This is a genomic window from Dietzia sp. PP-33 (genome assembly GCF_033790845.1).
In the GTDB taxonomy this organism is placed as follows: Bacteria; Actinomycetota; Actinomycetes; order Mycobacteriales; family Mycobacteriaceae; genus Dietzia.
Genome location: NZ_JAMYEI010000007.1, coordinates 230,686 through 276,500 on the forward strand (window position 1 = coordinate 230,686; position 45,815 = coordinate 276,500).

General features: G+C 67.4%; 34 protein-coding genes, 2 pseudogenes and 2 riboswitches (1 of these 38 running past the window's edge). Of the genes and pseudogenes, 14 read left to right on the plus strand and 22 right to left on the minus strand.

Annotated features, from left to right (window positions below):
- Positions 1-646: the 3' portion of a 3' terminal RNA ribose 2'-O-methyltransferase Hen1 gene (locus tag NJE57_RS13685; RefSeq protein ID WP_319029013.1), read on the plus strand. Its footprint begins 779 nt before the window's first position; the window shows 646 of its 1,425 coding nt (coding positions 780-1,425); the start codon falls outside the window, past its left edge; the stop codon is at positions 644-646.
- Positions 643-3,138, plus strand: a complete 2,496-nt coding sequence (locus NJE57_RS13690; RefSeq protein ID WP_319029014.1) for a polynucleotide kinase-phosphatase — start codon at positions 643-645, stop codon at positions 3,136-3,138. The genes NJE57_RS13685 and NJE57_RS13690 overlap by 4 nt, the downstream gene beginning before the upstream one ends.
- 2 nt (positions 3,139-3,140) lie before the next feature.
- Here the strand turns inward: NJE57_RS13690 and NJE57_RS13695 are convergent, their stop codons facing one another.
- Together NJE57_RS13695 and NJE57_RS13700 are read right to left on the minus strand one after the other, a co-directional pair.
- Positions 3,141-3,776, minus strand: a complete 636-nt coding sequence (locus NJE57_RS13695; protein ID WP_319029016.1) for an NAD(P)-dependent oxidoreductase — start codon at positions 3,774-3,776, stop codon at positions 3,141-3,143.
- Positions 3,773-4,690: an EamA family transporter gene (locus NJE57_RS13700; protein WP_319029071.1), complete on the minus strand. Its 918-nt coding sequence runs from the start codon at positions 4,688-4,690 to the stop codon at positions 3,773-3,775. The genes NJE57_RS13695 and NJE57_RS13700 overlap by 4 nt, the downstream gene beginning before the upstream one ends.
- A gap of 100 nt (positions 4,691-4,790) precedes the next feature.
- Here NJE57_RS13700 and NJE57_RS13705 point away from each other — a divergent pair, with 100 nt between their 5' ends.
- From NJE57_RS13705 to NJE57_RS13715, 3 genes are all read left to right on the plus strand, one after another.
- Entirely contained in the window at positions 4,791-5,288 is a 498-nt protein-coding gene (locus NJE57_RS13705; RefSeq protein WP_319029018.1) for a MarR family transcriptional regulator, read from the plus strand.
- Between the two features lie 211 nt (positions 5,289-5,499).
- Entirely contained in the window at positions 5,500-5,907 is a 408-nt protein-coding gene (locus NJE57_RS13710) for a RidA family protein (RefSeq protein ID WP_319029019.1), read from the plus strand.
- 600 nt (positions 5,908-6,507) lie between these two features.
- Positions 6,508-7,374, plus strand: a complete 867-nt coding sequence (locus NJE57_RS13715; RefSeq protein WP_319029021.1) for an AraC family transcriptional regulator — start codon at positions 6,508-6,510, stop codon at positions 7,372-7,374.
- 416 nt (positions 7,375-7,790) lie between these two features.
- Here NJE57_RS13715 and NJE57_RS13720 read toward each other — a convergent pair whose 3' ends face one another.
- From NJE57_RS13720 to cbiE, 6 genes are all read right to left on the minus strand, one after another.
- Positions 7,791-8,834: an ABC transporter substrate-binding protein gene (locus NJE57_RS13720; protein WP_319029023.1), complete on the minus strand. Its 1,044-nt coding sequence runs from the start codon at positions 8,832-8,834 to the stop codon at positions 7,791-7,793.
- 145 nt (positions 8,835-8,979) lie between these two features.
- Positions 8,980-10,287 carry a DUF1254 domain-containing protein gene (locus NJE57_RS13725; protein WP_319029025.1) on the minus strand — a complete coding sequence of 436 codons (1,308 nt, stop codon included), beginning with the start codon at positions 10,285-10,287 and terminating at the stop codon, positions 8,980-8,982.
- The gene (locus NJE57_RS13730) at positions 10,284-11,666 is read right to left on the minus strand and encodes a DUF1254 domain-containing protein (protein WP_319029026.1); all 1,383 of its coding nucleotides are present in this window, start codon (positions 11,664-11,666) and stop codon (positions 10,284-10,286) included. Before NJE57_RS13730 ends, NJE57_RS13725 begins: the two co-directional genes overlap by 4 nt.
- Positions 11,667-11,830: 164 nt before the next feature.
- Positions 11,831-12,529, minus strand: coding sequence for an alpha/beta hydrolase (locus NJE57_RS13735; RefSeq protein WP_319029027.1), 699 nt, complete (start codon positions 12,527-12,529; stop codon positions 11,831-11,833).
- Between the two features lie 342 nt (positions 12,530-12,871).
- Positions 12,872-13,642, minus strand: coding sequence for a cobalt-precorrin-4/precorrin-4 C(11)-methyltransferase (locus tag NJE57_RS13740; RefSeq protein WP_319029029.1), 771 nt, complete (start codon positions 13,640-13,642; stop codon positions 12,872-12,874).
- Positions 13,639-14,919 carry a precorrin-6y C5,15-methyltransferase (decarboxylating) subunit CbiE gene (cbiE, locus tag NJE57_RS13745; RefSeq protein ID WP_319029031.1) on the minus strand — a complete coding sequence of 427 codons (1,281 nt, stop codon included), beginning with the start codon at positions 14,917-14,919 and terminating at the stop codon, positions 13,639-13,641. Before cbiE ends, NJE57_RS13740 begins: the two co-directional genes overlap by 4 nt.
- Positions 14,920-14,993: 74 nt before the next feature.
- Positions 14,994-15,177, plus strand: a riboswitch (cobalamin riboswitch).
- Between the two features lie 21 nt (positions 15,178-15,198).
- Between cbiE and NJE57_RS13750 the strand changes: the two genes are divergently transcribed.
- Genes NJE57_RS13750 through NJE57_RS13760 form a run of 3 tightly spaced genes read left to right on the plus strand, consistent with a single transcriptional unit; the run spans position 15,199 to position 19,615 of the window.
- Positions 15,199-17,427, plus strand: a complete 2,229-nt coding sequence (locus tag NJE57_RS13750; RefSeq protein ID WP_319029032.1) for a VWA domain-containing protein — start codon at positions 15,199-15,201, stop codon at positions 17,425-17,427.
- Positions 17,427-18,041, plus strand: coding sequence for a cob(I)yrinic acid a,c-diamide adenosyltransferase (cobO, locus tag NJE57_RS13755; RefSeq protein WP_319029034.1), 615 nt, complete (start codon positions 17,427-17,429; stop codon positions 18,039-18,041). Before NJE57_RS13750 ends, cobO begins: the two co-directional genes overlap by 1 nt.
- A complete protein-coding gene (locus NJE57_RS13760) occupies positions 18,035-19,615 on the plus strand; it encodes a cobyrinate a,c-diamide synthase (RefSeq protein ID WP_319029036.1) in 1,581 nt (526 codons plus the stop codon). Before cobO ends, NJE57_RS13760 begins: the two co-directional genes overlap by 7 nt.
- Before the next feature lie 77 nt (positions 19,616-19,692).
- Here NJE57_RS13760 and NJE57_RS13765 read toward each other — a convergent pair whose 3' ends face one another.
- From NJE57_RS13765 to NJE57_RS13800, 8 genes are all read right to left on the minus strand, one after another.
- The gene (locus NJE57_RS13765) at positions 19,693-20,976 is read right to left on the minus strand and encodes an ABC transporter substrate-binding protein (RefSeq protein ID WP_319029038.1); all 1,284 of its coding nucleotides are present in this window, start codon (positions 20,974-20,976) and stop codon (positions 19,693-19,695) included.
- Positions 20,977-21,023: 47 nt separating this feature from the next.
- Positions 21,024-22,241 (minus strand): branched-chain amino acid ABC transporter permease, encoded by a 1,218-nt coding sequence (locus NJE57_RS13770; RefSeq protein ID WP_319029039.1) that lies wholly within the window; start codon positions 22,239-22,241, stop codon positions 21,024-21,026.
- The gene (locus tag NJE57_RS13775; RefSeq protein WP_319029040.1) at positions 22,238-23,143 is read right to left on the minus strand and encodes a branched-chain amino acid ABC transporter permease; all 906 of its coding nucleotides are present in this window, start codon (positions 23,141-23,143) and stop codon (positions 22,238-22,240) included. The genes NJE57_RS13770 and NJE57_RS13775 overlap by 4 nt, the downstream gene beginning before the upstream one ends.
- Positions 23,140-24,975: an AMP-dependent synthetase/ligase gene (locus NJE57_RS13780; protein WP_319029041.1), complete on the minus strand. Its 1,836-nt coding sequence runs from the start codon at positions 24,973-24,975 to the stop codon at positions 23,140-23,142. The genes NJE57_RS13775 and NJE57_RS13780 overlap by 4 nt, the downstream gene beginning before the upstream one ends.
- On the minus strand, positions 24,975-25,787 hold the full coding sequence (locus NJE57_RS13785; RefSeq protein WP_319029042.1) for an ABC transporter ATP-binding protein: 813 nt from the start codon (positions 25,785-25,787) through the stop codon (positions 24,975-24,977). Before NJE57_RS13785 ends, NJE57_RS13780 begins: the two co-directional genes overlap by 1 nt.
- Positions 25,784-26,572, minus strand: coding sequence for an ABC transporter ATP-binding protein (locus NJE57_RS13790; RefSeq protein WP_319029044.1), 789 nt, complete (start codon positions 26,570-26,572; stop codon positions 25,784-25,786). Before NJE57_RS13790 ends, NJE57_RS13785 begins: the two co-directional genes overlap by 4 nt.
- A gap of 467 nt (positions 26,573-27,039) precedes the next feature.
- Entirely contained in the window at positions 27,040-27,777 is a 738-nt protein-coding gene (locus NJE57_RS13795; protein ID WP_319029045.1) for a cobalt-precorrin-6A reductase, read from the minus strand.
- The gene (locus NJE57_RS13800) at positions 27,774-29,264 is read right to left on the minus strand and encodes a cobyric acid synthase (RefSeq protein ID WP_319029047.1); all 1,491 of its coding nucleotides are present in this window, start codon (positions 29,262-29,264) and stop codon (positions 27,774-27,776) included. Before NJE57_RS13800 ends, NJE57_RS13795 begins: the two co-directional genes overlap by 4 nt.
- A gap of 192 nt (positions 29,265-29,456) precedes the next feature.
- On the opposite strand from NJE57_RS13800, the gene NJE57_RS13805 reads away from it, so the two are divergent.
- The gene (locus tag NJE57_RS13805) at positions 29,457-29,897 is read left to right on the plus strand and encodes an Rrf2 family transcriptional regulator (protein ID WP_319029049.1); all 441 of its coding nucleotides are present in this window, start codon (positions 29,457-29,459) and stop codon (positions 29,895-29,897) included.
- Between the two features lie 150 nt (positions 29,898-30,047).
- Positions 30,048-31,325, plus strand: coding sequence for a globin domain-containing protein (locus NJE57_RS13810; RefSeq protein ID WP_319029050.1), 1,278 nt, complete (start codon positions 30,048-30,050; stop codon positions 31,323-31,325).
- A gap of 65 nt (positions 31,326-31,390) precedes the next feature.
- On the opposite strand, the gene NJE57_RS13815 is transcribed toward NJE57_RS13810, so the two are convergent.
- From NJE57_RS13815 to NJE57_RS13830, 4 genes are all read right to left on the minus strand, one after another.
- Positions 31,391-32,203, minus strand: a complete 813-nt coding sequence (locus NJE57_RS13815) for a molybdate ABC transporter substrate-binding protein (protein WP_319029051.1) — start codon at positions 32,201-32,203, stop codon at positions 31,391-31,393.
- 6 nt (positions 32,204-32,209) lie between these two features.
- On the minus strand, positions 32,210-32,473 hold the full coding sequence (locus tag NJE57_RS13820; RefSeq protein WP_319029052.1) for a hypothetical protein: 264 nt from the start codon (positions 32,471-32,473) through the stop codon (positions 32,210-32,212).
- A gap of 67 nt (positions 32,474-32,540) precedes the next feature.
- Positions 32,541-33,587, minus strand: coding sequence for a GTP 3',8-cyclase MoaA (gene moaA / locus NJE57_RS13825; protein WP_319029053.1), 1,047 nt, complete (start codon positions 33,585-33,587; stop codon positions 32,541-32,543).
- Positions 33,588-33,691: 104 nt separating this feature from the next.
- Positions 33,692-35,050, minus strand: coding sequence for a uracil-xanthine permease family protein (locus NJE57_RS13830; RefSeq protein ID WP_319029073.1), 1,359 nt, complete (start codon positions 35,048-35,050; stop codon positions 33,692-33,694).
- 162 nt (positions 35,051-35,212) lie between these two features.
- On the opposite strand from NJE57_RS13830, the gene glp reads away from it, so the two are divergent.
- The gene (glp, locus tag NJE57_RS13835; protein WP_319029054.1) at positions 35,213-36,481 is read left to right on the plus strand and encodes a gephyrin-like molybdotransferase Glp; all 1,269 of its coding nucleotides are present in this window, start codon (positions 35,213-35,215) and stop codon (positions 36,479-36,481) included.
- An 85-nt stretch (positions 36,482-36,566) separates the two neighbouring features.
- Here the strand turns inward: glp and NJE57_RS13840 are convergent, their stop codons facing one another.
- Complete coding sequence (locus tag NJE57_RS13840) at positions 36,567-37,961, minus strand: LLM class flavin-dependent oxidoreductase (protein ID WP_319029055.1); 1,395 nt, start codon at positions 37,959-37,961, stop codon at positions 36,567-36,569.
- Positions 37,962-38,016: 55 nt separating this feature from the next.
- Positions 38,017-38,110, minus strand: a riboswitch (TPP riboswitch).
- 133 nt (positions 38,111-38,243) lie between these two features.
- Positions 38,244-39,558: pseudogene (locus NJE57_RS13845) on the minus strand (ISL3 family transposase).
- Positions 39,559-39,762: 204 nt separating this feature from the next.
- Here NJE57_RS13845 and NJE57_RS13850 point away from each other — a divergent pair.
- From NJE57_RS13850 to NJE57_RS13860, 3 genes and pseudogenes are all read left to right on the plus strand, one after another.
- Entirely contained in the window at positions 39,763-40,368 is a 606-nt protein-coding gene (locus NJE57_RS13850) for a hypothetical protein (RefSeq protein ID WP_319029056.1), read from the plus strand.
- 283 nt (positions 40,369-40,651) lie between these two features.
- Positions 40,652-42,103 carry a hypothetical protein gene (locus tag NJE57_RS13855; RefSeq protein WP_319029057.1) on the plus strand — a complete coding sequence of 484 codons (1,452 nt, stop codon included), beginning with the start codon at positions 40,652-40,654 and terminating at the stop codon, positions 42,101-42,103.
- A gap of 214 nt (positions 42,104-42,317) precedes the next feature.
- Positions 42,318-43,409: pseudogene (locus NJE57_RS13860) on the plus strand (P-loop NTPase fold protein); the annotation flags it as partial.
- Between the last annotated feature and the right edge of the window lie 2,406 nt (positions 43,410-45,815).

Consider the following 45,815-nt stretch of genomic DNA (forward strand, 5'->3'; position numbering starts at 1 on the left):
CACGGACGTAGCCGCCAGCCCACGCCCCCTGGTCAGACTGCGTCACGACGCCGTTCTCGAGGTGGTCCGCGACCTGGCCCCGGCGTCGATCGCCGATGTGGGCTGCGGCTCCGGCGCCCTGCTGGGCAGCCTGCTCAAGGTCCAGGGCGTGGCACGCGTGATCGGCACGGAGGTCTCGGACATCGCCCTGTCCAAAGCCGCCACGCGGTTGAACGTGGACTCGATGACCGAACGCGAGGCCGACCGCCTGTCCCTCCTGCGCTCCTCACTGATGTACGAGGACGAGCGGCTCGCCGATCTCGACGTGGCGATCCTGATGGAGGTGATCGAGCACGTCGATCCCGACCGCCTGCCGGCTGTGGTGCGCAACGTGTTTGGCGCGATGCATCCCCGGCACGTGGTGATCACCACGCCCAACGTCGAGTACAACGTGCACTATCCGGCGCTGGCCGAGGGAGGCTTCCGGCACCCGGATCACCGCTTCGAGTGGACGCGGACACAGTTCCGATCCTGGGCCAACTCAGTAGCCGGCGCCCACGGGTATCGGGTGGATTTCCATCCCGTGGGCGAGGCCGACCCGCAGGCCGGGCCGCCGACGCAGATGGCCGTGTTCAGCCTGTCCGCCCCCGTGGAGGTGTCCGTATGAGTGAGCTGTCCATCCCGGAGCTGTCCCTGGTCCTGCTCATCGGGGCCAGCGGGTCCGGCAAGTCGACTTTCGCCGCGACACACTTCGCCCCCACCGAGGTGATCTCCAGCGACGACTGCCGGGCGATGGTCTGCGATGACCCCAACGCCCAGGACGCCACCGCAGACGCGTTCGCGGTGCTGGAGTTCATCGCCGGCAAACGCCTGGCACGGGGGCTGCTGACAGTGATCGACGCGACCAATGTGCAGCCAGCGGCCCGCAGGTCGCTGCTGGCCCTGGCCAAGGAGCACGACGTGCTGGCCGCCGCCATCGTGCTGGACCTACCCACCTCGGTGGCTGTGGAGCGCAACGCGGCACGCGCGGATCGCGACTTCGGAGCCCGGGTGATCAAGCGCCAGCAGGACCAGCTGCGCCGCTCGATGCGCGGGCTCAATAAGGAGGGGTTTCGTTCCATTCACGTGCTGGATTCGGAGCAGGCGGTGGCCGAGGCCTCGATCGCGCGGACCCGGTTGTTCAACGACCGTCGCGACGACCACGGACCGTTCGATGTGATCGGTGATGTCCACGGGTGCCGCGCCGAGCTGGAGGAGCTGCTCCGGACGCTGGGCTACGCCCTGGAGAGGGACCAGGCAGGCCGCGCGGTCGACGCCCGCCACCCTGAGTCGCGGCGCGTGGTGTTCGTGGGCGACCTGGTCGACCGCGGCCCCGACTCTCCGGGAGTGCTGAGATTGGCGATGGGCATGGTCGAGTCCGGCAACGCCCTGTGCGTGTCGGGAAATCACGAGGCCAAGCTCGCCAAGGCGCTGGGGCGGGGGTCCGTCAAGGCCACCCATGGTCTGCAACAGACCCTCGACCAGTTGGCGACAGAGGACGGCTCGTTCGTCGCCAGGACCCGTGCGTTCTGTGACGCTCTCGTGGCGCATTACGTCCTGGACGACGGCAACCTGGTCGTGGCACACGCCGGTCTGAAGGAGAAATACCACGGTCGCGCATCCGGGCGGGTACGCGCGTTTGCCCTGTACGGAGACACCAGCGGCGAGACCGATGAGTTCGGCCTACCCGTCCGGTATCCGTGGGCCGAGGACTACCGCGGGTCGGCAACGGTGCTGTACGGGCACACCCCCGTCACCGAGACGGAGTGGGTCAACAACACCCTGTGCCTGGACACCGGGTGCGTGTTCGGCGGGTCCCTGACCGCGCTGCAATACCCGGAACGCCAGATCGTCTCAGTGCCCGCCCGTGACACCTACTACGAGCCGATCCGGCCCCCGGCGCCGCCCGAGCGGGATCCCGCGACCCTGAGGCTGACCGACGTGCTCGGGCCCCGGATCATAGAGACCCAGTACATGGGACGGGTGTCGATGCGCGACGACAATGCGGCCGGGGCGCTGGAGGTGATGAGCCGCTTCGCCGTCGACCCCAGACAGCTCTTCTACCTCCCGCCGACCATGTCGCCGGTGGACAGCTCCCCGCGCGACGACCTCCTCGAACACCCTGATCAGGCGTTCGACCACTTCGCCAAGCAGGGCGTCGAGCGCGTGATCTGCCAGGAGAAGCACATGGGTTCCCGCGCCGTCGTGCGCGTGACCGACCAGGGCGGCGGGGTGATCCACTCCCGCACCGGTCGCTCGTTCCTGCCCGATGACCAGCAGTCGGTGGTCCTGCAAAGGATCGCTCGCGCGGCCACAGCCGCCGGGGTGTGGGAGGACCTGGGCGCCACCTGGCTGCTTCTCGATACCGAGATTCTGCCGTGGACGCTCAAGGCCGAACCGATGATCCGGGACCAATACGCCGCAGTGGGCGCCGCCGCTACCACCGCCCTTCCCTCCGCCATAGACCTGCTCGAGTCTGCCGCGCACCGCGGCATCGACGTCCAGAACCTGCTCGACCGGACGCGTGCGAGGGCCGCGAACGCCGAGAGGTTCGTCGAGGCCTACCGTCGCTATATCCAGCCGGTCGACAACAATCTCGGCCTGCAGATCGCCCCGTTCCAGATGGTGGCCAGCGACGCCGGCACCTACGAGAACCGGGACCATCACTGGCACCTGGACCTGGCGGACCGACTCGTCGTCGCTGACCCGGAACTGTTCCGCACCACCCGCCGCCTCGTCGTCGACGTCGCCGGCGATGGTTCGCGCGCTGCAGGGTCGGCGTGGTGGGACGATCTCACCTCAGCCGGCGGTGAGGGCATGGTCGTCAAACCTCTCGCCAACCTGACCCGAGGCAAGAAGGGGCTGGTCCAGCCCGGCCTCAAGGTCCGCGGACGTGAATACCTGCGCATCATCTACGGCGCCGAATACACCACCCCGGGGACACTGGCCGGCCTGAAGAATCGCTCGCTCGGACAGAAACGTTCCATGGCGCTACGTGAGTACGCGCTCGGCCTCGAAGGGGCACGCCGGGCCGCAGCCGGTGAGCCGGTCTGGCGAATCCACCAGTGCGTCTTCGGTGTCCTGGCCATGGAGTCCGAACCGGTCGACCCTCGGCTGTGAATCTAGTACGCGACGGTGAAGTGGCGTATTGCCGGTGCAGGCTGTTCGATCTCATCGAGGGCGGCGATCGCCAGGTCTTCGGCTGAGATGTGCGACCGGCCGTCGGTGTCGACAAGAAGCCGGTGTGTTCCCCGGCGGTAGTGTCCCGTGCGGTCGCCGGGTTCGAAGTGGGCAGGCGGGCTCAGGTAGGTCCACTCCGCGTGATGGTTGAGGCAAGCGTGGAGCTGATCGACGCTGGCCTGCGCGATGGTCCGCCACCGTGGGGGGACGAAGCGCGGGTCGTCGATGACGAGGTGGTCGGCGTCCGGGCTCATCAGAGGGCCGGCACCGCCGATCACGATGACGCGACGGCCGAATTTCAGAGTCGCGTCCAGCACTGTAGTCGTCGGCGAGCTGACTTCGTCCTCGGTGCCGGGAAACGGTCTGGTGGCGAGCACGATCACGTCGTGTTGTGCCGCGATGCAGCTCATGGCTGCTGGATCGGCGGCATCGGCGGTGGAGAATGAGACCCCGTCGGGAGCTCGGTTGTGGATGCGTTCTGATCGCGAGAATCCGGATACGGAATGGCCGCGCCTCGCCGCCTCTGCCACGATGCGGGAGCCCGCCATCCCTGGCGCTCCTATGACTGCAATCTTCATGATGCCCTCCTGGCCAGTGCGTCGGTCAGCGCCGGCTGCTGCGCGGCGATGGGCGGGGTCGTCGACGGCCTCCTGCTGGGGGTGATCTGGCCGGCAGCGATCGCGGCCACGGCCAGCACGAACCCGAGAATCTGGACTGCGCCCAGAGACTGGCCTAGAACTAGCGCCCCGAGTGCGGCTGCGGCCATGGGCGAGAGGGGTCCGAGGGCGGCCACCGCGGCAACCGGGAGCCGGGCGACGCCGCCGAACCACAGTGTGTAAGAGATCAGTCCACCGACGAGCCCCAACCACAGGTAACCGGCCATAGCCGTGATGTCGACGGCCGTGGGCACGCCCTCGAGAAGGAGCGTGATCGGCAGGAGGAAGAGTCCACCGGCTGTCAGTTGCCACCCGGCCAGGCCCATTGCCGATACCCCGGTGGGTCGACCCCACTTCTTTGTGAGGGTGACCCCGAATCCCATCGACACCGCGCTCAGTAACCCGGCCACCACGCCGATCGGGTCGAGGGTCGCAGTGGAGCGCAACACGACGAGGGCAACACCCACGACCCCCACCACACCCCAGGACAGGCGCCACGCGGAGAACGGTTCCCGGAGGACAAAGACGACCAGAACCGCCACGACCAGTGGCTGTGTAGCCAGGAGAGTCGCGGCAACACCACCGGGCAGGTGATACGCGGTGACGAACAGAAGCGGGAAGAAGGCGCCGATGTTCAGAACTCCGAGCACGATCGACTTCCACCACCAGGCACCCTTTGGCATCGCACGGGACAGAGCGATCGCGAGCACACCCGCCGGCAATGACCGCGCCAGCGCGGCGAACAGAGGGTGCCCTGGGGGCAGCATCTCGGTCGTCACGATGTACGTCGTCCCCCACACTGCTGGAGCGATCGCGGTGCACACGGTGATCCGCATTCGGCCCACGACAAACTCCTCAACGTTGAACCTTTGAACATTGAGAACTCTAGAGTGATATTCTGGCTCGCGTCAAACAGTTCAACGTTGAGGGGAATGTGTGGAGGACAGCGTCGACCGCATAGTCGCCCAATGGGCACAGGTGCACCCGCGGATGGACGTCAGTCCGATGGGAGTGCTCGGCAGACTCTCCCGCCTTACGCGGTTCTTCGAGCGCGACCTACAAAGAGTGTTCAGTGAGCACAACCTGCAACCCGGAGAGTTCGACATCCTGGCGACCCTACGAAGAGCAGATACCAACGGGACAGGTCTGACTGCGGGTCAGCTCACCGAGAGCGCCATGGTCACGTCAGGGGCGATCACCAACAGACTCGACCGCCTCCTCGCAAAGGACCTCATCACCCGTGAGACCGATCCACACAGTCGGCGGACCATCCGCATCTCCCTCACGCGGCAGGGTCGAGAAGTAATCGACGCGGCTCTGCGCGACCACATCGACAATGAAAAACGCTTGCTCTCCACCCTGACGACCAGCCAACGCGACCAGCTTGAAAGCTTGCTCCGCCTACTCCTCCACGACCGTGAGAGTCGTAGCTGACCCACACGGGCGACGAGGACGTTTCGTGGCGACCGAACGACCGATGACGCGTCCGACGACAAGGCCGCCAATCCCGGGGACCGGGTCGAGCAGCAACCGGGACGTCGACCTTCGGCGACCATTCAGTTCCGACGAACCGTCGGCGTGACGTTCGACGATCCCCTTCCGAGACGCATGCCCCCACAGCCCACTGCCAACCCGAAGGAAGTTCATGCCCAAGGCCATCACCCTCATCCGTTCCACTGAGTTGTCTGACGCCGCAGAGTACGCGTACGCCGCTACCGCGCCGGCAGACGCCAGGCTGATATTCCTGGCCGGCTCCTGCCCTCTCCTCAAAGACGGATCGACGTTCGGCATTGGGGACTTCGCGGCCCAAGCGGCACAGTGTGTTGAGAACATGCGGCAAGCGCTGGCGGAGGCGGGTGCGGAGCTAGAGGACGTGATCTGCACACGCGTGCTGGTCGCATCGTCCACCCAATCAGACCTGGTCACCGCCTGGGAAGTCGTCCGCGACGCCTTCGGAGACCACGACGTGCCGAGCACACTGATCGGCGTGGCAGCTCTCGGGTACGACCACCAACTTGTCGAGGTCGAGGCAACGGCAGCGGTGCTCGACTGAGCTCACCTGCGTCGCCCCGTGGCTGCCACACCGTTCGTGGCCGCCGGAGCCGCGCCCATCCTCGGGCTGGCCGGCGTGCTGGCCGTGAGCCGAACAACGTCTGGGCGCGCTTCTCCTGTCGCGGTCGGCCACCCGATTCGTTGACAGACGACCATTCCAGGGGTGCCCGCCACCGGTCCGGGTGAATCTCAATGCGGACGCCATCATCGTCTGGACAGAACCGGTGGGCCGACTCGGTGCCATGCGGACCCCCGCCGGTGGCTACGTGGACGACCCGATGCTGGTCGCCGTCAACCTGGCCGGCCCGTGGTCGCCGACGTTGAACGACGCGGCCGGAGTGAGCTCAACGCCAGCGAGATCGATACCGCCCTGGACAGGCTCGGTAGCGGCGCACTTCCGGGTCGGATCGTCCTCGCTGCCGGACTCCCCATGTGCTGAGACCGGCGGCGTACATGGCGCCTCGGCAAATTCGGTCAACGGTTGCATGGCAGTTCTTCGCGGGAGCGCCTCTGTGGAGATCGCCGATCCGATTGAATCGGACCGGAGTAGTCGGGCGCGCAGGTCGCTGACTGACGAGAGTTGATCGTGAAGGGAGCGACCATGATCGAGTTTCTGAACCGCCTCGTCGACGAAATTGAAAGACGCCTCGGCGACGACCTCGACGTCGATACGATCGCCCGCGGATTGGGAACGACCGGCTATCACGCCCGCCGGATGTTCTCGTCCCTCGCGGGAATGCCGGTGTCAGAGTACGTCCGGCGTCGACGCATGACCATCGCCGCGTCCGACCTGGTCGGCGACGAGGATCTGCTCACGATCGCCGTGCGGTACGGGTACGGCTCTGCCGAGGCCTTCGGTCGAGCATTCCGTGCCGTGCACGGCGTGAGCCATGGTGACGTCCGACGTGATGGCGGCCCCCTTCGCAGCCAACCGCAACTCAGGTTTCGCCTGACCGTCGAAGGGAGCCTCCCCATGGATGCCCGCATCCTCAATCACCACGCATTCCGCCTGATAGGCCACGCCACCCGGGTGCCGCTAAGCCACGAGGGCGTCAACGCGCACATCGAGCGGCATATCGCTTCTCTGCCCGCCTCCGAGCACGATCGCCTGAAGCAGCTCAGCGGCACCGAGCCGTCGGGGCTGCTACAGGTCAGCGCGGATGTCGACCCCGACTACGTGGAGGGCAGTGAGCTGACCTACCTACACGGCGTGGCGGCCGACGTCGACGCCGACGTTCCCGACGACCTCGACGTGATCGACATGGCCGCTGGGGAATGGGTGGTCTTCCGTACCTCCGGGCCGCATCCGGCGGCCCTGCAGGAGGCGTACGCAGCGTCCGCGACAGAGTGGTTCCCCTCCAATCCGTGGAGGTTGCGCCCCGGTCCGTCGATCGTCTCGGTTCTCGACCGCGCCCCGGACTTCAGTACGGCGACCTGCGAACTCTGGTTCCCGATCGAGCGCGCGTAGTCGAGGTACGGGTCGGGCTCCGGGGTCTAGTGGATCCCGACCCACCACCGGGTCGCATGTCACGCTCGCCGGTCGGACCCCGACCATCGAAACCAACTGCATCATCAGGCTCTTCAGCGAGCCGCAAGCCGGTAACAGACGGTCGGGTGCTCCAGGACCGCTTGAATCTCCGTGTCTGTAGTCCCGCGACAACCCGCAGACCGCGAACTTCGTCCAAAAACTCATTGCAGTTCTGGGCCCGGATAAGAACCCCACCCAACTCCGTTCTCGCCCGGCCGATAGTTGTCGGCGCTCAAGCGAAAATCTCCCGAGAATCATGAACATACGGCACTGCTCAGACATCGCCCCCGTGGCGGCAGGCGACCCGTCGGCCTCCAGGGTGGAGGCCGACGGGTCGGCTGCGATTGAGAGAGCGGTTACCTCATGAAGATGGCTTCCCACTCAGCCTGGTAGGCGGCGACGGACTCAGGATCCAGGCCCTCCTGGTCGGCGAGGCCGAATTCCTGAGCCGTGACGGTCGACCCCTCTACGGCGCTGGCGCCTGGAATATTCGGCAGGGCCGCCACGAAGTCTGCGGAGATCGCCGCTTGTCCTTCAGGTGAGATCAGGAAGTTGGACAATACTTGCCCGGCGTTCGGATTGGGTGCCGATCCGAGGATGTGCGTGTACCACGGGACCCCGAACGGATTCTCCGGTAGCGCGAAGTCGACCGGCGCCCCCTTCGCCTTCTCCGTCAATACCGTACTACCGGCCATCGGGGCCGCCCAGATCTCACCGGAGGCCAATGCCTGGGTAATTGCCACATTGCTGGCGTAGATCCGTGGATTGACCTCGGCGAGCTGCTCGACAAAGCCGTCTCCGTACGTCCCGTCGATCGTCGTGTACATGTCTACATAGGTCGCGATTCCGTTGGGATTCTGTATTCCGACCTTTCCGGCAAACTTCGGGTCGATCACGTCATCGGGAGTAGATAGGCCCTCGGGAACGGCGTCAGTATTCCAACCGAGGCCGAAGACGGTGGCGCTGGTGACAAAGAACTTGTCGTCGATGACGCTGTTGTCCGATTGAAAGTCGGGGTTGTCCAGGTTCGGGCCGAGGACCTCCGTCGAGAAATCGGGGTCTTCGAGGCTCCGGCTGATCCATCCTGCGTCGGTTGTCATATGCACATCGGCGACGCCAGTGCCGGTCTGACTTTCGACTTCGATCTTCGGAAGAATGTCGGCGTCGGTACCCCGGACGTACTCGAGCGTGATGTCCGGATACTCGGTCTCGAAGGCGTTCTTGAGCGCCTCAAGGTTTGTCGGCGAGTGTGTCGAATACAGCGTGACCGACCCCTCCTCGTTGGCCGCCGCCACGATCTCATCCCAGGATCCGGCGAGTTCCGACTCGGATCCCCCGCCCCCGCCGCAGCCCGCAAGGACCAGGGCGAGCGCAGCTCCGCCCGCCAGTGCCGTTCTCACTCTTGATGCTCTCATTGAGGCCCTCTCCGGTGACGACTCCACCTGGAACGATGAAGTGAATTTGCTTCAGTTTGATAATATGATGCGGATCACAGATGTGAGTGAGATTCAGAAAAAATTGAGATCGCACGCCCGGGACGCGTCGTCACAGCCGAACCAGCGCAGGCGGACTCCATGCCCCATGCAGGACTTTCGAGGTCGGCCCATAGAGTCGGAGCATCAATCTGAATCCACCCGCCGGTGCTGGGAGCCAGTTGCCCTCCCCCTGAGCCGGCTGGGCGTGGGAGATTGCCACTTCGAGGGATCCGTCGCTTCCGTACCGCAGGTGTTCACTGCGGTCACCTATGGCGTAGCGCGCGATGGGGTTCTCGACCAGCAGTCCTTCCGCGTGATACATGGTCAACGACCAGAAGAAGTCCACCGGCGGCAGCTGGCCAGGCGGAAAGTAGAGCCGGTACGGGTACTGGCCGTCGAGTGCGTTCCCTGCCGCATCCCGCTCCAATACCGGGTAGAGCGCTTCTTCGGCCGGATTGATGTAGATCTGCGCCATCGCCACTGACGCACGCAGAAGCCAGTCGGAGCCGAAGTCGACTCCGCGGTAGTTGATCATCCACCCATTCCGGATTTCACCCGCAGCAGTGATCCCCTCCCGGATCGACGCGAGACCCCGCGCAACGGCATCGTCCATCTCGCTGTCGGCGGCGCCTCCGCCTATCGCGGCGCCCGGACGCCACCCGACGTCCTGCAGGATTTGTGTGATCCCCGGGCCCAGGGCTTGGCCGGGGATATCCACCAAGATCCGCGACAGCGTGTCGAAGAACTGACGTCCGGGCCCGGCTCCGGCCTCGATCTCCGTGGACGCAGCGCCCCGCATCCCGCTATTGACCTCGTGCGGCTCTGAGATCCTCGCCAGTCCGATTTCCCCTTGGAGAGCGTGAACGCGGTCCACATCCTCTGCAGAGGCGGAATCGACCATGATCCGCCCAGCGACCATGAGATATCTCGAGTTGCACGTGAGCTCAATCCCCGAGTCCGTGGTGTCCACCCGCGATGTCGCAGTTGTCGGGCTCCAGCGAATCCTCACGGGCCCGAGACAGCCACCATGGGTTCGTTGCCCCACCGTGTGGCAACTCGTGTCGAAGTATCCGAACTGGAAGGCGTAGTAGCGGTCGCCGAAGTCCGGGGTGTCGAGCACCAGATCTCCTTCTGCGAGGTCAACCCAGGCCACGCTGTACAGCGTGTCGACATTCGGAGCCACACCGACCCGATAGCTCGGGTCCGACAAGAGCTTCTGATGCCCGAGACTCCCGAGCGGCGCCGCCGCCGATCGAGCAGCCTCCCGGTTCGTCTCCAGCGGCGCCTGCGTCATCTTTTCTCGCAGTTCGAAAGACCTGACAAGCGGATAGCCCCAGAGCACGAGCGCTTCGTACGATCCCGTCATGTCCAGACTCACGTCTCGACCCCCGCAACGTTGTGGACCAGTGTGATCGCACCTGGTCGCCACCCCCCTTCGGCTAGTCGTGACGACGGACCGTAATTTCGGATCACCACGAAGAACGGCTCTGCCGGTGCCGGCAGGACGTGTGGCGACTCCGCAAGCCTTCTCGACTCGAACATCGGGTCAATCGCAATACGCACTTCACCATCCGGGCCGGGATGGATTTCAGATTCGCTTCCTACCGAGTAGCGTCCCCACGCGTTGCCATAAACGCGACCACTGGCGGCGATATAAAGAGTGAGCGACCAGAAGTAACGCACCGGAGGCGCTTCACTGAGAACAAGCTCGTACGCACCGTTGCGCCCATCGAGTTGAGCGCCAGTAGCGTCGAAGTAGGCGTTGAATGACGCATTCTCCTCCACCACGTTGGCACCCAGTCCCACGTTGTTCATGACTGCACGGGCGACGAAGTTCATTCCATGGCAGCCCTTGTCCTCAACCTTGGTCCAGCCTGTACCCAGCGGCGTGCCGAGCTGGGATCTGCTCTCGCGAACTACATCCATCGCGTTGTCGAATCCCGTCTGAGCAGCATCCCGAAGATCAGGATCCAGCGGCGCGGAGCCAGCCCCGATGCCAAGTGCCCGATACCGGGCTGCCAGCCCCTCCTCCCTCGCCGGGACGCCCGAGATCTCGATCACCGCATCGAGAGCCCTGGCGAATTCAGCCCACTGGGCCTCGACGAGCTCACTATCGACCTGACGGACCTTGTCGGCGTCGCCAGACGCAGCGGAGGAATGCAGCGTGAACGACTTTCGAAGCCGATCTGCGTCTTCCACGCCGTTCGTTCCGACCACCTGCACCCGGAGCAACGCCCACACGATGGGGGTCGCCATGATCATGACCTCGGCATAACGGTCTGCCGGGAGCGCCTCTGCCTGCTGAGCTGTACAGAGTAGAACCAGCCCAGGACCACCTCCGAAGGTCCTACTGCCCACATTCGATGCATTCCCGAAAGTGTCAAAGAGATTTACTGTGTAGTACTTCTCCCCCACATCCGGAATGCGCAATTCCACCGGCCCGGACAACAACGAGATCCACCCATTTGAGTACAAGGTATCGACATTGGGCACACGAAATTCTGAAAATTCAGGCCCGGCCAGTCCCCGCCGGTGATCAAAGACGTTGATCCGCTCACCCTCTTCGACAGGGCGTCTCCACACAAAGTCGCTGAGCTGGGCGTACTGAAGCACCGCGGGAAGACCCCAGATGGTCGCATCAAACGCCAGATTCTCTATCAGCTTTTTTGCTTGAGATCGGCCGCGAGGTAGGAGGTCAGGAGATGATGAATCGCGGTGCTGAGGAAGCCCATCAAAGTCATATGTACGTGTACTCACGTCAACCTCCAAATGTCGATACGACTGAATCCCGGGGTTATCCCCCACCCCCGCTACAAGCGACAAGGCCCGTGAAAATCGGTTGCCTTGAAGGAGACTGACGCAAAACCTAGTCGAGTTTTCGCGTTCTATACGGATAGCGGTGTGGCGACCAGAGACGCGAGTCAGATAGTGGCCAACTCGTTAAGAAGTCGAGCCAGCGCTTCCGGCTGAGAGACCATCGGCATATGCCCGGAATCAAAGAAGACTGTCGAGCCTCCGACACGTTGCGCCGAGCGCTCCTGAAGTTCAGGGGTATAACACGCGTCTTGCGTGAGTCGAATGTAGGTGCGCGGCACGTCAGCCTTCAGACCAGCTAAGTCGACAGGTTCAGAAAGTAGTGCCGCGGCATCATCAACTACTCGGCTGACAGTCCAGTCGGTCAGTTCCGTGTCCATGTCATTGCACAGCATCGCCGGGATAGCGGCAGGGTCCTGGCTGTAGATGCCGCCGGCCAAGGAGCTCTCAACCGCTTCCCTGACAGTGGGATCGATTCCGTCAATCACTCGCGTGCCGTTCGGGGGAACAACCGCGGACAGGAACACGAGGTTCTTGAGTCTGCCAGCTAGTCCGCCAACCGCTCGAGGAACGGATACGCCGGCAAACGAATGGGCGACGACGGTGATCTCGTCGAGGTCGTTCTTGATCGCCTCCGCCACGATCGCTTCGGCACACGAATTCAAGGTCACCTGCCGAAGGTCCTCGCCGCTGCGGGAACCACGCCCCGGCAAGTCAACTGCTACGACATCTGATCCCAAGTGGGGAACCAACAGGTCCCAGCACGAAGCATCCATCCCAGCTCCGTGCACCAGCAGAAACGACATTGACCCTCCACGTGAACTGAACTCGCTTTAGGCACAAAGCCTATGGGGGCTCCAATGTGATGTCAACCACATTCGCTGAGTTCGCCCCGCCGTGCCGCAGCGTCGCGGGCCCTATGGATCTGCCCGGGGCCGCCCGCGGATCCTGGGGGCCGGCGGCGTAGGTGACCCGATCGTGAACGAGCACCGCACTCGCCCCCTTGACAGAGTCTCGCCAACGATCTGTTTGAGGTGGAACATGGAGCGAGCGAGACGGTCTGATTGCGTCTAATTCGCTGGTCTGCGGTCATCTTCTCTCGATCAGCAGTCCGAACCCGGTCCACGAATCCCCGAGAGTTCGTGTACCTACTCCGCCGCCCGTCCGCGCCGCTTCGCCTCCCGCTCCGGATCGGAGGCATACAACCACGACTCCGCCTCCCCCGGTCGGACCAACGCCCGGCCCACCAGGATCACCGCGGCCTGCCGCAGGCCGGCGGACTCGACCGCGTCGGCGATGTCGGCGAGAGTGCCGCGCAGCTCCACTCGGTGCGGGCGGCTCGCGTTGGCCAACACGGCCACCGGGCAATCGGCGCCGTGGGTGGGGATCAGACGTTCGGCGAGCTCGCGGATCCGGGTGATCGCCAGGTGCAGCACCAGCGTCGCGCCGGTGGCAGCGAAGTTCTCCAGGGATTCAGAAGACGGCATCGCGGTCGACCGCGCCTGGACCCGGGTGAGCACCACCGACTGCACCACCTCGGGCACGGTCAGCTCCACCCCCAGCTCCGCGGCGGCGGCCGCGTAGGCGGGAACGCCGGGCACCACGTCCCAGGGGACGCCCGCTGCGTCGAGGCGACGGGTCTGCTCGGCGAGCGCGGAGTACAGCGACGGGTCACCCGAGCACAACCGCACCACCTCCAGGCCGTCGGCATGCGCTGCCACGATCTCGCCGACGATCGCGTCCAGGTCCAGGTGCTGGGTGTCCACCAACCGCGCGCCCGGTCGGCAGTGGTCGAGCACGCCGTCGTCCAGATAGGTGCCCGCGTACAGGCAGACGTCGGCTGCAGCCAGTGCGGCGGCCGCACGCAGCGTGAGCAGGTCGGCGGCGCCGGGGCCGGCCCCGACGAAGTGAACGGTCACGAGGTCTCCCCTGTCTCCCAAGAATCAGCCGCCGCGGCGGAATCAGTCGCAGCGGCAGAATCCGCCATAACAGCGAAGGGCTTGACCGCGCACCACTGCACCACGGCCCGCGCCGGAGCCCAGCCGGTGAACGTGCCGATCGAGTCGGCGTGTTCCACGTGGAACCGCGCGAGCTCGCCGCCGAACTCCGCGCGGGCATCGATGAGCACCCGCTCTGTCTCGATCGTCACCGCGTGGGCGACCAGCCTGCCGCCGGGGCGCAGCGCCTCCCAGCACTGCCGCAGCAGCCCGGGAGCGGTGCCGCCTCCGCCCACGAACACCGCATCGGGCCGCGGCAGCCCCTCGAGAACCTGCGGCGCCCGGCCGCGGACGACCTCCAGCGACGGAACCCCCAGGCGTGCGGCGTTGCGCTCCACGCGCGCCGCCCTCTCGGGATCGGCCTCTACAGACACTGTGCGACAGGACTGGTGGGCGCGCATCCACTCGATGCCCACCGATCCGGCGCCGGCGCCCACGTCCCACAAGAGCTCCCCTGGAGTGGGGGCGAGCCGCGAGAGGGCCGAGGCGCGCAGGTCGCGGCGGGTGAGCTGGCCGTCGTTCTCGAAGGCGTCGTCGGGCAGCCCGGGAACGAGTCCGAGCGGAAGCGCAGCGGGACCGGCCACGCACTCGACGGCCAGCACGTGCAGCTGGGGCGCCTCCTCCCCGGCCGGCCACTCGTCGGCGCGGCAGCACACACGTGCCTCGGCAGGGCTCCCCAGGTCGGCGAGCACGGTCAGCGCGCTCGCGCCGAAACCCGCACCGGTCAGCATCGCGGCGACGTGCCCAGGAGTGTGCCGGTCGGCGCTCAACACCAACAGCCGCCGCCCCGGCGCCAGGTCACGGGGAAGCTCGCGGTGGTCGCGCAGCACCGCCACCGTCTCGGCCGGCCACCGCATCCGGGCGCGGGCCAAGGAGACCGACGACACCGCCGGCAGCACCTCCACAGAATCCGGGCCGAGCAGGTCGATCAACGTCGTGGCCACCCCGGACACCAGCGGGTCACCCGAGGCCAGGGCCACGATCGACCGCCCGTCGTAGCGCTCCACCAGATCAGGTAGCCCCGAGCGCATCGGCCGCGGCCACGGCTCTCGCTCGGCCGTCGCCTCGGCCGGAACCATCGCCAGGTGACGCTCCCCGCCGAGCAGGACGTCGGCGCCCAGGACGGCGCGGCGGCGGGCCTCGTCGAGGCCGGCCCAGCCGTCACCGCCGATCCCCACCACGACCACCTGTGCGTTCATGACGCGGAACCCTACCGCCCGGCCCGGCCGCCCGGACCGCGTGGACGCTGGGTAGCCTCGGCCAGGAGAAACAACTACACCCAACAGCACGAGGTGCCCCACGACCGCTCCGGCGGCCGCGGGGAGAATCAGGGAAGCCGGTGAAATTCCGGCACAGGGCCCGCTACGGTAACCCGGCCTTTCGGGCGATCGCGTCCAGCGCGAACGCCCGAGATGAGCCGGGAAGTCCGGAGACCGGCCTCGCGCTGACCAGCCTGGCAGACGAGAGCGGGAGCCCCCATGCCACAGCACTACCCCTTCAGCGCTGTCGTCGGTTCCGACGACATGGCGCTGGCCCTTCTCCTCAACGCGGTCTCGCCATCGGTGGGCGGCGTCCTGATCCGCGGAGAGAAGGGCACCGCCAAGTCCACGATGGTCCGCGCCCTCGCCGGAATCCTGCCGCAGATCGAGGTCGTGGCCGGCGACAGGTTCTCCAGCGCCCCGGCCGACCGCGGCACCGACACCCCCGACGGGCCCATTCCCCACGACGCGCCGACCGAGCACCGGCCGGTCCGGCTGGTGGAGCTGCCGATCGGCGCGACCGAGGACCGCATCGCCGGATCGCTGCACCTGGAGAAGGCCCTGAGCGAGGGTGTCACCGCGTTCGAGCCCGGCCTGCTGGCCCGCGCGCACCGCGGACTGCTCTACGTGGACGAGGTCAACCTGCTCCACGACCACGTGGTGGACCAGCTCCTCGACGCCGCCGCGATGGGACGGGTCACCGTCGAGCGGGACGGGGTGTCGGTGGAGCACGCCGCCCGCTTCGTCCTGATCGGCACCATGAACCCCGAGGAGGGCGAGCTCCGGCCCCAGCTGCTCGACCGCTTCGGGCTCACCGTCGAGGTGTCCGCCCCGCGCGAGGCGGCGCTGCGGGCCGAGGTGATCCGCCGCCGGGTCGCCTTCGACTCCCACCCGGAGGGCTTCTCCGCCACCTTCGCGGCCGACGAACTCGCCCTGCGCGAACGGATCGTCGCCGCACGGGAGCGCGTGGACGCCGTCGAGCTGACCGACTGGGCGCTGACCAAGATCGCGACCGTCTGCGCGGGCTTCGACGTCGACGGCATGCGCGCGGACATCGTCACCGCGCGCACGGCCGCCGCCCACGCCGCCTGGCAGGGCCGGACCCGGATCACCCGCGCCGACATCCGCGTCGCCGCGCGGATGGCGCTCCCCCACCGCCGGCGCCGCGCACCGTTCGACGCCCCCGGACTCGACGAGGACCTCCTCGACCGCCTCCTCGGAGACGACGACGAGCCCGATCCGCGGGACGACGGCCCCGGGACTGACGGCCCGGGCGATGACGACAAGAACGACGACAACGCGAGCGACGCCACGACCGGCCCGCAGGACGGCGACTCAGGCGCATCAGCCGAGGACACCGGCGACGCCGGAGACTCCGACGCCCAGCAGCCCCCCGCCGGGGAGAACTCCCCGGCGTCCGCAGAGCAGTCTGACCAGCACCCGGACACCGGGCCGGACTCCGAGCAGAATTCCAGCGACGACGGCCGGGTGCAAGAGCAGGGCGATCGCACCGACCCCGGCGACCCGCGACCCGAGGGCGACGGGGCCGAGCAGAACAGCCGACCGGGCGGCGCGGCGACCGAGCCGGGGACGGTCACGGCGGCCTCGGCGCCCTACCGCACGCGGCTGCTGACCGTCACCGGGACCGGCAACGGCGTCTCCGGTCGCCGGTCCCGGGCCATCACCAGCACCGGCCGGCGCACGGGCTCGGCCGGCTTCACCGGCTCCGACGTGCACCTGCCCGCCACCATCCGCGCCGCCGCGCCCCAGCAGGCCGCGCGTGGGCGCAACTCGGGCCGCGACGGCGGGCGACTGCTCCTGTCCGCCCGCGACCTGCGCTCGGCGGTCCGCGAGGGGCGGGAGGCCAACCTGGTGCTGTTCTGCGTGGACGCCTCGGGATCGATGGCCGCGCGCACCCGAATGGAGCAGGTCAAGACCGCGATCCTCTCCCTGCTGCTGGATGCCTACCGCCGACGCGACAAGGTGGGATTGGTGACCTTCCGCGGGTCCGGCGCGCAGGTCGCCCTGCCGCCCACCTCCTCGGTGGACGTGGCCGCCGCCCGCCTGGCCGAGCTGCCCGCCGGGGGCCGCACCCCACTGGCGGAGGGACTGCTCACCGCCGCCGAGGTCCTGCGCATCGAGAGGGTCCGCGACCCGCAGCGGCGACCCCTCGTCGTCGTCGTCACCGACGGCCGGGCCACCCATGGCCCGGACGCCCTCGCCCAGTCCCGTGCCGCGGCGGCCGGGCTGGCCTCCCTCGGTGTGGCGTCGGTGGTGGTGGACTGCGAGAGCGGCAGGTTCCGCATGGGCCTGGCCTCCGAGCTGGCCGCCCACCTGGGCGCCGAACACATCCCCCTGGGCGAGGTGACGGCCGAGGGACTTACCCGCACCGTGCGGTCGCACACTGCCGCGCGGAACCCCGCGCGAACCGAGGGAGAGGTGGCCTGATGCCGCAGGGACAACCGGCCATCGTTCCCGACGACGGGCTGAGTACGCGGCAACGCCGCAACAAGCCGCTGATCATGGTCCACACCGGGCCCGGCAAGGGAAAGTCCACGGCCGCGTTCGGCCTGGCCATGCGCGCCTGGAACCAGGGGTGGGACATCGGGGTGTTCCAGTTCGTCAAGTCCGCCAAGTGGCGGATCGGCGAGCAGACGGTCATGGAACGCCTGGCCCGCCTACACGACGAGACCGGTGAGGGCGGGCCCGTCGAGTGGCACAAGATGGGCTCGGGCTGGTCGTGGTCGCGCAAGGAGGGCACCGAGGACGACCACGCGGCCGACGCCGCCGAGGGCTGGGCCGAGATCAAGCGCCGCCTGGCCGACGAGCGCCACGACCTCTACCTGCTGGACGAGTTCACCTACCCCATGAAGTGGGGCTGGGTGGACGTCGACGACGTGGTGGAGACGCTGATGTCCCGTCCCGGTCGCCAACACGTGGTGATCACCGGTCGCGACGCCGACCCCCGGCTGCTCGAGGCCGCCGACCTGGTCACCGAGATGACCAAGGTCAAGCACCCGATGGACGCCGGCCAGAAGGGTCAGAGGGGGATCGAATGGTGACCGCCTCGTCCACCGCCTCGTCCAGCGCGTCGCGCACCGACCTACCCCGGCTCGTCGTGGCCGCCCCGGCGTCGGGGCACGGCAAGACCACCGTCGCCACCGGGCTCATGGCCGCGCTGCGGCGCCGGGGTCTGACGGTCTCGGGACACAAGGTGGGACCGGACTACATCGACCCGGGCTACCACGAGCTCGCCACCGGTCGGCCAGGCCGAAACCTGGACCCGCACCTGGTCGGCGAGGACAGGATCGTCCCCCTGCTCCTGCACGGCGCGCAGGCCGCACCGAGACCGGCGGACATCGCGGTGATCGAGGGCGTGATGGGTCTGTACGACGGCCAGATAGGGGGCGACGGCTTCTCCTCCACCGCCCACGTCGCCGGCCTCACCGAGACCCCGGTCCTGCTCGTGGTGGACATCTCCCACGCCTCGCGCAGCATCGCCGCCGTGGTGCTGGGGATGGCGACGTTCGACCCCTCCGTCCGGATCGGCGGCGTGATCCTCAACAAGGCCGGGTCCGTCCGACACTCGGACGAGGTGCGCCGGGCCCTCGAACCACTGGGGATCCCCGTGCTCGGCGTGCTCAGTCGGGACGACGACGTCACGGCGCCGTCCCGGCATCTCGGGCTGGTCCCGGCCGCCGAGCGACCGGGCGCCGCCGGCAGCCTCGACCACCTCGCGGACCGCATCGCCGCCTCGGTGGACCTGGACGCGGTGATGCGGCTCGCCCACTCGGCGCCGCCGCTGCCGGGCCCGGCCTGGTCCGCCGGCGACTCCCTGGCGGGAGCGTTGCCCGGCTCCGGGCCGGCCTCGTTGTCCGTCTCGGGCCCCCGACGACCGGTGGTCGCCGTGGCCGGCGGGCGCGCCTTCACCTTCCGCTACGCCGAGACCGTGGAACTGCTCGCCGCCGCGGGCTGCGACGTGGCCGTGTTCGACCCCCTCGCCGACTCCGCGCTGCCCGAGGGCACCGCGGGGATCTACCTCGGCGGCGGGTTCCCCGAGGTCCACGCCGCGGGGTTGGCCGCCAACCGGCCGATGCTCACGGCTCTGCGCACCGCGCTCGGCGCGGGAGTGCCCACTGTCGCCGAGTGCGCGGGGCTGCTCTACCTCTGTCGCACCCTCGACGGCGCCCCGATGATCGGCGCGGTCCCGGCGGACGCGGCCATGTCCCCCCGGCTCACGCTCGGCTACCGTCGCGTCACCGCGCGGAGCACGAATCTCCTGGCGGTGGCGGGCACCGAGGTCACCGGCCACGAGTTCCACCGCACCACCGTCACCCCCCGCGCCGGAAACCCCGGCGCCGGAGGCCCCTCGGTGGGAATGGGCGGCGCGGGAATGAGCGGGGCGGGGATGCGCGGGGCGTGGGCGGGACCCGAGCGCGACGAGGGCTTCGCGACCGACACCCTGCACGCGTCGTACCTCCACACCCACTGGGCCGGGCACCCGTCGCTCGCGGCGCGCTTCGCGGCGGCGGTGACCCGGCACGCCGCCGGGGCGGCGGCGACGTCCGTCGCGGGACCGCGTACCGACGGTGATACGGACCGTATGTCGGCGGTTGTCGACATACGGTCCGTATGAACCGGTCAGGGTGAGCTGAGGGGGCACCGCCCTGCCGGGCGGTGGACCCGGCGTCACCACTCGGTGACAGCAGATGGCTACATCAGGTAGCAGGCCTCGGTGAACTCGAAGTCGGCCGCGGTCGGTCCCTCGTACCACTCCTCCTCCAGCACGAGTCCCGTCGGGCTGTCCGCCTCGATCCGGTTGATGATGGTCGAGCGGGAGGCGTGATCGTTGACCTCTCCCGAGTAGTCACCGGCGCCCTCGGCGAACATCCCGTTGGTGTCCAGTCCCGTCAGCGAGTCGGCCGTCTCGAAGACCCCGGCCCGGCTGAGCTGGTCGTTCTCGATCGCTTCCTGGAGCAGGCCGCGGATGACCGTCTGGGCCGCCCAGCCCAACACGAACCAGTCGTTGGGCTCCGCCCCGATCGATTCGGCGACCTCCCGCATCTCGTTGTGCCCCTCGGAGTCGTAACCCCACGGTGCGACGGTGGCGGCGCCCAGGTAGCTGGCCTCCAGGGCCGGCGCGGCCTGGCTTCCCATCAACCCCGCGCTCCAGGTGGGGGTGGCGCCGATGAACTGGCCCTCGTACCCCTGCGCGACGGTCGCACCCACGATGGCGCCGGTCTCGATGGCGCTGGTGGCCAGGAGGACGACGTCCGGTCGGTCGGCCAGGATCCGCTGGATCACCGCGGTCTGCGCGTCGGTCCCGCCGGGAGCCGTGGTGTAGCGGGTGAACTCGATCCCGCGCTCCTCGGCGGCGATCTCCGCACCGTTGGCGGCGTCGTCACCGTAGTCACCGGGGAAGTGCACCACGCCGACGCTCGACGCGTCGAGCTCGTCGACGGCGTAGTCCACCATGTTCATGGCCTCGGCGCAGTAGCTGGTGCCGAATTCCAGCACCCCCTCCTCGAACAGCCAGTTCGACCCCAGCGAGGCGGGGACCGCGAGGATCTCCTGCTGCCGCGTGTCGTCGAGGATGCCGTTGGTGTGGGCCGTGCCCAACGAGTGGGCCAGCACCAGGATCTCGTCCCTGATCTCCTGGTACTCCTGGGAGTGGGTGGTCTCGTTGTACCCGCTGTCCCGCACGTGGGTCACCATGTCGACCTCGTAGCCCTCGATGCCACCGTTCTCGTTGACGTTCTGCCAGTAGGCCTGGGCCCCCTCGATCATGGGCGCGCCGACCGGCGAGAACGGACCCGTCAGGTCGGTGATCGCCCCAAGGTAGATGCACCCGTTCGACTCGTCGACCGCGTTCGGGCACGGCTCCTCCGTGATGCCTGCGGTCTCGGTGTCGGAGGCGTCGTCGCGGCCACAGCCGGCGAGGACGAGTGCGAGCGCCGCCAGGCCGGCCACCCCGCTGCGTAGTGTCTTGGACTTCATGGTGTTCTCCTCGGGTGTTCGGTGGGTGAGTTCAGTCGTGGGTGAGTTCAGTAGGTGAACGGGAAGCTCTTCCAATACATCCGCAGCCTCAGCCAGAGGCCGTACAGGCCGCGGGGTTCGAACAACAGGAACGCCACGATGAGGCCGCCGTACAGGATCGCCTCGACCTCGTAGACGTTGGGGCTGGCGTTGGGTGCCGTGGAAATGAAGGGGAACAGGTGGGCGATCTCGGCCGAGATCCGTGGCAGTGACGCGATCAGCAGGGCGCCCATGATCGATCCGGAGATGGTCGCCGCCCCGCCGATGAAGACGATGGCGACGAACTGGATCGACATGATCAGTCCGAACTGCTCCGGCCCGAAGTGTCGGTTCGCGACGAACAGCAGGGACCCGCACACGCCCGCGTAGAACGACGAGACCGTGAACGCGATGAGCTTGTAGCGCGCCAGGTCGACGCCCATCACACCCGCCGCGATGTCGCGGTCGCGAATGGCCCCGAAGGCACGCCCGATCCGGGAGCGGGCGATGTTCCGGGCCGCCAGCGCCCCGATCAACAGGAGTGCGAGGAAGAACCAGTACAGCTTCTGATCGGAGGTGAACGCACTGTCGAGGGTGAGATCGTCACCGAACAGGACGGGCCGGGGCGCTTCCCGACCGACCCCCTGCCCCCCGGTCACACTCGCCCACTCCGTGAAGACATAGGTGCCGAGGAAGACCAGTCCCAGGGTCACCACCGCGAGGTACAGACCCCGCAACCTGATGGCCAACGGGGCCACGACCACCCCGCAGAGCGCCGCCATCGCGCCTGCGGCGATGATCCACACCGGGATGAAGGTGATGCCCAGGCCCAGTGCGCGTCCCTCGGGATCGCCGGCCACCACCGAGGCGGTGTACGCACCGACCCCCACGAAGAAGGCGTGCCCGAGGGATATCTGACCCGCGTATCCGGTGATCAGGTTGAGACCGATACCGCCGATGGCCAGTACGAGCCCGAGCCCGAGTATCCGCAGCAGGTCGTCGCTCACGTTGAGCGGCAGCAGGACCGCGATGAGAATGAGCAGCGCGACGCCGATCGCCTTGGCGCGCGTGTTGAACAGCGCCTGCTCCTGCCGGTAGCTGGCGTAGAGCTCCGGCCGACCGCGGGGCCGTCCGAGGAATCCGATCCGACGCCCGGTCCCGGTCTTCGGTGGCGGGGCGTCCGGTGTCCGGCCGGTCGGCCCGCTCGACGTACCGGATGGGTCCGCTGCTGATACGAGATGGCTCATACCCGTTCCACCTCCTTGGTTCCGAACAGTCCGTGCGGTCTGACGAGGAGCACCGCGAGCATGATGATCCAGGGCATCAGTGGACCGAGGTTGGTGGTGAGGTCCGGCAGGATGCCACTGCCGTCGAACCACTGGTTGTGGTAGGTCGAGACGACGGCCTGGGCGATGCCGATGGTCAGGCCGCCGATGATCGCGCCACCTATCGAGTCGAATCCGCCGATGACGATCGCGGGCAGTGCGATGAGCGCGACCAGCCACAATGTGTTGCCGATCGGACCGCCGGTCGCGGCGAAGATCCCCGCGATCGCGGCCAGGGCGCCGGCCATCGCCCAGGACAGCGCGAAGATCGCGCTGGCACTGACACCCTGGGCCATCGCGGCCTCCTGGTCCGATGCGACCGCCCGCATCGCCAGGCCGACCGACGAGTACCGGAAGAACAACAGGAGGGCGATGACGATCACCGTGGCGGTGGCGAACGCGGCCATGTGCCGGTGTTGGATGACGACCCCGGCGATCACCGAGACGTCGGTCCCCCACGGGTCCCCGACGGAGCGCGGTTGGGAGCCCAGGAACATGCCGGCGATCGTGCGGATGACGATATCCAGTCCCACGGTGATGATCGCGATGATGAACACCGCCTTGCCGATCATCGGACGGATCGTCAACCGTTCGACGAGCAGGGCGACGACGCCGATGGCGATCACCCCGAGTATGGCGCCGACGTAGAAGCCCATCAACGGCGCGAGGAAGCTGACGATGATGGCGCCGGACATCAGGAACGCGGGCTGCGCGAAGCTGATGACACCGGTCGCCTTGAAGATCATGACGAAGCCGATCGCGACGAGTGCGTAGATGGCACCCGAACCCAGACCGACGCTCAGGGCGGAGAGGAACTGGGTCATCGCGGCACCGCGTACAGATCGTCGACGAGGTCCGCGAACAGCCCCGTCACCGCCGAGCGCTTGACCTTCTGGGTGGCGGTCAGTTCACCCTCGTCGTGGTCGAGTTCCTTGGGCAGCAGCGCGAACGCCTTGATCTGCTCCACGGCGTTGAACCTGGAGTTGGTGACGTCGACGACCCCCTGCACCAGCTCACGTACCTCGGGTTTCTCCGTGAGGTCCCGGTAGGTGGTGTAGGCGATCCGCTTGCGGGTGGCCCAGTCGCCGACGGTCTCGAGTTCGATCCCGATGAGCGCCGTGAGGAACCTGCGTCCGTCGCCGATCACGATCGCCTCCTTGATGTAGGGGGACACCTTGAGGCCGTTCTCGATCTCCGACGGCGACACGTTCTTGCCACCGGCGGTAATGATGATGTCCTTCATCCGGTCGGTGATCTTGACGTGGGTCCCGTCGACCCATTCGCCCACGTCGCCGGTGTGGAGCCAGCCCTGCGCGTCGATGGTCTCGGCCGTCTTCTCGGGGTTGCGCCAGTATCCGACGAACACCGCCGGGCTCCGGACGAGGATCTCGCCCGTGGTCTCGTCGATCCTGAGCTCAGTGCCGTCGTGGGGCTCACCCACGGTCCCGAGCCTCACCCGCCCGGGCTTGTTGGTCGTGGCGATCGCCGAGTTCTCCGTCATCCCGTACAGCTCGTGCATCGGAACACCGATCCCCATGAAGAACTTGAGCACCTCCGGGGCTATCGGCGCCGCTCCGGAGACCGCGTATCGTGCGTACCGCAACCCCGTCCGGACCCGCAGTGCCCGGTACATGCAGACCCAGCCCAGCGCGTACCACGTACGGCTCGAGGCGGTGTGGCGTCCGCCGTTCGAGACCAGGGCGTCCCCGATCTGCTCGGCCCGGCCCAGCCAGAACGCCGACCATGTCCTCTTGAGCCAGGTGGCGTCCTCCAACCGGATCTGGGCCGAGGCCAGTAGCTTCTCCCAGATCCGTGGCACTCCCATGATCAGTGTGGGCTGCACCTCCTGCAGGTTCTGGGGCACCGTGTCGATGGACTCGGCGAAGGTCACCTGGAGCCGGCTCGCACAGCTCATCCACGTGGTGAAGAACCGCTCGGCGACGTGGGACAGCGGGAGGTAGGTGAGTACGTAGTCGGACGGCCCCGGAGGCGGGTCGGACGTCCCCCCGCGGGTCATGACGGTGTCGATCGCGAACTCGACGTTGGACGTGGTCAGCATCGCCCCCTTGGGAGGTCCGGTCGACCCGGAGGTGTAGACGAGGGTGATGAGGTCATCGGGTCGGGCCTGCTCCATTCGTCGAGTCACGGCCCCCGGATCCGACTGCCGGTGTTCGCGACCCAGGGCGAGGAAGTCGTCCCAGTGGAGGAGACGATCGTCGCGGTAGTGCCCGAAGACGCCGCGCGGCTCCAGGTACACGATGTGCGTGAGCTCGGGACACTGGTCCGAGACGTCCAGGGCCTTGTCCACCTGCTCCTGGTCCTCTGCCACGAGCAGTTTCACCTGACTGTTCTCCAGCAGGTACCCGACCTCGGCGGCCGGGTTGGTCGGGTAGACCCCCACGGTGACACCGCGGACGGCCACGGTCGCGATGTCGCAGATCAGCCATTCGGGCCGGTTCTCGCTGTGGATCGCCACGCGGTCCTGGGTCTCGATGCCCAGCGCGACCAGCGCGTGCGCGACGTCCTGGATCTGATCCCAGTACTGCGCCCATGTCGTCGGCTTCCAGACACCCCGGGACTTCCTCCGGAGCGCCACGTCGCCGGGGTGGGCTGCGGCGTTGTCCCGGACCCTCGTGGCCAGAGTGGTGGTGCTCATCAACTCCCTCCTCCGCTCGCGGGGGTGGCGGCCTGGCCGCCCAGGTAGGCCTCCACCACCGCCGGATGGCTCTGGACCTCCTCGGGGCTACCGAGGGCCAGAGGGGCTCCGAAGTCGATGGCGAGCACGCGGTCCGCGATATCCATGACGAGGCTCATGTCGTGCTCGACGAGAATCATGGGCGTCTTGAACTCCTGTCGGATCGAGAGGAGGAACCGTGCGGTGTCCTCGGTCTCCTCGAGATTCATCCCGGCCACGGGTTCGTCGAGGAGAAGGATCTCGGGTTCCATGGCCAGAGCGCGGCCCAGCTCGATGCGTTTCTGGATGCCGTAGGGAAGCAGTCCGACCGGGAGCTTGCGCCACGCCTGGAGTTCCAGCAGGTCGATGATCTCCTCGACCGCCGCGCGATTCAGTTCCTCCTGCCGTCTGGCCTGCCCCACCCATGCGATCGCCGCGAAGGTGCCGTAGCGGAACTTCACGTGCCGTCCGAGCATGAGGTTGTCGACCAACGTCAGATTGGCGAACAGCTCGACGTTCTGGAACGTCCGGGCGACTCCCAGGCGGGCGATCCGGTGCGGAGGCATCCCGAGCAGCTGCTGGCCCCGCAGCGTCACCGAACCCTGCTGGGGCTTGTAGACACCCGAGAGGACGTTGAAGATGCTGGTCTTGCCTGCTCCGTTGGGGCCGATGATCGCGAAGAGCTCGTCCTCGTTCACGGTGAAGTCGACGCCGTCGATGGCCTTGAGATTCCCGAAGGACAGACTCACCTCCGAGAACTCCACGACCGGCGCGGGGACGGGACGAGTCGTCATGACGCCCACCTCTTGCGGCGCCGGTACTGTTTGACGTCGCGATAGGACTTCGCCTGGTCGGAATCGGAGCGCGCACCCAGGTAGAACTCGCGGATGTCGTCGTTGTCGAGCAGTTCTGCCGCCGGGCCGTCCATGACGACGCGGCCGGTCTCCACGACGTATCCGTGCCGGGCGATCGACAGCGCCATGGCCGCGTTCTGCTCGACCAGCAGGACGCCGGTCCCCTGGGCGTTGATCTCGACGATGATGTCGCGGATCTGCTCCACCATCTTGGGCGCCAGACCGAGGCTCGGCTCGTCCAGCAGGAGGTAGCGGGGAGCGGACATGAGCGCCCGCCCGATCGCCAACATCTGTTGCTCGCCACCGGACAGGTACCCGGCTACCCGGGAGCGGCGTTCGTGGAGTACGGGAAAGAGTGCGTAGACGCGCTCGAGTCCCTCGCGGAGTTGGCGTCGTCGGACGTGCCCACCGATGCGCAGATTCTCCTCGACCGAGAACTCCTTGAAGATCCGTCGGCCCTCGAGGACGTGCTTGACCCCCTGCTTGGCGATCGCCGGCGCGCTCAGGGAACCGATGTCGTCACCGTCCAGCGTGACGCTCCCCTTGGTGATCGCTCCGTTGTGCACATCGAGCAACCCGGAGAGACTGCGCAGCAGTGTCGACTTCCCGGCACCGTTCGCACCGAGCAGAGCCACGATGTGGCCGTCCGGCACATCGAAACTCGCACCTCTGATGACCAGCATGGCGTCGTCGTAGACGACCTCAAGATTGCGAACTGATAACACTCGGCCTCCTGATGTGATGGTGGTCACACTATTCACAGGTCTCTGAGTGTGTAGGGATTTCACACAATCGGCTTCCAACTCGATCCTCGGTCGGGGCGGCCGGGAGAAGACGGCTCCGTGGGGTGGCGAGGTCGTGGCGAGTGAGCCCCGGCCGGTCGCCCGATCAGATCGACCGTGCTAGACGCCCCGACGCGGCCGGACCGGGAGATGACCCCGGACTCGGCAAATGTAGAGACCAAGACTTCGGGCGACCCGGTCGCAACGCGGTCGAGCGCCGGGCCGCCGACCGAGACCGGTGGTCCCGGCGGGCCCGCGACGGGTGCGTGCACCGTGCGTGCACGGTGCGCGCGCTGTGCGATCGCCTCCAGGCCACCCTCCGAAGTGAACAGCGGTCCATTTCAGTCGGGTGCGGCCGGACACGTGTGGTCCACTCCGGGCGCTACGTCGGCCTCGGGCGCGGGGGTGCCTCAGGACAGTGCGCTGACCCACTCCGCGGCGGCCACCGCGTCGACCACGACCTCCACGCCCGGCGCGGCCCCCGGCCGGCTGACCACGACCACCGGCAGCCCGAGTTCGGCGGCCACCGCCATCTTCGGCCAGGTGTGGGAACCGCCCGAGTCCTTGGTCACGAGCACGTCGACAGCGTGCTCGGTGACGAGCTCCCGCTCCCCCTCGTACGAATAGGGCCCCCGGTCCAGCAGGATCCGCCAGCTCCCGGGGAGCGGACCGTCCGGAGGGTCCACGACCCTGACCAGGGCCGCGCGGGTGGCGAGCGGACCGGTGAAGCGGCCCAGCGACTGCCTGCCGACGGTGAGGAACGGGCGGTCCCCGAGTTCCGCCGCGGTCTCCGCGGCCTCATCGTGCCCCGAAACCCAGTGCCACGCGGCGGCGCCGGGAGCCGAGGCCCACCCCGGCCGCTCCAGCCGGAGCAGGGGGACGCCGGCCGCGGCACAGGCGCTCGCCGCGTTGGCGGAGATCCCCACCGCGAACGGGTGCGTGGCATCCACGACCGCGCGGACCCCAGTCGTGGACACGTGCTCCCGGAGCCCCTCGACGCCGCCGAAACCCCCGATGCGGACCTCGCCCACGGGCAGTCGCGGGCGCGCCACCCGCCCCGCCAGGGACGAGGTGAACCCGTGACCGGCGTCCTGCAACAGCACGGCCAGCTCACGGGCCTCGGCGGTCCCGCCCAACACGAGGATCATCGCCCCGCCCCCGGCGGCAGGGCCGGCATGTCCGGCGCGCCGTCGCGCGCCAGCTCCACCAGGGCGTCCAGGTCGAGGTGCTCCTCCGCCAGATCGCCCAGCAGGTCCAGCCGCCGCTCACGCGCGGCAGCGAAGTCGACCCCCGAGGGCTCCCGGATCCGGCCCACCCGGGCCGCCACCTCGGCGAGATAGGCCTGGCGGAACCCGTCCGATTCCAGGCTGCCGTGCCACATGGTGCCCGCCACGCCGCCGCGCCTGGCGCCCCCGAGGAACTCCTCGTCCGCGCCGGGGTTCACTCGCCCGTGGTGGATCTCGTACCCGCCGACCTGCTCGCCGAGGGCAGTGCCCTCCGGCAGGCGGAGTACCTTCTCCGCGCCGAACTCCGTCTCGACGTCCAGCAGCCCGAGCCCCTCGACCTGCGCGCCCTCGGGGCCCTCGACCCCGTGGGCGTCGCGGACGAGGCGTCCGAGCATCTGGAACCCGCCGCAGATCCCGAACACCGATCCCCCGGCCCGGGCGTGGTCGATCACCGCGCGGTCGAGGCCGCGGGCGCGCAGCCAGGCCAGGTCGTCGATCGTGGCGCGGGTGCCGGGCAGGACCACCAGGTCCGCACCGCGGACGGACCGGGGATCGGTGACGAACTCCACGTCCACGTCCGGCTCCAGTCCCAGGGCGTCGACGTCGGTGAAGTTGCTGATCCGCGGAAACCTGATCACGGCGACCCGCAGGGAACGTCCGGGGTCGGCGCGGCGACCCGCCAGATCCAGCGCGTCCTCCGAGTCCAGCCACACGTCGGGACTCCAGGGCAGCACACCGTGGACCCGCCGACCGGTGAGCTCCTCCAACCGGTTCAGCCCGGGTGTGAGAAGCGACGGGTCGCCGCGGAACTTGTTGACGACGAAGCCTGCGACGAGCTGCTGGTCGGCAGCGTCCAGCAGGGCCACCGTGCCGTACATCGCGGCGAAGACTCCCCCGCGGTCGATGTCGCCCACCACGATCACCGGCATGTCGGCGTGACGGGCGAGCCCCATGTTGACGTAGTCGCCGGCGCGGAGGTTGATCTCGGCGGGGCTGCCGGCGCCCTCACACAGGACCAGGTCGAACCGGTCGGCGAGGTCGTCGTACGCGGCGTGGGCGGCGGACGCGAGATGCGCGCGACCGTCGACGAAGTCCCGGGATGACACCGTCCCGCCGGGGCGGCCCATGACCACCACGTGGCTGCGCCGGTCGCCGCCCGGTTTGAGCAACACCGGGTTCATGGCCACCTCGGGCTCGGCGCACGCGGCGAGCGACTGGACCCACTGCGCGCGCCCGATCTCCCCGAAGCCCGCCGGCCCGGGGACGACCATCGAGTTGTTGGACATGTTCTGCGCCTTGAACGGCGCGACCCTGACGCCCCGCCGCGCGAACGCCCGACACAGCGCGGTCACCACCACGCTCTTGCCGGCATCCGACGTGGTGCCGGCGACGAGGAGGGAGGCGGCCATGGTGGTCGATCCTAGTCGGGCCGATTCCACCCCCGGCTTCCTCCTGCGCGGCGCGGAGATCCGGATCCCCCAGCGACTGTCGCGAACTGTCTGCGCAGGTGGGAGGGTTCGTCAAATGCCCAGTTCAGTACGTATTTGAGATCACTCCGGCAAATGCGCACACAAGATTCGTAATATGGCACGCTCGGCGTCATGCAGTTGTCCAGGTACTCCGATCTCGCGCTCCGCGCCCTGATGCGCCTCGCCGTGGCCGACGGGCGCGGCGACCGCATGACGGCCGCGGGGATCGCCGAGTCGGTCAACGCCTCGACCTCGCACGTGGCCAAGACCGTGTCCCGGCTCGTGGAGCTCGGCATGGTGGAGTCCCGGCGGGGCCGGGGCGGCGGGCTCGTGATCACCGAGGCCGGCCGTCGAGCGTCCGTCGGACAACTGCTGCGTGAGCTCGAGGGGCCGGGCGAGGTCGTGGAGTGCGAGGGCCCGTCGCCCTGCCCGCTGGCCGGCAACTGCGGCCTGCGACGCGCTCTCGTCGACGCCCGCGAGGCGTTCTTCTCCGCTCTCGATCCGCTCACGGTCGCAGGAATCGTCCACACCCCGACCCGGCAGGTGCTGCTCAGTCTGGGACCCGGCCCCTAGCCGGTCCCCACCACCGATCCACACCCCACCACCACCGATCCATACCCCACCCCAGTCCGGCCCGCCAAGGTCCCGGACCACCCCGTCGCGCCCATCGCGCCCACCGAACCGCTCGGACGGGCCCCGGCGCCACCGAAGAAGGAGATCCCCATGACCACGTCACTCGCCTCACTGGAGTCGATCCTCGCCCACCCCCGCCAGCTCTCCGAGGAGCACGCCGCCGTCGTCCGCGAGACCCTCCCCGTCATCGGCGCGCACATCGACGAGATCACCCCGGTCTTCTACCGGACCATGTTCGGCAAGCACCCCGAGTTGTTGCGTGACACCTTCAACCGCGGCAACCAGAAGCTGGGCGCCCAGCAGCGCGCGCTCGCCGCCTCCATCGCCACCTTCGCGACGCTGCTGGTGGACGGCAGGAGCCCGGTCGACATGCTCTCCCGGATCGGGCACAAGCACGCCAGCCTGGGCATCACGCCCGAGCAGTACCAGGTGGTCCACGACAACCTCTTCGCCGCGATCGTCGAGGTGCTGGGCGAGGCGATCACCCCGGAGGTCGCGGCCGCGTGGGACGAGGTCTACTGGATCATGGCCGCCGTCCTGATCGACTTCGAGAAGGCCCTCTACGCGCAGGCCGAGGTCGAACCGGGAGACGTCTTCCGTACAGCCACCGTGATCGCCCGCGAGGACGTCACTGATTCCGTCACCGTGCTTACCCTCGGCGCAGCGGAGGGTTCGGAGATGACCGCCCTGCCGACGTTCCGGCCCGGTCAGTACACCTCGGTCGGCGTGGTGCTGCCCGACGGCGCGCGTCAGCTCCGCCAGTACTCGCTGTCCAACGCCCCCGGTGACGGCACCTGGCGCATCGGTGTCCGCCGGGTCGACGCCACCACCACCGCCGGTGAGACCGGGTGCCCGGCCGGTGAGGTCTCCTCGTGGCTCCACTCCCACGCCCGGGTGGGGACCGACCTCCAGGTGACGCTGCCCTTCGGCGACCTCGTCCTGGACGCCGCCGACGCCGACGCGGCGCCCGTCGCGTTGATCTCGGCCGGCATCGGCATCACCCCGATGCTCGGCATGATCGCCCACCTGGCCGCCACCGACCCCGCCCGGACGGTCCTGGTCCTGCACGCCGACCGGGCCCCGGCGGACCACGTGCTCGCCACGGAGGTCTCCGGGGAGACCGCGCTGCTCAGCGACGCGCAGGTGCACACCTGGTACGAGACCGGCGCCGACACCGCGCAGGGCCCGGGCACGGTCCACTCCGGCTACCTGGACCTGGGCGCGGTGGACCTGCCCGCCGACGCCCACGTCTACCTGTGCGGGCCCACCGCGTTCCTGCGGGCGGCCCGCGAGGCCGTGCTGGCGGCCGGCATCGACGCGGACCGGGTGCACGCCGAGCTCTTCGCGCCGAACGACTGGTTGGTCTGACGTCGGATCACAGGGGGGAGCCGGCGGCCTGTGACGGCGACTGCCCGCGTTTCGGGACGTCGCCGTCAGGCCGGCAGCGGGCCCAGCCCGGCGTTGCGCAGCGCCTGCCGTCCGCGCTCGGAGGTCACCAGTTCCCGGAACCCGGCAGCGGCGATCCGCTTCGTCTCCGCATCGGGTCCGACCTCCCCGCCGGGCACCCGGGCCAGGACGTACCGGGTGGTGCCCGCCTCCCGCATCAGCTCCCGCTCCTGCTCATCGATGTCGGCGCTGGCATCGACGTCGGAGACCCAGCCGTGTGACCCCGCCACATCGGTCCGATAGACGATTCCCACGTCCAGCTCGTGGTCCGCGAGCCGGGCACTGAGCGCCCGCGACCCGACCTCCCAGGTCACTTCCGCCGGCGTCACGCCGGCGGCGAGGAGCAGCTTCTCGGCCGCCTTCCCGCAGGGGGCGGACACGTCGCACAATCCGACGCGCAGGTCCGGACGGGCGAGGTCGTCCAATCCGCGCACCTGGCGGGGGTTGCCGGACGGGACCGCCACCACAACGTGGTTACGGGCGAAGACCCGGGGCTCGGCGGCCGTCCCACGCTCGACTGCGTGCGCCATCGCGTCCTCGCTCGCGGAGGCGAAGACGTTGAGGTCCGTGCGGTCGGAGAGTCCCTCGGAGATGTCGTCCGACCGACCCAGTTCCAGGTGTACCCGGACGCCGGGGTTCTCGTCCTCGAAGATCCCGACGATCTCCGTGAACGCCGCGGAGAGCGAGGGAGCGGCCGCGACACCGAGGGTCGTGGTGGAGGCCTCGGCCTCCTCGGGCGTACACGCCAGCCCCGAACACACCAGGGCGACGCCCACCACCGCGATGCCCGGACGTCGCATACCCGGTCAGCCCCCGGCGAAGGGGGGAAGGACGTCGACGGCGGAGACACCGTCGATCGATGCGGCGGGGTCGCGCGTGGTCTCCTCGCCGACCAGGAACGACGAGACCGTGACGATGCTGGCCAACGGCTCACCGTGGCGCTCGCAGACCTCGCGGGCGAGTTCGCCGATTGTCTCCGCATCCGTGTGGAGCCGCTCACGGGCAGTTCCCGCCGCGTCCTCTGCCGCCGCGTAGTACCCCACGGTGATCACTCTCGATGTCCTGCTCACGGTCTCAACCCTAACCCCTACTTCCGACACACGGCCGACCAATTAGGTGACAGGTCATCATTCTATCTCACCCGCCGATAGCCCCCATCGACCGACGGGGTCGATGGAACGCCGTCCCGCCGATCCCGTGTCCGGCCTGTTTGCCCCACATCGCCCCCCGCCAGACCTCCGCGACCTCCGCGTCCTCCGCCCCGGCGCGCAGGACGCCCAGGACGTCGGTCTCGTCGTCGCTGAACAGGCAGGACCTCACCGTGCCCTCGGCGGTCAACCGGGTCCGGTCACACGCGGCACAGAAGTTGCGCGTGACGGTGGCGATCACCCCGACGTGGGCCGGGGCACCCGCCGCCGAGTGCCCGACCACCTCCCACAGCTCGGCGGGCGCGGACGGGTCCTCGCGGCCGGCGGGGACCAGTGCGAAGCGGGAGGTCAGGACGTCGAGCAACTCCTGCGCCGTGACCATCTCCACCCGGGACCAGGTGTTGTCGGCGTCGAGCGGCATCTCCTCGATGAACCGCAGCTGCACCCCCTCGGCAAGCGCCCATTCCAGCAGGTCGGGCGCCCCGGGCAGGGTCGCCCGCATGGGGACGGCGTTGACCTTGACCGGGTCGAGTCCCGCCTCGACCGCGGCCCGCACCCCGCGTAGTACCGAGGGCAGTCGGTCGCGGCGGGTGAGTTCGGCGAACTCGAGGCGATTGACCGTGTCCAGCGAGATGTTGATCCGGTCCAGACCGGCCTCGACCAGCGCGCCGACCCGGTGCTCGAGCCCGACTCCGTTGCTGGTCAGGGCGATCGGCAGGTCCGGGCACGCCGCGCGGGTCCGGGCGACGATCCGCTCCAGGTCCTGCCGCATCAGCGGCTCGCCTCCGGTGAAGCGCACCTCGCGGACCCCGAGCTCGCGATGCGCCAGCGTGACCAACCGGACCACCTCGTCGGTGGTCATCCGCGCGGCGTCCGGAATGGGGGTCAGCCCCTCCTCCGGCATGCAGTAGGTGCAGCGCAGGGAGCATTTCTCCGTCAGCGACACCCGCAGGTCCCGGCCGGTGCGACCGAAGGTGTCGACGAGCAGCGGCGTGTCGGGGCGCGGCCGAGGGGTCCGGATCTCGGGAGTGGTCACTGGCGCACCTCCGATCTGCTGGGCGTTCGGGTCGAGTGTAGGCGCGTGGCCCGCACCCCGCCCACGGCACAACCCGCTGCCCGCCCCCGCGCGACCGAGAGTGGCTACCTCTCCGGCACCTCCACGTCCGGGTTCGGCCCGAGCAGCGTGAGCTCGTGGACCTCCTCGCGCTCGGCCTGCGCCTGCAACTGCGGCGCGATCACGCGGCCCAGGTGGTACCCCAGCACAACCACGAGGGTGCCCAGCGCGATGCCGCCGAGCTGGAAGTCGTCGGTCACGAGCAGGGTCGTGTCGCCGACCGCGATCACCACGCCCGCCGCCACCGGCACCAGGTTGAGCGGGTTGCCGAAGTCGACCCGGTTCTCCTTCCAGATCTTGGCGCCGAGCAGGCCGATCATGCCGTAGAGCACCACGGTGATCCCGCCCAACACCCCGCCCGGGGTGGCCGAGATGACCGCACCCAGCTTCGGAGAACACCCCAGCACGATCGCGGTCAGCGCGGCCACCACGTACGCGGCAGTCGAGTACACCTTGGTCGCGGCCATCACGCCGATGTTCTCGGCGTACGTCGTCGTCGCCGAACCGCCGAACGACGTCGCCAGGACGGTGCCCGCACCGTCGGCGGCCAGGGCGCGGCCCATCAGGCCGTCGGTCTCCGTGCGGGTGATCTCGCCGATCGCCTTGACGTGCCCCGCGTTCTCGGCGATCAACGCGATGATCCCGGGGACGATGAGCAGCACGAACGCCAGCGAGAAGTCGGGGGCGTGGATGCCCACCACCCCCGCGGCCTCGTCGGTCATCGGGGGCAGCCCGAACCACGGCGCGGCCCCCACACCCGACCAGTCCACCCGCAGGTGCTCGGTCACCTCCCCGGCGGTGGCGCTGAACGAGGTGATGGGCCCGGTGACCAGGTCGAGGACCCAGGACAGGACGTAGCCGAAGATCAGCGCCAGGAAGATCGCGATCCGGCCGGCGAAGCCCTTGAGGCCCACGGTCATGAGTACCAGCGCGATCATCACCGTCAGGGCCACCCACTGGTCCTGCGGCCAATAGGTCTCGGCCACCACGGGCGCCAGGTTGAAGCCCAGCAGCATCACCACGGCACCGGTCACGACCGGCGGGAGGATCGCGGTGACCACGCGGCCGCCCACCACGTGCACGATCACGCCGACGACGGCGAGGGTCGCACCCGCCACCAGCATCGCACCGGTGACCTCCGCACTCGTGCCACCCTGCGCGCGGATCGCCGCGACCGCCCCGACGAACGCGACCGAGGTGCCGAGGTAGCTGGGGACCTGTCCCTTGACGATCGCCAGGAACAGCAGCGTGCACACGCCGGAGAACTGGATCGCCAGCTGCGGGTTGAGCCCCATGATGATGGGGAAGACGAACGTCGCGCCGAACATCGAGACGACGTGCTGGGCGCCGATGCCGATCGTCCGGGGCCAGCTCAGCCGCTCCATGGGGGCGACCACTTCACCGGGTCTGATGTTCTTGCCGTCGCCGTGTACCGACCACAGCTTCGTCGATCCGGATGTCTTGCTCGCCACCGTCTCCCCTTAATTTCGCCGCCTACGGCCCGCGCGCGGACCGTAGGCACAGTACAACGCGATTACCGTGGGGCCATGGCCTCCCACCCAGACCGCCCGTCGCCCTCCGAGTACCGAGAGCTCCTGCGCACGCACCTCGCACCGGTACTGGAGCGGGCGGCGCAGAGCACCCGGCTGCCGATCTCGGCGTGCGCGGACTCGGTGCTGGCCCAGGAACTGCGCGCATCCGTGGACCTGCCGCTGTTCGTGAACTCGCAGATGGACGGATACGCGGTGCGGTCGGCCGACCTCGCCGGGGCGGGCCCGGACGCGCCGGTGAGGCTCCGGGTGGTGGGGACGACCCACGCCGGTGACGGTCCGGGGCCGGAGGTCGACGACGACGAGGCCTGCAAGGTGATGACCGGCGCGCCGGTCCCCGAGGGCGCCGATTGTGTCGTCCCCGTGGAGGACACCTCCGTCGAGGAGCCCGACCCTTCGGACGGCCGTCCGGCGACCGTCCTGGTCCACGCGCCGCGGGCCGCGGGCGAGTTCATCCGTCGCCCGGGTGACGACGTCCGGGCCGGCGACCTGGTGATCCCCGCCGGGGTGCGGCTCGAGGCCCGTCATCTGGCGGCAGCCGCCTCTCTCGGGGAGTCCGGCCTCGACGTGCGGCCGCGCCCGCGGGTGGGCGTGGTGGCGACGGGTTCGGAGCTCGTCGTCCCCGGTCGGCCGCTGGAGCCGGGCCAGATCTGGGAGTCCAACTCAATCACGCTCGCCGCCGCGCTCAAGGCCTGCGGATGCGAGGTCACCGCGGCCGTGCTCAGCGGCGATCACCGCGACGACTTCACGGAGGCGCTCGACATCGCCGCGGGGGACGCCGACCTCGTGGTGACCGTGGGCGCCGTGTCGATGGGCGACGCCGAGGTGGTCCGCCAGGTCCTCTCCGACCGCGAGGGGGCCCGGTTCGCGCCGATCGCCATGCAACCCGGCGGACCGCAGGGGCTCTCGACCTGGCGCGACACACCAGTGGTCTGTCTGCCCGGCAACCCGGTCAGCGCGCTGGTGTCGTTCGTGGTGCTGCTGCGCCCGGTGATCCTCGAGGCCGTGGGGCGTGTGCCCATCCATTCGCGCCGGGCCGTGCTGTCCCGGGCCGTGAACTCACCCTCCGGGAAGAGGCAATTTCTGCGTGGGGCGCTGGTCTCGGGTTCCGAGGGTGCCGCTGTCGGGGTACCCACGGTCGAGCCGGTCTCCGGCCCCGGCTCACACCTGGTTGCCTCCATGGCCCGGGCTGACGTGCTGATCGAGATCCCCGCCGACGTGACCTCACTGGCGGCCGGTGCGGAGGTCGACGTTCTACCGCTCTAGCTCCCCTGCGCAACCCGAAAATCGGCCCCGGTGAAGACTGTCTGCGCGCACAGCTGGTTCATGACGCGACTACCCTGCCGTCGCTTCACCGGCGACGGAAGGCTGCCCCACGGTGTGAATCCGGCAACAGGTCGCCGTCGCCGAACATGCGGGAACGCAGCGTTCCGGATTCCGCGGTCCGCGGATACAGTCCGCGACCCTGCAGCACTGGAACAAGGAACTCGATGACGTCCTCCCAGGTACCGGGATTGAGCGCATAGGCCAGGTTGAAGCCGTCGACGTCCGTTTCAGCCATGAAATGCTCCAGGGCATCCGCCACGGTGTCCCCCGAACCCACCACCACGGGGCCGCCCGTGGCGTTGAACCGGGCACTGTCGCGCAAGGTCCACCGCCCGTCTGAGTCCGCGGCTCCCGACAGGCTCGACACCGTGGTCTGGATGGCATCCGTGGCGACCGGATCCAGAGGCGCGTCGAGGTCCTGCCGGGAGAGGTCGATTCCCGACCAGCCCGAGTTGAGTACCAGATTGCCCGTCTCCGACGCGTAGGAGAAGATGTCGCGATACTTCTCGGCGGCTGCCGCATCGCTCTGGTCGACGACGATCGTGAGGAGCGCGTAGACGCGCGCGGCATCCCGCCCACGCCCTGCCGCCTCCAATCCCGCGCGGATCCGGCTGACCTGGTCACTGGTCTGGGCAAGAGTCGGGGACGCCACGAAGATCGCCTCCGCGTTCTCGGTGGCAAAGCGGACACCCCGCTCGGAGGCACCGGCTTGATAGATGACCGGGGTCCGCTGGGGAGAAGGCTCCGACAGATGCACCCCGGGAACGGTGAAGTACGTCCCGTCGTGGCCGATGGGATGGACCTTTGCCGGGTCGACAAAAATGTCCCGCTCCGCATCGAGCACCACCGCGTCGTCCTCCCAGGATCCCTCCCACAGCTTGTACAGCACCTCCAGGTACTCGTCCGCCCGGTCGTAGCGCTCGTCGTGGGAGAGTTGGTCGCTCTCACCCAGGTTCCGCGCCGCGCTCTTCAAGTACCCGGTGACCACGTTCCACCCCACTCGACCCCGCGTGAGGTGGTCCAGCGTCGACATCCGCCGGGCAAAGGTGTACGGGTGCTCCGCGGACGTGCTCGCCGTAATACCGAAACCGAGGTTCTCAGTGACCGCCGCCATGGCGCTCACCAGCATCATCGGGTCGTTCATCGGAATCTTGGCGGCAGTCCGCAACGCGGCATCGGCACTACCGCCGTAGACGTCATAAGGGCCTAGTGCGTCCGCAATGAAGATGCCGTCGAACAGCCCTTCCTCCAACAGTCGGGCGAGACGAGTCCAGTGCGCGAGGTCGCGATAGTCACGAGACCGGTCATCGGGATGTCGCCAGATTCCCGGAAGCTGATGGCCCACACCGTTGATGGCGAAGGCGTTGAACCGGATCCTCCGGGAGTGCCGATCGTGCGCCGCATCCTGTCGCGAAGTCATTGTTCTCCTAACGGTGATCACGTGAAGGGGACCACCGCACGAGCGGATGCAGCCATAGATGCACCAACGACATCCCTACGCGAGTACAAACTCGATCAGGTTCGCTCGGGTGTGATCTCAGCCCGTGCAGGGCACCCCGTGTCACCGCACACCCTACTCGTCGTCGATTCCCGCTCATCGCTATACGACGACCACCAGCACCGAGGGGTCGTCGCTCGTTGTACGCCTCCCCGCTCACCACATCCCAGGCCGCCCCGGTGTGGGTTATTGGCCCTTCCGGATCTAGAGTGCGTTGATTCGTGCCTGGAGTTGGCCGGGATGGATCAGCGATCTGAGGATGTAGTGGCCGAGGTTGCGGAAGCCGAGGGCGATTCCGCGGAGGTGTTCGAGGCGTCCGTTGATGGCCTCGACTGGCCCGTTGGAGGCGCCCACGTCGAAGTGCGCCAGGATCTCGCGGCGCCGTTTCCATAGCGAGCGGCCGAACTGCGCGAGCTCGAGCAGTTCCTTGGGCACGCCGGACCGGATCGACTTGAGGAGCTTGTACATCGCGACCTTGCCCTCGCGGCGGCTCGATGCCTCGTAGGCGAGGATGAGCCGCTGGTAGATGCCGTAAGTGACCTCGACCGCGACGTGCGCACCATAGGCGACGAGCGATTTCCACAACCGGGCCTTCTGCTTGTCGGTCAGCAGCTCGGCCCGCGTGTTCAACGTCCTTCGGATCCCGTACAGGGGATCGCCGGAGCGGCCCCGATGCCCGGTCGTGGCCTGCTGGACCCGCTGGCGGCAGACGGTGAGCTTGTCGGCGGCCAGGTGGACGACGTGGAACGGGTCCATCACCGTGCGAGCTGCAGGGACCGCCTTCGTGGCGGCGGAGTGATAGCCGGCGAACCCGTCCATGGTCACCACCTTGATCCTGTCCCGGAATGCCTGGTGCCGAGCGTCGAGCCGGTCAGTGAGCACTTTCGCTGAGCGCCCGGCGATCATGTCCAGCAGTCGGGCTGGGCCGGAACCGGCCACCACGGGCGTGAGGTCGACCAGCACGGCCTGCGAACGACGAGGTTCCATCGCCGCGGACGTGCTTCCACTAGTGCTCATCGCCTCCCAGGACGCGGACCCCGTCGAGGTGGCCGGGTTGGCCATAGACCATGGTGCGGATCTTCGATAGCGCCAGGTCATTGACCAGGTCCCATCCCAACCCGAGAGCTTTCGCGACCGCGGACACGCTGGTGCGATCGATGGCCAAGCGTTGCAGGATCCAGCGGGTGCAGCGGCGGGTGGTCTTGGCCCGAGCCTCAGCGAGCAACGGCGTGCGTTCCTGAAAGATCCTGGTCGTACATTCGGTGTTGTCGCAGGTGAAGCGAGGTACCCGCACGTGCAGCTTGGTCGGGTGGCCAACGATCGGCAGATCAGTGACCCTGCGCTCGACATGATCCCGCCGCCGGCCGACCGTCCAGCACTCGGCGCAGACCGGATCCAGGCCCACCGGGGAGCAGAACAAGTGCGTGAACTCGCCGGCCACGGCGGCGTCGGTGATGGTCACCCCGAGTTCGACGGTGCGGCAGATGGTGTCGGCGAGCAGGCTGGCGGTAGCGTTCAAAACGGGCCCTGGGGTGTTCGATGCGAGGCGTGAGAACCTGCATCTTCACACGCCCCAGGACCCTCACAACTTGTGCCTCACCGCATCACCGGCGAACCCCCGCTACGCACTCCGGATCCGGAAGGGCCAGATAAGGTCTGGTCCTGCCTGCACCCAAGTCCCTCGTGGCAGGACATCGAAGACAGCATGGTCAACAATGTCCGAATGGATGCTTCAGCAACTGTCGCCGCGATCGCCGCAACCATCGCCCTGGCAGCGTTGTACTTCACGTGGCGGCAGGTCAAGACCGCCGAGGAACAGACCTCGATCCAGCGGATGATGCACGAAGAAGCCGCCCAACCGTATGTATGGTCAGACATCCGTCCTCACGCCCAACACGCCGAATTCATGATGCTGATCGTGAAGAACGACGGCCCAACGGTGGCTTCCAACGTGTCGGTCTCCATAGACCCACCGTTTCCCCAGGAGTGGGCGAGAGACGGTGATGAGGGTAGGTTCCTCAGCCGCCGCCGGTTCGCAGCGCTACCACCGGGCCGCGTAATGCAATGGAACCTCGGTATCCCACAACAACTCCTGCCATCCCCAGAACTCCCCGCTAACGGCGATGGCCGCTTCACGATCACTATCCGCTTCGACGGCCCAAAAGGCCCAGCCGACACCTTGAGCTACATCGTGGATCTCAGCGAGTACCGAAGGACCGCCAAGACCACGCCTGGTACGGCGATGACCATTGCCAAATCTGTCAACGACTCATCGAAGGCGCTGACCAAAGCCATCGACAGCATCGCGAAACAACTACCACGAACCTGACCCGATCCGTATTGACATCGTCGTCGTAGACGTCGTCATCGTCACCACGGACTCCACAGACTCGACTCGGCCGGACTCTACCCTCGAGGATCTGCGCCGACCGCTACGTGCCCGAGTCTGCCCTGGGCAGCCCCGCTGATTAGGAAGCACCTGGACCTGAACAATCTGAAGTCCCCGCGCTTACCTGTGTGGGACTGCGTCGCAAAGGGTCCGCGAAGGGGCGTGTAGTCGGGATCTGGCGATAGCTGAGGACGGACAGCATTCAGACAGCTACCGTCATTTCATGAGCGGAAAAGCCCCGGGCCAGAGGCAGAGCGCATTCACCCTTGAGAGGAGCGCCGTCGTGACTGGCGGGTCGTCTACGTGGGAAATTGGCAACCGGATTGGCGGCAAGAATCACGTTAGGCATGCAAGCCGAGTTGGCCCGATGGGCCGCCGGGGCGAAAAAGCGGTAATCAAGGGCCCCCACCGCCCACTAGGCAAGGCTTTCAAGCGATTCGAGGCCGAACTCTCCGGCATGCGTGAACTGACCTCGCGAGGCACTATTGGGGTCCTTCCAATCCTGGACTGGAAGGAGAGCGCAGACGAGCTCTGGTACGTCATGCCGACCGCCACCCCTTTGGCGGACAGACTCGCAGAAACCAGCTTTGACGACGTGGTCCTTGCTATCGCCACTCTTGCGAACACGCTCGATGCTCTGTCGCGCCCGGCGAGCGCGGCAACAGGGTTTCGCACTGTCGCCCATCGAGGTATCAAACCGGACAATCTGTTCTGGTACGACAATGGACCGGTCTTGGCCGATTTCGGGATCTCGGCATGGTTCGATGGCGCATCCACAACGACAGTGTCACACGAGGGTGAGAATCTGGGCCCAAGGAATTACTTGGCCCCGGAAGCGAGATACTATCACGATGGAATCGACTGGCATCGCGCGGACATATATTCGTTGACGATGACCTTCTGGGCCCTCTCAGGAAAACGACGCGCGTCCGGCGGAAAGTCGACTGTCATGCTCCCGCCGCCCGGGACCATTTCAGCTTCGGATCGCACCCTTTCGATGGCGCGTTTCGGGGGTCCGGACGCAGCCACGCTCGACGTGCTGATGGAACTAGCGACTAGCCTGGACCCAGAAGATCGTCCAACCGCCGCCGAGGTCCGAGATGAACTTCAGACTTGGCTGGCAATGTACCCGGGGCCGCACCCTCCGCCAGAGCGCCAATCGATCTCGGGATTAAGGCCACTCAAGCGGATTCTCGAGCGCATGGAGCTTGACCAACGCGAATTTCTAGACGTACTACGATCGGAAATCCGCAGAGCACTCAAGGACGTTGAATTCGACGACACCGTCACAATATCCTACGAGCCGCGAGGAGAATCCAGTCCCCATGGGGGCCTGCGCTCCGATGCCATCATGGACAAAGATCTGCACGAGCGCAGTGAAACTGATGAATGGGACGGCTCCTTGGTCGTCGCACTTTACTCCTCCGACGGTCAAACGCGTCTGGTAGTCGGCGGGACCTTGGAAATCCCCGGTCGCGTGAACTGGATAGCCGAATCGCACGTGAAGAAGATGGGTTCCTGGGGACTGGTGGCCTCGACAGAGAAAACCGATCTGGTGATTGGACGCCTGACCACCCGAAAGATCATTCGGGAGTTTCTCGTGGCACACGACCCCATGTGCGGATTCGAGGGCCCTGATAACAAGCTGTCATGGGTAGCGGAGCGAGTTCTGTGAAACTTTCGGGTCATGAGCGATCTTCCCCCACTGCCACAGAACAGGGGCGGCGGGCCCGCACGCGCCGTAGCTGTCGTTGTAGGCATGTAGATTCCACCTAAGTTATGGCCTGCTCTGAAGCGTCGCGGTCGCGCGGGACGACTGCAGCGGCATATGAGAGGAGCCGAGGATGGCCGGAGGTCGACCGAAGCAATCAACTGCGCAGGCGTCAACGATGAGCGCCGGGGCTGACCTAATTCTGGATGCCGCGCTCACCGAGGCCGGACAGGACAGGTTCGACCACGAGGCGATCGCGGCGGTCGTTGCTGATCTGGCCTTGAACGTGACGCCCCCTGTCAATATCGCTCTGTTTGGTGCTTGGGGCTCGGGCAAGTCCAGTTTCTTCGGTCTCCTTGATCAACGACTTGCTACCTCCGGCCAAGCTGTCGAGACCGCCACCTACGACGCCTGGAAGTACGGCGGGCGTGCCCTTAAGAAACACTTCGTGGGCAGCGTTGCCGAGCAACTAGGGCTCGGCGGCGACGACTTCGATAGAAGCCTCGCCCACGGTCAGGAAGAAGCGCGACTCGACTTGTGGGCATGGGTCAAGGAGAACCAACGGTCGCTCTGGCTGGGAGCCGGAATGGCTACCGCGCTGGCGGTAGCTTGGTTGATTCTGGTCAGCCTTATTAATTGGGTCGTCAACTGGGATGCCGGCTTCAGCAACGCCTCGAAAGTCGCCGTTACGACCGTCGGCACCGTTCTGTCCGTCGGCTTCGCGGCCCTCTTGTTCGGCCCGAAGATCTTGGAGTCTGCGGTTGTAAACGTCAAGGAGGCTGCGCCGGATACAGACGACGAGTTCGCCAAGTCGTTCCAGCGTCTGGTCGACAAGACGATTGATGCGAAGGCGGGTGAACGGCTTGTCGTGTTTATCGACGAACTCGACCGGTGCAGCCCGAAGGATGTAGTCGCTACTCTAATTGACCTCAAGACCTTCCTTGACATCGATGGCTGCATCTTTCTCGTTGCAGCTGATCGTGAGGTGCTGGAGCGCGCCCTTCGAGAAGTCCCTCAAGCCAACCCGGTTCGAGACGAGGACCCCTACTACTCCACACCTGGAGCCTTTCTCGACAAGATATTCCAACACCAAATTCCGCTGCCGCCCCTGCGACCCCAAGCGCTCACCCGATTCGCCCGCGAACTCGTCGCGAATCAAGGCGGTCTGTGGGCGGACTTACGTGCCGACCAGGAGGACGACCGGCTGTTCATGAGGGTCGTCTACGGCCTCGTTCCTGTACACGTTCGGAGCCCGCGACGCGTGAAAATTCTGCTCAACAACTACGCCACCAACATCCGCATAGCTGAAGCGCGCGGCGTCGACTGGCTGCAACGTGCCGAAGAACTCGCTACCCTGACGGTTCTCGAAACCGAGTTCCCGGCTGTAGCCTCCGACCTCGTTCGGTTCCCGTCGCTCCTCAAATGTCTCCGCGACACCACACTCACGCCCACGTCCCAGAACGCCAAGACGATGGTTGCCTCCTACCTGGGCCTATTAGACGATCGAGCCTCCACCCAGAACCCAACCGAAACACCGGTTGCCGGAGATCTCCTTGTCGACCGTGAACGCGACGAGGCCGCTGGACTACGGGCGAACAAGACCCTCGTCGAGAATTTGCTTGCCTATCTACGGAAGATCGAAGCCTCCGGCATCGACGACCCTAGGCCCGACCTGCTGTACCTTCAGTCCGCTGGCGCACAGGAAAGCATCGATGATCCCGACCTCGCCGAAGTCATCGACTTCGCTGCCGACTACAGCGCAAGCGACGTCGTCGGGAAATTCGCTAACCAACCCTCCCCCGTCGTGGCAACCGCAGTCCGATTGCTCGCGCAGCAGGCCGATGCCGAACGCGGCCCCGGCCGTCTCGCCATTACCGAATCCGTCTGTCGACTCACCGAACAGCTCGACGCCGCTGACGCGCAGGCAGTCGCGCCACTCGTTGCAGGGAGCGTTCTGGCTGAAGCGGGCAATCGCGACTGGCCCACAGAAGCTACGCCAGGAGCACTCATCCTCGGTGTCATCGGTGCGTCGAAGCCACTCGTAGAAGCGCTCCTAACCCGGCAAGACGCCGACGCGATGGCCGAGTCGGGAGTCCTCGGACGGATTGCTTCAGTGCTCACCTACGCCAACGACGACCAAACCGAACTAGTTCACGAGCTTCTCGGTTCGGCCTATTACATGCACCCAGACCCCCTACACGAGGCCCTCCGCAAGACACCAGCCGCTATTGCCCACTCACTATGGTCGAGCGTCGCCTCAGAGGTGGAAGCGTCGATCAAGAGGCTCGGCACCCCAGCGGTGGCACCTACTCCGGCGGTAACCGCCACGACTGCGGAACCGGTCGAACCACAGGCCGACCCCGACGACACAGCCGTCGAGCGCTTCGACGCACTTCTCAGCTCCGTGGAGAATCGGACTGACGACCAGTCAGCGGGACTCATATCCAACGTGCTCAAACTGGGGCAGTGCGCCAACGATTCCGATGTGGCGGCATCAGCAAGCGACCGGGCCGAAGAAGCGCTCACGAGAATCACCGACCCTGCGACCCTTAACGAGCACGCTATGCTCGGACTCCGATACTCGCCACTCCGCGAAGCCGAATGGTGGGCGGAACGACTGAGCGAAACCGAACCCGCGCCAGGCGGCTACCTCGTTTTCGAACGCCTCGTTGACGCGCTCGCTACGTCGACTGATGACACCCGTGCCATTGTCGGCGCCATTCCTTCCGTCATCCCACACGTGCCCGAGAACGAAACAACTGATGCTCAGCACTGCATCGGAAACACGCTCGGCGAGACCGCATGGTCTACAGCTTCTACTTCCACCGCGGAAAACCGCGCTGCCCTCTATACGACCGCTGCGGTCCTTCGATCGCGCCTCTCTGTCGAGAACGCAGCTGAGTTAGACGCCGCACTCGCCACTGACCTCGTGAACGGACTAGCAGCCCATGACGAATACGAGCACCTAGACGAACTGCTGGGGCTTGCGTACAAGATCGCTGCACCTATTGCGGTTGAGGTTGAGCGCCAGGCCAGGGAGCGAACAACCACCTCATCCGACAGCGTGGCAACCCTCCGTCTTCGGATCGCCGCCGCCGCGCGAGGCTCTGGCAGCAACCTCATGGCCAGAGACATCCTCGACGTAAAAGGCGTAGAGGGCGCGAAGGACGCTTTCGGAGAATGGCTTGCGCTCAACCCACCCTTGGCTGAAGTCCACCAGGTCTTAGGGAAAGTAACCGTGCCTACAAACGCCCTGGGTAGGTACGCACGCGCTCTCGATATCGAAGACCGAACATCCATGTGGGTGAACCTCGGTAAAGACGGCACCACTTGGTCGCCGTCGGCATTCCAAGGTACCGGCAAGCACGGGCTGAACTCTGCCGCCGTTGAGTTCATCGCCAAGGAAGTCGCCGCAGCCACCCAGCAAAGCCAACGGGACGCGCTCATCGACCGACTCGAAACGGCGAAGTTGGCCGAACAGCCGCAGCATAGAGCAGCAACCGACCTCGTCCTCCAACTCCTTGGAACCGGAATCGCTGGCGACATCCCGGCTCATCCCAATCGGGGGTGTAGGAGTTGGGGTCTGAAGCCGCCGGTCTCGAGCAGGCTTCGGGCGATGTAGTTGGTCAGGTTGCGGAACCCGAGTGCGGAGCCGCGCAGGTGTTCGAGCCGTCCG

Excerpts from the sequence above, each read along its gene's own strand:
- NJE57_RS13785 (WP_319029042.1), bottom strand. The coding sequence starts at position 25,787 with ATGACGACTCGTCCCGTCCCCGCGCCGGTCGTGGAGTTCTCGGAGGTG.
- NJE57_RS13715 (WP_319029021.1), top strand. The coding sequence starts at position 6,508 with ATGATCGAGTTTCTGAACCGCCTCGTCGACGAAATTGAAAGACGCCTC.
- NJE57_RS13815 (WP_319029051.1), bottom strand. The coding sequence starts at position 32,203 with ATGCGACGTCCGGGCATCGCGGTGGTGGGCGTCGCCCTGGTGTGTTCG.
- NJE57_RS13800 (WP_319029047.1), bottom strand. The coding sequence starts at position 29,264 with ATGGCCGCCTCCCTCCTCGTCGCCGGCACCACGTCGGATGCCGGCAAG.
- cobO (WP_319029034.1), top strand. The coding sequence starts at position 17,427 with ATGCCGCAGGGACAACCGGCCATCGTTCCCGACGACGGGCTGAGTACG.
- NJE57_RS13830 (WP_319029073.1), bottom strand. The coding sequence starts at position 35,050 with ATGGAGCGGCTGAGCTGGCCCCGGACGATCGGCATCGGCGCCCAGCAC.
- NJE57_RS13770 (WP_319029039.1), bottom strand. The coding sequence starts at position 22,241 with ATGAGCCATCTCGTATCAGCAGCGGACCCATCCGGTACGTCGAGCGGG.
- cbiE (WP_319029031.1), bottom strand. The coding sequence starts at position 14,919 with ATGAACGCACAGGTGGTCGTGGTGGGGATCGGCGGTGACGGCTGGGCC.
- NJE57_RS13805 (WP_319029049.1), top strand. The coding sequence starts at position 29,457 with ATGCAGTTGTCCAGGTACTCCGATCTCGCGCTCCGCGCCCTGATGCGC.
- NJE57_RS13710 (WP_319029019.1), top strand. The coding sequence starts at position 5,500 with ATGCCCAAGGCCATCACCCTCATCCGTTCCACTGAGTTGTCTGACGCC.
- NJE57_RS13775 (WP_319029040.1), bottom strand. The coding sequence starts at position 23,143 with ATGACCCAGTTCCTCTCCGCCCTGAGCGTCGGTCTGGGTTCGGGTGCC.
- NJE57_RS13695 (WP_319029016.1), bottom strand. The coding sequence starts at position 3,776 with ATGAAGATTGCAGTCATAGGAGCGCCAGGGATGGCGGGCTCCCGCATC.
- NJE57_RS13795 (WP_319029045.1), bottom strand. The coding sequence starts at position 27,777 with ATGATCCTCGTGTTGGGCGGGACCGCCGAGGCCCGTGAGCTGGCCGTG.
- NJE57_RS13765 (WP_319029038.1), bottom strand. The coding sequence starts at position 20,976 with ATGAAGTCCAAGACACTACGCAGCGGGGTGGCCGGCCTGGCGGCGCTC.
- NJE57_RS13700 (WP_319029071.1), bottom strand. The coding sequence starts at position 4,690 with ATGCGGATCACCGTGTGCACCGCGATCGCTCCAGCAGTGTGGGGGACG.
- NJE57_RS13690 (WP_319029014.1), top strand. The coding sequence starts at position 643 with ATGAGTGAGCTGTCCATCCCGGAGCTGTCCCTGGTCCTGCTCATCGGG.
- NJE57_RS13750 (WP_319029032.1), top strand. The coding sequence starts at position 15,199 with ATGCCACAGCACTACCCCTTCAGCGCTGTCGTCGGTTCCGACGACATG.
- NJE57_RS13780 (WP_319029041.1), bottom strand. The coding sequence starts at position 24,975 with ATGAGCACCACCACTCTGGCCACGAGGGTCCGGGACAACGCCGCAGCC.
- NJE57_RS13855 (WP_319029057.1), top strand. The coding sequence starts at position 40,652 with ATGAGCGGAAAAGCCCCGGGCCAGAGGCAGAGCGCATTCACCCTTGAG.
- NJE57_RS13840 (WP_319029055.1), bottom strand. The coding sequence starts at position 37,961 with ATGACTTCGCGACAGGATGCGGCGCACGATCGGCACTCCCGGAGGATC.
- NJE57_RS13850 (WP_319029056.1), top strand. The coding sequence starts at position 39,763 with ATGGATGCTTCAGCAACTGTCGCCGCGATCGCCGCAACCATCGCCCTG.
- NJE57_RS13810 (WP_319029050.1), top strand. The coding sequence starts at position 30,048 with ATGACCACGTCACTCGCCTCACTGGAGTCGATCCTCGCCCACCCCCGC.
- NJE57_RS13735 (WP_319029027.1), bottom strand. The coding sequence starts at position 12,529 with ATGTCGTTTCTGCTGGTGCACGGAGCTGGGATGGATGCTTCGTGCTGG.
- glp (WP_319029054.1), top strand. The coding sequence starts at position 35,213 with ATGGCCTCCCACCCAGACCGCCCGTCGCCCTCCGAGTACCGAGAGCTC.
- NJE57_RS13760 (WP_319029036.1), top strand. The coding sequence starts at position 18,035 with ATGGTGACCGCCTCGTCCACCGCCTCGTCCAGCGCGTCGCGCACCGAC.